General features: G+C 37.6%; 60 protein-coding genes, 2 tRNA genes and 1 riboswitch (1 of these 63 only partly in view). Of the genes, 31 read left to right on the forward strand and 31 right to left on the reverse strand.

The genetic code is table 11. The features are described from left to right. The 4 genes from H5126_RS15025 to H5126_RS15040 form a co-directional block, all read right to left on the reverse strand. Positions 1-3,279, reverse strand: partial view of a PEGA domain-containing protein gene (locus H5126_RS15025; RefSeq protein WP_182720791.1) — the 5' portion only. The gene continues 1,629 nt to the left of window position 1, outside the view; the window shows 3,279 of its 4,908 coding nt (coding positions 1-3,279); the start codon lies at positions 3,277-3,279; the stop codon falls past the left edge of the window. A 26-nt stretch (positions 3,280-3,305) separates the two neighbouring features. Beyond that, positions 3,306-3,884: a hypothetical protein gene (locus H5126_RS15030; protein WP_182720790.1), complete on the reverse strand. Its 579-nt coding sequence runs from the start codon at positions 3,882-3,884 to the stop codon at positions 3,306-3,308. After that, entirely contained in the window at positions 3,881-4,567 is a 687-nt protein-coding gene (locus H5126_RS15035) for an RNA polymerase sigma factor (RefSeq protein ID WP_182720789.1), read from the reverse strand. The genes H5126_RS15030 and H5126_RS15035 overlap by 4 nt, the downstream gene beginning before the upstream one ends. Before the next feature lie 105 nt (positions 4,568-4,672). After that, entirely contained in the window at positions 4,673-4,900 is a 228-nt protein-coding gene (locus H5126_RS15040) for a hypothetical protein (protein WP_182720788.1), read from the reverse strand. A 215-nt stretch (positions 4,901-5,115) separates the two neighbouring features. Here H5126_RS15040 and H5126_RS15045 point away from each other — a divergent pair, with 215 nt between their 5' ends. After that, on the forward strand, positions 5,116-5,757 hold the full coding sequence (locus H5126_RS15045) for a hypothetical protein (RefSeq protein WP_182720787.1): 642 nt from the start codon (positions 5,116-5,118) through the stop codon (positions 5,755-5,757). Between the two features lie 64 nt (positions 5,758-5,821). Here the strand turns inward: H5126_RS15045 and H5126_RS15050 are convergent, their stop codons facing one another. From H5126_RS15050 to H5126_RS15065, 4 genes are all read right to left on the reverse strand, one after another. Then, positions 5,822-8,254, reverse strand: coding sequence for a restriction endonuclease-like protein (locus tag H5126_RS15050; RefSeq protein ID WP_182720786.1), 2,433 nt, complete (start codon positions 8,252-8,254; stop codon positions 5,822-5,824). Positions 8,255-8,278: 24 nt separating this feature from the next. Continuing rightward, positions 8,279-10,261, reverse strand: a complete 1,983-nt coding sequence (locus tag H5126_RS21390; protein WP_220491474.1) for an McrB family protein — start codon at positions 10,259-10,261, stop codon at positions 8,279-8,281. After that, the gene (gene dcm / locus H5126_RS15060; protein ID WP_182720785.1) at positions 10,258-11,475 is read right to left on the reverse strand and encodes a DNA (cytosine-5-)-methyltransferase; all 1,218 of its coding nucleotides are present in this window, start codon (positions 11,473-11,475) and stop codon (positions 10,258-10,260) included. Before dcm ends, H5126_RS21390 begins: the two co-directional genes overlap by 4 nt. 335 nt (positions 11,476-11,810) lie before the next feature. Beyond that, positions 11,811-11,993 carry an AlpA family transcriptional regulator gene (locus H5126_RS15065; RefSeq protein ID WP_182720784.1) on the reverse strand — a complete coding sequence of 61 codons (183 nt, stop codon included), beginning with the start codon at positions 11,991-11,993 and terminating at the stop codon, positions 11,811-11,813. Between the two features lie 124 nt (positions 11,994-12,117). Between H5126_RS15065 and radC the strand changes: the two genes are divergently transcribed. Genes radC through H5126_RS15085 form a run of 4 tightly spaced genes read left to right on the forward strand, consistent with a single transcriptional unit; the run spans position 12,118 to position 13,888 of the window. Next, positions 12,118-12,591, forward strand: a complete 474-nt coding sequence (gene radC / locus H5126_RS15070; RefSeq protein WP_182720783.1) for a DNA repair protein RadC — start codon at positions 12,118-12,120, stop codon at positions 12,589-12,591. Between the two features lie 12 nt (positions 12,592-12,603). After that, positions 12,604-13,023 carry a DUF2787 domain-containing protein gene (locus H5126_RS15075; protein WP_182720782.1) on the forward strand — a complete coding sequence of 140 codons (420 nt, stop codon included), beginning with the start codon at positions 12,604-12,606 and terminating at the stop codon, positions 13,021-13,023. 11 nt (positions 13,024-13,034) lie between these two features. Continuing rightward, positions 13,035-13,595 (forward strand): tyrosine-type recombinase/integrase, encoded by a 561-nt coding sequence (locus H5126_RS15080; protein WP_182720781.1) that lies wholly within the window; start codon positions 13,035-13,037, stop codon positions 13,593-13,595. A gap of 53 nt (positions 13,596-13,648) precedes the next feature. Further along, entirely contained in the window at positions 13,649-13,888 is a 240-nt protein-coding gene (locus H5126_RS15085) for a hypothetical protein (protein ID WP_182720780.1), read from the forward strand. 175 nt (positions 13,889-14,063) lie between these two features. Here H5126_RS15085 and H5126_RS15090 read toward each other — a convergent pair whose 3' ends face one another. Both H5126_RS15090 and H5126_RS15095 read right to left on the reverse strand, forming a co-directional pair. After that, entirely contained in the window at positions 14,064-14,432 is a 369-nt protein-coding gene (locus H5126_RS15090) for a hypothetical protein (protein ID WP_182720779.1), read from the reverse strand. A 121-nt stretch (positions 14,433-14,553) separates the two neighbouring features. After that, positions 14,554-15,210 carry an inovirus Gp2 family protein gene (locus tag H5126_RS15095; protein WP_182720778.1) on the reverse strand — a complete coding sequence of 219 codons (657 nt, stop codon included), beginning with the start codon at positions 15,208-15,210 and terminating at the stop codon, positions 14,554-14,556. Positions 15,211-15,597: 387 nt separating this feature from the next. On the opposite strand from H5126_RS15095, the gene H5126_RS15100 reads away from it, so the two are divergent. The 4 genes from H5126_RS15100 (at position 15,598) to H5126_RS15115 (ending at position 18,777) form a co-directional block, all read left to right on the forward strand. After that, a complete protein-coding gene (locus H5126_RS15100) occupies positions 15,598-16,521 on the forward strand; it encodes a hypothetical protein (protein WP_182720777.1) in 924 nt (307 codons plus the stop codon). 89 nt (positions 16,522-16,610) lie between these two features. Beyond that, complete coding sequence (locus tag H5126_RS15105; protein WP_182720776.1) at positions 16,611-17,036, forward strand: TerB family tellurite resistance protein; 426 nt, start codon at positions 16,611-16,613, stop codon at positions 17,034-17,036. Then, the gene (locus H5126_RS15110) at positions 17,033-18,382 is read left to right on the forward strand and encodes a hypothetical protein (RefSeq protein WP_182720775.1); all 1,350 of its coding nucleotides are present in this window, start codon (positions 17,033-17,035) and stop codon (positions 18,380-18,382) included. The genes H5126_RS15105 and H5126_RS15110 overlap by 4 nt, the downstream gene beginning before the upstream one ends. Before the next feature lie 14 nt (positions 18,383-18,396). Beyond that, entirely contained in the window at positions 18,397-18,777 is a 381-nt protein-coding gene (locus H5126_RS15115) for a hypothetical protein (RefSeq protein WP_182720774.1), read from the forward strand. Between the two features lie 6 nt (positions 18,778-18,783). On the opposite strand, the gene H5126_RS15120 is transcribed toward H5126_RS15115, so the two are convergent. Further along, positions 18,784-20,001 (reverse strand): tyrosine-type recombinase/integrase, encoded by a 1,218-nt coding sequence (locus H5126_RS15120; protein ID WP_182720773.1) that lies wholly within the window; start codon positions 19,999-20,001, stop codon positions 18,784-18,786. A gap of 311 nt (positions 20,002-20,312) precedes the next feature. Between H5126_RS15120 and H5126_RS15125 the strand changes: the two genes are divergently transcribed. Then, complete coding sequence (locus H5126_RS15125; protein WP_024597137.1) at positions 20,313-20,849, forward strand: YaeQ family protein; 537 nt, start codon at positions 20,313-20,315, stop codon at positions 20,847-20,849. 183 nt (positions 20,850-21,032) lie between these two features. Beyond that, complete coding sequence (locus H5126_RS15130) at positions 21,033-21,638, forward strand: alpha/beta fold hydrolase (protein ID WP_004334986.1); 606 nt, start codon at positions 21,033-21,035, stop codon at positions 21,636-21,638. On the opposite strand, the gene H5126_RS15135 is transcribed toward H5126_RS15130, so the two are convergent. After that, positions 21,635-21,844, reverse strand: coding sequence for a hypothetical protein (locus tag H5126_RS15135; RefSeq protein ID WP_024597139.1), 210 nt, complete (start codon positions 21,842-21,844; stop codon positions 21,635-21,637). The two genes, H5126_RS15130 and H5126_RS15135, sit on opposite strands and share 4 nt — an antisense overlap. A 334-nt stretch (positions 21,845-22,178) precedes the next feature. Here H5126_RS15135 and H5126_RS15140 point away from each other — a divergent pair, with 334 nt between their 5' ends. Continuing rightward, entirely contained in the window at positions 22,179-22,652 is a 474-nt protein-coding gene (locus tag H5126_RS15140) for a Dps family protein (protein ID WP_182720772.1), read from the forward strand. A 282-nt stretch (positions 22,653-22,934) separates the two neighbouring features. Here the strand turns inward: H5126_RS15140 and H5126_RS15145 are convergent, their stop codons facing one another. Then, positions 22,935-25,877 (reverse strand): TonB-dependent receptor domain-containing protein, encoded by a 2,943-nt coding sequence (locus H5126_RS15145; protein ID WP_182716496.1) that lies wholly within the window; start codon positions 25,875-25,877, stop codon positions 22,935-22,937. A gap of 238 nt (positions 25,878-26,115) precedes the next feature. Here H5126_RS15145 and H5126_RS15150 point away from each other — a divergent pair, with 238 nt between their 5' ends. Next, entirely contained in the window at positions 26,116-26,868 is a 753-nt protein-coding gene (locus H5126_RS15150) for a LytTR family DNA-binding domain-containing protein (protein ID WP_024597141.1), read from the forward strand. Positions 26,869-26,890: 22 nt separating this feature from the next. Here H5126_RS15150 and H5126_RS15155 read toward each other — a convergent pair whose 3' ends face one another. The 4 genes from H5126_RS15155 to H5126_RS15170 form a co-directional block, all read right to left on the reverse strand. Further along, positions 26,891-27,289, reverse strand: a complete 399-nt coding sequence (locus H5126_RS15155) for a hypothetical protein (RefSeq protein WP_024597142.1) — start codon at positions 27,287-27,289, stop codon at positions 26,891-26,893. Positions 27,290-27,349: 60 nt separating this feature from the next. Next, positions 27,350-29,425: a S9 family peptidase gene (locus tag H5126_RS15160; RefSeq protein ID WP_182720771.1), complete on the reverse strand. Its 2,076-nt coding sequence runs from the start codon at positions 29,423-29,425 to the stop codon at positions 27,350-27,352. A 137-nt stretch (positions 29,426-29,562) separates the two neighbouring features. Continuing rightward, positions 29,563-30,126 carry a chitin-binding protein gene (locus tag H5126_RS15165; protein WP_182720802.1) on the reverse strand — a complete coding sequence of 188 codons (564 nt, stop codon included), beginning with the start codon at positions 30,124-30,126 and terminating at the stop codon, positions 29,563-29,565. A gap of 96 nt (positions 30,127-30,222) precedes the next feature. After that, positions 30,223-30,310: riboswitch (cyclic di-GMP riboswitch) on the reverse strand. Positions 30,311-30,398: 88 nt separating this feature from the next. Continuing rightward, entirely contained in the window at positions 30,399-31,055 is a 657-nt protein-coding gene (locus H5126_RS15170) for a cytochrome b/b6 domain-containing protein (protein WP_182720770.1), read from the reverse strand. 107 nt (positions 31,056-31,162) lie between these two features. Here H5126_RS15170 and H5126_RS15175 point away from each other — a divergent pair, with 107 nt between their 5' ends. The 3 genes from H5126_RS15175 to H5126_RS15185 all read left to right on the forward strand — a co-directional run bounded on the left by H5126_RS15175 (position 31,163) and on the right by H5126_RS15185 (position 32,734). After that, positions 31,163-31,867, forward strand: a complete 705-nt coding sequence (locus tag H5126_RS15175; RefSeq protein ID WP_182196307.1) for an AzlC family ABC transporter permease — start codon at positions 31,163-31,165, stop codon at positions 31,865-31,867. Next, on the forward strand, positions 31,864-32,163 hold the full coding sequence (locus H5126_RS15180; protein ID WP_004335020.1) for an AzlD domain-containing protein: 300 nt from the start codon (positions 31,864-31,866) through the stop codon (positions 32,161-32,163). The genes H5126_RS15175 and H5126_RS15180 overlap by 4 nt, the downstream gene beginning before the upstream one ends. A gap of 73 nt (positions 32,164-32,236) precedes the next feature. After that, on the forward strand, positions 32,237-32,734 hold the full coding sequence (locus tag H5126_RS15185; protein WP_024597148.1) for a glutathione peroxidase: 498 nt from the start codon (positions 32,237-32,239) through the stop codon (positions 32,732-32,734). 118 nt (positions 32,735-32,852) lie between these two features. Here the strand turns inward: H5126_RS15185 and H5126_RS15190 are convergent, their stop codons facing one another. Continuing rightward, complete coding sequence (locus H5126_RS15190; protein ID WP_007579801.1) at positions 32,853-33,038, reverse strand: PA3496 family putative envelope integrity protein; 186 nt, start codon at positions 33,036-33,038, stop codon at positions 32,853-32,855. Between the two features lie 387 nt (positions 33,039-33,425). On the opposite strand from H5126_RS15190, the gene H5126_RS15195 reads away from it, so the two are divergent. Continuing rightward, complete coding sequence (locus H5126_RS15195) at positions 33,426-34,220, forward strand: YggN family protein (RefSeq protein ID WP_033030970.1); 795 nt, start codon at positions 33,426-33,428, stop codon at positions 34,218-34,220. A gap of 238 nt (positions 34,221-34,458) precedes the next feature. Here the strand turns inward: H5126_RS15195 and H5126_RS15200 are convergent, their stop codons facing one another. After that, complete coding sequence (locus tag H5126_RS15200) at positions 34,459-35,901, reverse strand: PLP-dependent aminotransferase family protein (RefSeq protein ID WP_182721209.1); 1,443 nt, start codon at positions 35,899-35,901, stop codon at positions 34,459-34,461. 103 nt (positions 35,902-36,004) lie between these two features. Here H5126_RS15200 and H5126_RS15205 point away from each other — a divergent pair, with 103 nt between their 5' ends. Next, entirely contained in the window at positions 36,005-36,934 is a 930-nt protein-coding gene (locus H5126_RS15205) for a DMT family transporter (RefSeq protein ID WP_039488714.1), read from the forward strand. A gap of 37 nt (positions 36,935-36,971) precedes the next feature. Here the strand turns inward: H5126_RS15205 and H5126_RS15210 are convergent, their stop codons facing one another. Next, a complete protein-coding gene (locus H5126_RS15210; protein ID WP_182721210.1) occupies positions 36,972-37,841 on the reverse strand; it encodes a diacylglycerol kinase family protein in 870 nt (289 codons plus the stop codon). A gap of 325 nt (positions 37,842-38,166) precedes the next feature. Between H5126_RS15210 and H5126_RS15215 the strand changes: the two genes are divergently transcribed. The 4 genes from H5126_RS15215 to H5126_RS15230 all read left to right on the forward strand — a co-directional run bounded on the left by H5126_RS15215 (position 38,167) and on the right by H5126_RS15230 (position 39,557). Further along, a complete protein-coding gene (locus H5126_RS15215; protein ID WP_164487637.1) occupies positions 38,167-38,307 on the forward strand; it encodes a hypothetical protein in 141 nt (46 codons plus the stop codon). Between the two features lie 218 nt (positions 38,308-38,525). After that, a tRNA-Ser gene (locus H5126_RS15220) sits at positions 38,526-38,616 on the forward strand. 52 nt (positions 38,617-38,668) lie between these two features. Further along, positions 38,669-38,761: transfer RNA gene (locus tag H5126_RS15225), tRNA-Ser, on the forward strand. Positions 38,762-39,068: 307 nt separating this feature from the next. Further along, complete coding sequence (locus tag H5126_RS15230) at positions 39,069-39,557, forward strand: RNA-binding protein (protein ID WP_024597153.1); 489 nt, start codon at positions 39,069-39,071, stop codon at positions 39,555-39,557. Here H5126_RS15230 and H5126_RS15235 read toward each other — a convergent pair. Both H5126_RS15235 and H5126_RS15240 read right to left on the reverse strand, forming a co-directional pair. Next, the gene (locus H5126_RS15235; protein ID WP_182721211.1) at positions 39,541-40,665 is read right to left on the reverse strand and encodes an aminotransferase class V-fold PLP-dependent enzyme; all 1,125 of its coding nucleotides are present in this window, start codon (positions 40,663-40,665) and stop codon (positions 39,541-39,543) included. The two genes, H5126_RS15230 and H5126_RS15235, sit on opposite strands and share 17 nt — an antisense overlap. 1 nt (position 40,666) lies before the next feature. Continuing rightward, a complete protein-coding gene (locus tag H5126_RS15240; protein WP_182693476.1) occupies positions 40,667-41,836 on the reverse strand; it encodes a monodechloroaminopyrrolnitrin synthase PrnB family protein in 1,170 nt (389 codons plus the stop codon). A 136-nt stretch (positions 41,837-41,972) separates the two neighbouring features. Between H5126_RS15240 and H5126_RS15245 the strand changes: the two genes are divergently transcribed. The 4 genes from H5126_RS15245 to H5126_RS15260 all read left to right on the forward strand — a co-directional run bounded on the left by H5126_RS15245 (position 41,973) and on the right by H5126_RS15260 (position 47,745). Then, complete coding sequence (locus tag H5126_RS15245) at positions 41,973-42,428, forward strand: Lrp/AsnC family transcriptional regulator (RefSeq protein ID WP_039488718.1); 456 nt, start codon at positions 41,973-41,975, stop codon at positions 42,426-42,428. A 72-nt stretch (positions 42,429-42,500) separates the two neighbouring features. Beyond that, positions 42,501-45,221: an ATP-binding protein gene (locus tag H5126_RS15250; RefSeq protein ID WP_182721212.1), complete on the forward strand. Its 2,721-nt coding sequence runs from the start codon at positions 42,501-42,503 to the stop codon at positions 45,219-45,221. After that, on the forward strand, positions 45,211-46,599 hold the full coding sequence (locus tag H5126_RS15255) for a carboxylesterase (RefSeq protein WP_182721213.1): 1,389 nt from the start codon (positions 45,211-45,213) through the stop codon (positions 46,597-46,599). The genes H5126_RS15250 and H5126_RS15255 overlap by 11 nt, the downstream gene beginning before the upstream one ends. A 6-nt stretch (positions 46,600-46,605) precedes the next feature. Next, a complete protein-coding gene (locus H5126_RS15260) occupies positions 46,606-47,745 on the forward strand; it encodes a GNAT family N-acetyltransferase (protein WP_138489881.1) in 1,140 nt (379 codons plus the stop codon). Here the strand turns inward: H5126_RS15260 and H5126_RS15265 are convergent. Further along, on the reverse strand, positions 47,722-48,312 hold the full coding sequence (locus H5126_RS15265) for a DUF938 domain-containing protein (RefSeq protein WP_039488722.1): 591 nt from the start codon (positions 48,310-48,312) through the stop codon (positions 47,722-47,724). The genes H5126_RS15260 and H5126_RS15265 overlap by 24 nt on opposite strands. Positions 48,313-48,512: 200 nt before the next feature. Here H5126_RS15265 and H5126_RS15270 point away from each other — a divergent pair, with 200 nt between their 5' ends. From H5126_RS15270 to H5126_RS15290, 5 genes are all read left to right on the forward strand, one after another. Then, complete coding sequence (locus H5126_RS15270; protein WP_010554833.1) at positions 48,513-48,698, forward strand: hypothetical protein; 186 nt, start codon at positions 48,513-48,515, stop codon at positions 48,696-48,698. Positions 48,699-48,799: 101 nt separating this feature from the next. Next, complete coding sequence (locus H5126_RS15275) at positions 48,800-49,165, forward strand: hypothetical protein (RefSeq protein ID WP_231609258.1); 366 nt, start codon at positions 48,800-48,802, stop codon at positions 49,163-49,165. Between the two features lie 11 nt (positions 49,166-49,176). After that, the gene (locus H5126_RS15280) at positions 49,177-50,553 is read left to right on the forward strand and encodes an aspartate ammonia-lyase (protein ID WP_154903812.1); all 1,377 of its coding nucleotides are present in this window, start codon (positions 49,177-49,179) and stop codon (positions 50,551-50,553) included. Positions 50,554-50,662: 109 nt separating this feature from the next. After that, positions 50,663-51,196 carry a hypothetical protein gene (locus H5126_RS15285; RefSeq protein WP_182696302.1) on the forward strand — a complete coding sequence of 178 codons (534 nt, stop codon included), beginning with the start codon at positions 50,663-50,665 and terminating at the stop codon, positions 51,194-51,196. Between the two features lie 10 nt (positions 51,197-51,206). Next, entirely contained in the window at positions 51,207-51,608 is a 402-nt protein-coding gene (locus tag H5126_RS15290; protein ID WP_024597425.1) for a hypothetical protein, read from the forward strand. A gap of 29 nt (positions 51,609-51,637) precedes the next feature. Here H5126_RS15290 and H5126_RS15295 read toward each other — a convergent pair whose 3' ends face one another. The 8 genes from H5126_RS15295 to H5126_RS15330 all read right to left on the reverse strand — a co-directional run bounded on the left by H5126_RS15295 (position 51,638) and on the right by H5126_RS15330 (position 57,662). Next, the gene (locus tag H5126_RS15295; RefSeq protein ID WP_024597424.1) at positions 51,638-51,823 is read right to left on the reverse strand and encodes a hypothetical protein; all 186 of its coding nucleotides are present in this window, start codon (positions 51,821-51,823) and stop codon (positions 51,638-51,640) included. A gap of 15 nt (positions 51,824-51,838) precedes the next feature. After that, positions 51,839-52,159, reverse strand: coding sequence for a hypothetical protein (locus tag H5126_RS15300; protein WP_024597423.1), 321 nt, complete (start codon positions 52,157-52,159; stop codon positions 51,839-51,841). After that, on the reverse strand, positions 52,156-52,794 hold the full coding sequence (locus tag H5126_RS15305; protein WP_024597422.1) for a DUF4178 domain-containing protein: 639 nt from the start codon (positions 52,792-52,794) through the stop codon (positions 52,156-52,158). Before H5126_RS15305 ends, H5126_RS15300 begins: the two co-directional genes overlap by 4 nt. Before the next feature lie 74 nt (positions 52,795-52,868). Beyond that, positions 52,869-53,561, reverse strand: a complete 693-nt coding sequence (locus H5126_RS15310) for a PspA/IM30 family protein (protein WP_004335088.1) — start codon at positions 53,559-53,561, stop codon at positions 52,869-52,871. Between the two features lie 24 nt (positions 53,562-53,585). Then, positions 53,586-53,999: a YjfI family protein gene (locus H5126_RS15315; protein WP_004335098.1), complete on the reverse strand. Its 414-nt coding sequence runs from the start codon at positions 53,997-53,999 to the stop codon at positions 53,586-53,588. A gap of 79 nt (positions 54,000-54,078) precedes the next feature. Next, positions 54,079-55,800, reverse strand: coding sequence for a polyamine aminopropyltransferase (locus H5126_RS15320; protein WP_182721214.1), 1,722 nt, complete (start codon positions 55,798-55,800; stop codon positions 54,079-54,081). Between the two features lie 3 nt (positions 55,801-55,803). Continuing rightward, positions 55,804-56,703: a DUF350 domain-containing protein gene (locus H5126_RS15325; protein ID WP_024597420.1), complete on the reverse strand. Its 900-nt coding sequence runs from the start codon at positions 56,701-56,703 to the stop codon at positions 55,804-55,806. Between the two features lie 26 nt (positions 56,704-56,729). After that, complete coding sequence (locus H5126_RS15330; RefSeq protein WP_182672490.1) at positions 56,730-57,662, reverse strand: CHAD domain-containing protein; 933 nt, start codon at positions 57,660-57,662, stop codon at positions 56,730-56,732. Positions 57,663-57,671 lie beyond the last annotated feature (9 nt).

A 57,671-nucleotide genomic window follows, 5' to 3' on the forward strand; every position in this document is an offset into this window, starting at 1 on the left:
TTGCTTCTTAAAGCCCCATTGGTTATACGCCATAACATATTTAGCAACATTTTGAATATCTAACGTTGGTTTTTCATTCTTATCTAAACAAGCATCCGTTAATATTTCAGAATTTTCATTATAAGTTCGCTTAACTAAAGTACATCCCAATTCATTAGGTGTAGGCTTTAAGTTCTCACCATAGTGAAAAGCCTCTAGAATACGACCTTGGGCATCATAACTAATGACTTGCTTTGCATAGCCTTCTCTATTATTAACGGGTCGATACATAGAATTTAAGAATGAAATTTTACTTAACCTACCACTAAGGTCATATTCCATTTCTTTTATAGCTATACTAAATGGTGACTCTTTCAGGTTACCTTTAATATCAAACAAATAAGTTTTAGTAATATTCCCTCTTTGATCGATATCGTTAGATATTTTTGCTATACCATTATCGCTTACTGGTGCCCCTAATTTATCGTGATAGCTCTTTTCTTTTTGATTCCCCCACTCATCAAAACTGAACTGAATAGAACCGCCATGATCATTTTTATCTGATACTTCTTTACTTAAGATATTGCCAAAATGGTCATATTCATATTTAACTTTAGCAATATTGCTATCACCAGAAGTAAGACTGCCATGATTATCGATATAATATTCTAGTTTTATTTGACCATTCTGATCGTGCTCATACTTCACCCCATAATATTGATTTCTAGCAGGCTTTTTAGTGCCATAGGCATTTTGAAATTCCTTCTTTATTAGGTAGCCATCTATTGAATATGTAAGTAAATGCTGAGATACATCAGAGTTGGTGAAATTTAACGAATTATTATTTTGCTTAAAATACGGGAGAAATTTAAGGTTTCTCGTTTTCTGTTTAAAGTTCTTTTTTCCAAATTTAGAACTTAAATCGGCAATAGCCCTTTCTTTGTCATCAAATTGAAAATTGGTTGTTCCAATTACTTTCTTTGTTTGATCTTTAGCAACAATTGATTGAATCATGCCATCAGTTGAAAATTTATACTCCCAAAGCGCTGTATTATTCTTCGACTCATCAATAGTTAAGGTATTAAAACTATTCACATGAGCTAAGCGCTTTAGAACACCGCCTTGATAATCCATGCGGTAACTAAAAGTTCTATGCTTTACTTGCTCATCTGTTAATTCATTAATACCAAAAGGTACACTCCATTTTTCACCGATAGCAGAATAATAATGAGTTTTAATTCGGTTTTTATCCCATTGATATGAGCCGATTGAAAGAACGGGTAAGACAATAAAAATAAAGAAAAATGTATAGTTTTTTTGATTTTTAGCTTTTAAAGATAAGGTTATATAGTCATCTAGCTTACGATCAAAAATAATTAATAACTTTTGATATTGTTTACCTTCTTTAAGTAACTGGTTATCTTTAATTAAGTAGTTTTTATGGTTTTTTGGCGCTTTGTGCCAACGAGCATAAGAACCATCTATGCTATAACGCCACAAAAGGTATTCTTTTGAGTTTTCAATCCATTCCTTTAGCTCTTTCCAGTGACTGAATAGACTGTCATGTGCCAGTTTAACTACAGGTTTATGTTCTTTATTACTAATATTGGTAACTAAGTTACTATTAACAAATGCACCAACTAGCCTATAAAGCTCTTGATCTATTTCTTCGATTTCAGGTAAAACAACTTGTCTTGCAAAAGGTAATCCTTCAGGGTTAATACCGACAAAAAAGTCAAAGAATTTTGATACCAAAGCATCAGAGGGAGCATTATCTTCTATTACCTTTGAAGCTCTATATGCAATTGCACCTGAAAGTCCACCTAGCTCTTCGTAATGTTTATATAAAAGTAGGCTTGATGTTGGATCTTCTTCTGATGCCTTAATATAAAGTTGCTCTAACAAAAAACTTACCATTGGTAATGCAAACGGCACTTGAATGGCTTCTTCTATAATAAGTAGATCTAAGCCCTGATAATGATTATCACTCTGCTCAAAATAAATACCAGAAAACAGTGCTTGGTCGTGCACTATTGATTGCCACTCTTTTGCAGTTAGTTGTGAGGCAACATTTGAAATAATAGGAGAACGAAGAGCTTGGCTATCTAATAAACGTCCTAAATATTCATTTCTTACAGCCAATACTATATTTAAAGGAGTTAATGATTTCGCTAATAAATCGATAATGCTCAGTTCATTAGCAATTACACTGATAGCTTGATCACTTTGACTAAATACTTCTTCATATTGATCTAAGTAAATTAAGCAATGAATAGACTGGTTAGTTAAAAACTTCTGAAAGAAACTAATTCCATCATTTTTTGATGTATTAAAAGTTTCAATTATTTCATTAACATTTTGGCAAGGGATATCCCAAGCTTGAATAAGTTGTTCGAATATAAAGCTTAATATCCCTTGAGAAAGACTTAAAGAGCTTGGTGTACATGATACCCAGAATAAAGACCCATATTCTTTTTCTAGCTTTGGAATTAATCCTGCTCTGATTAGTGAAGATTTTCCCGTACCACTGGCTCCGGAAACGATCAATAGGCCGCTATTATGTTCGATATCATTATAAATACGCTCTACGTCTTTATCGCGACCAAAAAAACGTACACTGTCTTCATAATCAAAACTACTTAACCCTTTAAAAGGAACCCAGCGGCCTAACGAATCTCCGTCATAATGTTTACCTAACAACTCTCCTAAAGTTTCCTGTAACCTATTTGAAGCTATTAATTGCCCATTTATTTCTAATAGACGCTCTTTAAGTGATGCTGAAATTTCTTCATCATTACTCGCTGGATAACAGAAATAAAACTTAGGGATATTATCTTTGTTTTCTTCAACATAATTACAAACAGATTCTATTTTTTCAGTTATCTGAGCAATTGAGTTGATTTGACCAGAAGTTAATACTTCACCTGTTGCAAATATGGGATGTTCAAAGTGACTATTTTTATTGAGTTTTAATCGCCACCATGCATCAAAACAAGCTAGAGCAAAACCTAAACCACTACTTGAACTACCTTGAGTAAAGTTGAATGCTTTGTTGTTACATGCAAATAAATTTACGTTAGCTCTAAAGCGAGAATGTTGATCTAATTTATTTAACGAAATATATGCTGCTATTGCAGATGATTGAAGGTAGCCCTGCTGTTCAATGAAGGATTCATCGGTTAATGTCTGCTTGAGCTTTAAACTTAAAGCAGCTTTAACGTTTGAATCCCCAATTCGACTTTCTTGAGGTCGAACCCCTACTTTTAATATGGTAGTGGTGCTAGTTAGTATATGAATCATTGATATATCCTTATATTTTATTGCCATTATTCAATAATTACTTCAATACTGATCTTTCCTTTAACAACGTTACCATCAACCTTATTTAAGTGTCCGCTACCTTCAGCTTCAAGCCCTGATTCATCGACATATAAAGCTGCCGTTAATAGGTTAGTTCCATCGTTAGATATACAAATATTTAAAGTCTTACCAAGATAAGAAGATAAAGACTGTTTCATTTTTGAATTGTCTGCTTGATTCGATATTAGGTATAAATCAACTTCATCTTCTGATCCTATTACTTTTCTGATATCTAAAACAAAACCAGCGCCACCAAAACTTAATGGTTGAGAAAACCAATCTGCCAAGGATTGCCCAGAAGCTGCAAGTAACTCTGTTTCTGCAAAGGTATATGTTGATGATTTTCTCTTAGGTTTAAAAGATACAACACTTTCGTTGTTGGTAACTTTCTCATCATTGATTTTATTAAGACAAGCATTAATCTCTTGTTGGAGGAATATAGGGATCCCGTTTCCCAGCTCGGCGTTAACATCATTTATCATTTTATTAAGCACGTCTTCTTCATGTAAGGCTACAATTTGTTTAGTGATATCTTCTTGTTTCATGAATGAGCCTTTGAGTTTTCCATCTGTTCACGTAAAAATTGAATTTGTTCATGAGGGTTATTAACAATAACACCATGAGGTTGAGTACACAGAGATACTTTTTCAACAAACCGCTTTAATTCTTGTGTAGGATTGCTTGAGCCATAACCAAGGTGTTCAGCTAAAGCCTTTAATGGCATGTCATAATCGTTAAACTGCCAGAAAGCAGCTTCAAAAAATGTTTTTCTATTTTGATCACTAACTTTATCTAATAATGATAAGTAACAGTTTTTAATCCACTGGTATGCCTCTTTTACAAAAAGCTGCTGGTCTGGCGATTCAGTTTCAACAAGTGTTAACTCATTTTCATTAACATCATCAATATGATCATTTTTGATGTTTTCATATTTACTATCTGAGTTTAATCTTTCGGTCTTCGTTAGGCGCCTATTAATACCTAGAGATGCAAGCAGGTCCATGTAACATGAATTAACCGTTTGCTTTATATAGGCAGTCGCCATTTTTTGTTCGTCCTCAGTGTCAAGGCTACTTTTTTCTAAAAAGCCTTGCTTAAAGAGTTTGATAAATGTTTCTTGAACAATATCTTCAATTAAGTTTTTGTGCCCTAAGTCTCTAACTTTCCAATTTGTTATCTTTTTAATTAATAACATATATTTTGCCAATTTTTTGTTATCAACTTCCATACTTTAGCCTGAGTTTTATTACATATTTTTTAATTAATAATGATAATACCAAACAAACTTAAGTATTTTAGTTTTAGAATGTTATTTCTTTCATATTCCAGAGGTTTAGTGCCATACAACTTGACCACGCTGCCAAATTGCATCTCCATTTCTTTTAAATGCTATGGCTTTGTACCCTACAGAATTTCTATCGTTGTTTAACCAAACTACCTGACCAAGTTCAGGGTTTGGGCATGCTTTCGCCATTCTCTCAATCCAACTATTTAAATCACCTTTACGATTAAGTGGTTTAGCAACCCAGTCTTTTTTGTCTGTTATTTGTTGATAAGTCATAATGTGCTCTCTATTTATTAATTACCTATGAAGTATTTCTAGGCTTGTTTACTTGCTTATAAATAGAAACCAACTGGATATGGCAAAATTAACAATTTTTTTTAAATAAATTTATTTCAACTTTTTAAAGGGAGAGTAGCAACTTAAATTCGCCAAAATAATTAACCTTAAATGTTAATTTTCGCGAAAAGGAGAAGTTTAAGTAAACATCAATAATGTTTAATAAATTAAGAGAAAAGAAAATGAACACAATGATGCATAGATTTACTTACTTTTCAGAGCATGCAATTAAAAGAATAAATGAAAGAACGAGGCTAACAAGCAATAATATCGCTGACATAATAGACTTGGGTTTGGCTGTTGATATAGGTAGCGAACGTGTCTTTAACAAAAAGCATTGGCTTTTATACAGTGAAATAGATGAAGATTTCTTTGTTGCCATTCAAGATTCATATACAGGACTTATAGTGACGGTATTACCTCTTGAATATCATGAAAACCTGGCGTGGAAAATTGATGAATGCAACTTGACCGAAGCTAAAAGTAATATTGAAGTAAATGACATTCCTTCAATGCTTCAAGAGTTAAAAAAACAATTAAACTATGAACCTTCTAAAAATATTCACGTTAAGATTAGGTATTTAGATAACGATAATTCAGTTAAAACAAAGAACTTATTCAAGTTACCTGCTGAAAAATTCAACTACTCATCTGAAAACGTTTTTATAGACAAAAGATTTGATAATAATGTTAGAGAACTTAGTGAGCTTGAAGGGATAAACCCCTTCAATATATTTGAAGTATTGCTCAGTTATAAAAAAGAAAAATCACCTAAAATTGTCGCTTGGCAAGCATAGACCTAGATAGCTTATGGCTCTTTTTAAATTAAAGCTTCAATTACCGAGTATCTAGCCACCAAAATCAGTTTAACGTTTGGGAATAAGCTTTCTCAACCTCTTTAAATACAGATACCTTTTCAAGATTAGACAACGTAGTAAGCTTCATAGTCCTATCTATTGGCCTATGCGGTACAGACTCAACCGGAGAGCTAAGAGTAAGGGGTTTTCCAAGCTTAAACAAAACACATTCTTCAGCACCAGATTTCACTTTACCTGCTTGCTCAATAGTTAAACTACTTCGCGCTACTATTTGACAACCAATTACAGGCCAAACTTTTTTTATAGATTTAGTTCGAGAGTTAATAGCACTCGTAGAGGCAATAGCTAAGTACCTAATTTCCTTTAATACATTAAGGTTTGATTTTTTTGTGGCTGAATTGAAAGTAGCTAATGGGGTGTGATACCAAGATGCTAAGCCATTTTCGAAGCGCTCAAAATAACTTTTCTCTCGCCCTGCTAGCCCACCTAAAGCGGCTGTAAAAACCAAATCAGGATATAGCATCTGCTTCATACCTGCATATGGAATTCGGGCTGCTTCTTGAATATATAAACTCTCTTCTATCTCCTTAGAGTTTTTAACATAGCTATTATTCCCATCACCCAACTGTTTACGTAAAAACTCAGCAAGCCAATAAGTACCATTTTTTCCATCAGCACTTGGTAAAAATGCAAACGCACCTATACCTATTTCATGAATAGCTTCGTCATAGGGGTTGCTTTGTGGGTTAGCCTCTTGTTTAAAGTAGCCAGGGTACAAAGAAAATGCACCAAATATGGGTCTGCTCTTGCTTATGCTGTCTGATTGGCTTTCTTTAGTTATATGAATTAACGCATCTCTGTAGCGGTGCATTTGATTTATAGCATCATCAGGCACAAAGTCTGTTGTTTCAATATTATCTTCATCATAGCGGCCTTGCTTCGTTTTAATGCGGTATTTAGCATCAAATATCCAAATAAATCGCTTAGAGTTGGGCTTGGGTAAAGTTACCTCAAGTACAATATCTGGCTCTTGGCTAACTAAATAAGACTTAATAGGCTTACCCTTTTTAGTAAACCTTGGCTCGTGTGCTAATCTTGCTTTTAGACCATCCTCACGCTCAAATTCAAACGCACCTGCAAAGCCGTCTTTTAATTGATACTCTAAAAAGTCGTTTAACTGTAAATTGTTTAGCTTTTTTGTTTTATCTTTAAAGCGCAGTTCATTTATTAAAATATTTCGAATCTCTAAAAAGCACCACACTTCGTATATTTCAGCGACAGACTTCATTGATACGCTTGATTGTTCTTCAAACACATCCAAATAGTATTTTAATTCTTGCCACACACGATACACAGCACTATAGCCCGTTTTTTGCTGCAAAACTAAAGATTCGCTATTAAGCCCTTTATACGTGCTTACCTCTTTAAAAAAGCTCTGATTTAGTGTTTTTTGTAAAGGTTTTTGCCACTCTTGTAATTCATTTAAAAAGCTATTTGAAAGGCGTTGCTTATCTGGTGCTTTATTTGCTTCCCTTAGTTTATTTTCAAATTTGGCAATACACTTTTTACTATTTGTAACCACCATTTTTATAAAACGGTTTTCAGGTGTATTTAAACTAAGCTGCCTTTTTTCAACTTTATACCGCTTAGCGAACTGCTTACTTTTTATATCTTCTTTAACCTTTTCACTTAAACGTTGGGGTAAGCGCCCTTTCAACCTATCGGCTTTTGAATATGAAACATATGACTGTAAGCGACTGTGCGGAGCCTGAGTAATAACCTTAAGACCATCTTCAAACCGTTTGCGTAAATTATTAAAGTTAGCAAGCCACAGCAGAGGAAAGTGACCTCTTTGCTGGCTCTTAGAAGCATTCTGTTCTGTTTTTTCAAGTAAGCTAAAGCGCCATAGTGGAAATTCTTTATCAATCATTTTATACATAGCAGGTAAATCGCTATGCATATCCATTTTTGTTGGTAGTACTTCAAAGGAAATATTACTTTTAAATACCTTTCCACCTGCAATAAACTCAAGCGGCAAACGCATCCAACCAACATCATTCCCCGTATTTAGTGTACCTGTTAATCGAGCTGAAGAAGTTAAGCTCGCTCTTTTAAAGCGAAAGCTATCATTAATGTTTCGGCTACGGTGAGATAAATAAGCACTTTCAACTTCAGAGCTAAACTCCCATTCAAATTGATATTGTGTATTTTCAAAAAAAATAGGCTCGGTAATACCTATGCTATTAGTGTGATTAGTCGCTTCATATTCTTTTTTATCTACTACTAACGCATCAACATCTAAAGAAGGGGAGAACTTTATAGGATAAATCGATTCTGTAGCGAGTGTTTCAAGCTCTGAACAAGCGATATTGCGTTTACCAAACGTGGCTTGGTAAACCTGTTTTCGTTTAAAAATATCGTTCGTCCAGATAGATAATTCAAACTGTGATGATTGCAGATATAAAAGCTCTTGCATTCCTTAGCACTCCATCCAGTTTAATTAAGGCCAAAAACTTGTAAAACCAAATGTTGTTAACCTATCTTCCATCCATTTTATTTTTTCTTTGCTCCGGCAAGCAATATGAATTAATTTATCGCCATCTACATTTTCACGATACAAATCAGGTCTTGCTTTATCTGAGCCAGGTAATTCATTCCAAAAGCTACCAAATTCACTTTCAAGAATTCCTTCCAATTGTTTCAATATCGATATATCGACAGATCCAATTGCAGCAAGCTTCTCGGTATCACCTTCAATACGGGGTAAAACCTTACACATTAAAAAGTCATCCCATACCGCTTTTAAGTCAACCTCTTCTTTGGGTTCGCTACTTATAACTGCTAATAGCAGCTCGTTAAGCGCTCTGTATGCAAGCTTAAATTGCGTATGTGCTAATACGTTATTTATTGCATTAATAAATGCGATGCTTTTACGACCATCTATGTCGATTTTAGGGAGTTTATCGGTACTAGTCCGTGCATCAGAGTAAATAGGGTAACTCAATGCCTTATTGGTGGTTGTAGGTGCAAAATAATTATCGAAATCGTTAGGGAAAAAGTCGCCAAAATCAAAACTTAGCGCTCGGTCTATTACTTTACGAGAAAAACCGTGGGTAGTTTCATCCATATTTACTGTGCCAGCAACTATCAAGTTAAATGGAATACTTAAACCATATTCACAAATATGTTGCCACGCATCATCATAATTCGCATCCGCAAACCCTAGTTCCTCACGTAGCTTTTCTATATTATCGATTGATTGAATTGTAGTAGCTTTTAACAATGGGTCACACGAGTATTGAAAATCATCTTCATCCCAAGCCCAACTCCTTGTTTCAATGACTGATAAGTAATCCGCAAAGTACTGTTCAACAGGCGCTAAATTCATTTCATCCAAGCAAAGCCAATATGGTTTTATAGCATCAATATCTGATTTGCCACCTTGAAGGCACAAAAGCTTTTCATTTACTGATAATGAAATATCTTTATCAAGTATTTCACGCCATGCTTTAGCAATAAACTTAAGTACATCCGTTACTACAAACTCAGCACTCCCACTTAAGCGAGACACATACCCCAGTAAATCACTAGGCTCATGCCAGTCAGGTCGCACAGATGTTAAGCAGTAAGTATCTGCTAATGAGCCTGTTAGCTCCGCCTGCTCTCTGACAAAGCGAGTTTTACCCGTTCCTGATATACCCGCTAGAAGGAGGAAAGGCTTAGGTAGTACGCTTACATTATTCTGCTCTTTCAGAAATTCTGCAAATTTACGGCATGCAGAACTATACATTGAATTACCCGATTTATCTGAAGCCAGCCATTCAGCATTATTTTTAAGCAAATCAATAGCCTCTAAAACCTCACTTTCTGAACATAAATACAGTGAAGATTGCTTAAATCCAATAGACTCTATGTATTTATCTGTATAGCTAATTCCTGGACCTGAATATGATTTTGCAGTGCGCTCAGATAAGTTTTTCCTTATCATCCAATTGTAAAATTTAATTCTAGTGTTATGAATATTTTGCCTATGTACTAAAATACTTTTTGAGTATAAGTCGTCCCAATTTCTTAATGCTTTAGAAATATCATCTGGTGTGAAAAAAGTATTTACTTCAGGTATCACATATTCACTTGCTGTAAGATAAGAAACTAATTTTGAAATTAACTTTGTTAAAGCCTTCGTTTGACTGCGACCTGCTGAAGAAATAGTTTTGAGCTCTTCCGAGTCAGCTGATTTATATATTTGTCTATATGACTTTTCTTCGTACTTATTTATTTCATCTTTACGTGTGGGTACTAGCTCCCAAGCATCATGAACTCTATCGAAGTTGCTCAATATAAAAGTTAAAAATAACTTTATATTTTCAGGCGAAATACTAAATGCTTCATTCTTAGTATTTGTATAAGTAAATAGTAGCGACTCTTCGGCTATTATTTTTTGTTCATCATCAATCTCATTACAATAATTTTGAAATTTCATAGCACATCCGTTTTGATCTTCTTCGCTAATTTTTCGATAACTGGAACTACAACTGAGTTTCCAAACTGCTTATATGCTGGAGTTCGATATTGAGACGCTTCAAACTCCTCAGGAAAGCCTTGAAGCCTAGCGCACTCTCTCAAAGTAAGCATCCTAGGGTTTTTATTTTGCTGTGGGATTAAACATTCTTTTCCATCTTTACCATACCGAGCAACAATTGTATTAGAAGGCTTATTTAAATCAGCTGTATGTGCTGTAAAACCAGTGCCACGCTCTATATTTCTTTTAGTTCTATTAATATGGCCCTGCCATAGCTTATCTGAAATGGTATAGATTTCATCAACGTTTTCTTCAAGTATAGATTTGAGTGGTAGTGATTCCCCAATAAACTCTGGAAACTCAAAAGGCTTTCCTATATCTTTTCGAATACCTACCATATAGCATCTGACGCGCCTTTGAGGCACTAAAGAGCTAGAATCAATAATTTTATATGAAAAGTGATAACCGCTATTTTCAATACTGTCTTTTATGGTTTTAAATGTACGACCTTCATCATGCCTTTCAAGATTTCTGACATTTTCCAAGAAAACCACTTTTGGACGTTTGCTCTCTATAACTCTTAATACGTCAAAAAATAATGTCCCTTGTACATCGCATAAAAACCCATGCTCCTTCCCAACAGCTGTACGAGCAGAAACCCCCGCGTGTGAAAACGGCTGACACGGGAAGCCGGCAAGTAAGACATCATGTTCAGGTATTGATATCTCAGGAATATTAGTTATATCACCAAATGGCATTTCACCATGGTTTCGTTTATAAGTTTTTTGAGCTGACTTATCATACTCCGAAGAAAATACACATTGCCCTCCAGCAGCTTGAAACCCAAGTCTTACACCTCCAATACCTGCAAATAAATCAATGAATTTAAATGAAGCCTGATTAGAAGGCTTTAACTTCACATTTTCAAAAACAAGATTGAAAAAACTTTTTTGATCTACAAAAACACTGCTTTTTTGAAGTAACAATACAACCTGCTTCTTTATATCTTCAGCTCTAGCTACCTCGGGGTTGGAATAAAACTGACTATCTGTCGCGATTGCATGAATCCATTGCTCAACTACTGCTTGAATCTCAGTTCCTTCAGGAACGTGGGGGGTAACTAGAGGTAAAATTAATTCTTCTGCTATTTGAAGCAATTCTAAATTCGTTTTCATTAATTATTACTTTACTGCTAAAATTTGATGGTTAGTTCATGCTTTCATAAATAAAACTTAACTATGAAGCATCACCCAAATGCATGTTTCTATACTTCGACATCTACAACGTGCATTTCGAATCGGCCCAAAATATATCAAACTTAGGAGGTTTCGCTATCTATCATATTGCTAGATTTGAGCTTTGTTGGACATTTATACATTGCTGTATCATATTACCAACTACTAGTAATTAGGCAAGAATTGACTCAGTTATCCCAACAAAAAGATTACACAATTAACCTCTCTTTGATTGAATTCAATTAGCCCTCAATTTCAGTGCTAAAATTAAGATATTAACTCTCACGCTCACCTATTCTCTCCATTATCCAATCATCCACTTCTGACTCAAGCCAAGCTACAGATTTTGCACCCAACGATACTTGCTTTGGGAATGTGCCTTCAGAAATAAACTTATAAATACTTGAATGGCCAAGTGATGTTTTTTGTATAACTTCTTTTAGTTTGATTAAACGCATGGAATTTCTCCGGTTGGTTATTAGTTCATAACCTTTCCTGGATCAGTATTTTTTTATGCCCTCAAACAAAAAACTTAAACATATACATCACTAACTTGCATGAACCACTTAAGAGGAATTTACAATGCAAGGTAAACAGTCGTTTTATGAATTTAAACACCCCGTAAATGATGCCCAGATACTTGAAGCCGCTGCGTATATCATCGCTAAGAAGCAGTTTAGAGATGGCGTATTGAATAGTCCTAATGATTGCGAAGAGTACTTAAAACATAAATTAGCGATACATGAACATGAAGTATTTGCCGTACTGTTTTTAGATAGCCAAAACCGCATACTGGAGTTTAAAGAGCTATTTAGAGGCACTATTAATGCAGCTAGTGTTTACCCTAGAGAAGTCGTTAAAGAGGTGCTAGAGCTTAATGCTGCGTCCGTCATCCTGGCTCACAACCACCCTTCGGGCGTTACCACCCCATCTCAAGCAGACAAGCTTATTACTACCAAACTTCAACAGGCACTTAACCTAATTGATGTATCTGTGCTTGATCACATCATCATTGGCGAGAACACGTATTCATTCGCTGAGCATGGCTTAATTTAAAAGGAGATAAATATGGCGTTAAAAATAGAACAAATATCAGGCCTTAAAGTACCTGACTCTTTTATTGATGTGATTTTAAGTGCGGTTATTGAGGGAGGTGATTCTGTAGGAGTAGCTAAAGCGGTTACGCTTAACTTTAGAGATCCAGATTACAGCCCTGAAGCTGGAGGCTTTCACCCTGTAGAGGTTAGGTTAGAAAAACAGGCCACCAGCTGGCAGCTTGTTTATATTACTGACTTTTCATATCAGGGCCGTCATACCCCTGAACTAATAAAAGAAGTTGATGTGTGCTTTAGCATTAAACAGGTTTATCACTTTTTAGCTGGTTGGTTGAATGCTAAAGAAGGTAAAGAGTTGTTAGCCTTGTTCATTTCAAACTTTGTTGAGTACTACAACACAGGTTGTTATCAGGTTACGGTTACGACTGAATAACTGGGGGTTTTATGGCTGAAGTACAAGCAGTTAAAGATCTTGATACAGTCAGGCTCGTTAGCTATTTACTAGAAAAGCGCAGCTCAAGGCAAATGAGTCAAATATGGAATATTGGCTTAAACCTCGCACTTAGAATATCTGACTTACTTGCGGTGAAGTTCACTGACATAAACAATGATAGGTTGATTATTTACGAGTCAAAGACCTCGAAATTAGCTGAAATAAAGCTAAATGATAAGGCGCTTACCTTAATCAACGAAATCAAACTGACTCATCCACACCACATCTACTTATTTCAATCATACCGAAATCAACAAGCAATTAACTCAAAGCCTAAACCGCTATCTCGTAGAGCGGTTACAAAAGCATTTGCGCTCGTTGGTGAAGAACTAAATATTCATTTAGGTACTCACTCAATGCGTAAAACACGCGGTTATCACTTGTATCAGAAAACCCACGACATCGCCCGGGTAATGAAAATGCTTCGCCATAGCTCCGAAGCAACAACACTTCGTTATATAGGCATAACACAGGAGGAAATAGATAAAGACTTTGAAGAACTAGAGTTATAACCCTTATTAGCGTCATTCTGGCGCTTGTTTTACTTAACTAAAAGGAAGGTATTATGTCTTTAGATAAAGCTGTTTCGTGCGGCTTGGTTGGTAATGAGCTATCTAAACAGATAACCGGCAGTAATGATGCTAGCGTAAGCAGAACAGCCGTGGCTATAGGCTCCGGTGCAGCCGCTGGAGCGCTTACATCTGGCGCAATAGTAATTGGTGCAGGCGTTGTATCTGCGCCTGTTACAATCCCTTTGGCGGTAGCTGGTGGATTAGTTGCTGGCATTGCTAGTTTGTTTGATTAGTAAAATACGAGTGCTCATATAGAGCACTCTTTTAAAGTGTAATAACACCGTTTATTTTTTAGGTTCTCATAATGGTATTTTGGGAACTTGCCAGCCCTTATATAATAAGGGTTTAAGCTTATTTAACTAGTTGAAGGTCTCAAAACCTCGTTAAGCTGAGTTATGAGTACCTAGTCTAATCAGTAGACAATACCTCAAGGTTGTAACGGCTATTAATATTCATCCTTAGATTGCCTTTGTAAGAGTCGACAGTGCCCGTTCCACAAACCTGTTTATTTTTAAGAGAAGGCATTTCTCCCAGTTTACTCTCAATTTTTGGCAACATGCTATCCCAAATAACAAACGTAATAGAACTGTTTGGATAGTTATCATCAAGATTTAAGTATATACCTTTTTTAAAATCTCGGAGTTGGATTAATTCACCACACACTCTTACTTGTTTGCCCTCATACTGCTTGGCTTGCGAAGAGTCTACAGTTAATGGTTCTGCTAGCACAGAGAAAGGGAAAGAACATAAAAGTGCCAAGCGTACGATATGTTTCATACTAGTCCTTGTATTAAAGTTAAATTATTACATTAAATCATACCACGTTACATTTTTTTTAATAAAGACAAGAGGGGTATATAAATTTACTGCAAGCATATATACCCTCTTTGTTTAGTGCCTATTTCTGACTATAACCAAAACACCGCTGTCCTAATCCGTATTGCTTAGTATTAAGCTTAGCGAAGTAACTTAGTCGATAATAAAGGGTATGGAAGTCTTGAGTGAAAGTGGGGCTATTAGCATTAAGGTAGTAATGTGCATTTTCAGTCAAGTGAACTAATTGCATCATTTCATCTAATGGTAAGCTCAACGCACTCGCCCAGGCCTTAACTATTCGAGTAAACAGGTTATTACTCTCTCCATTTATTTTACCTGTACAGTGATACCGATCCTTATTGAAAAACAAAACACAATGATAATGTTGGTGGTGAGCAATGTTATGCTCCCTAGCCCATATATACCTAATATTGCATGGGTGTGGTGTTTTACCCTCACGGACTTTACGCTTTGTATCGGCTTTAATCTGAGCTTCGAGAGAAGCAATAAATCGTGTAAAAACTTTATTGCTATCTAAATCAATTGTATTTGAATAAGCAGGTAGCTTTAAATCAATTCTGACAGCAAACGTTCTTCTATGTTCAGCACATACAGCAACCATGACTTTCTCAATAGCATCTAAGTAAGGCATAACTAAAGGCTGATTGTCTCTAGCGAGTGTTTGATATTGCTTGTAGGTAGGATTGGTGGTTACTGGGTATTGTGTTGGATTATTCATTCTCTTTGTCCTGATAAGTATTAGTTCATATCAGGTGTCTGAGCTGTAATTTTTTAATTTGTATTTGTTGTGATAATAACTTCGTTACTAGTAACTCTAGTTAATATTACCAAACCGAAATTCACACTAAGAAAACCAGCTTAGTTTGTGACGGCAAATTTCATTAACGCGTTACTGAGCAATTGCTTTGTAGATTTAAAATCACTCTGAAGTTAAAAATCAGGTGAAAATGCATTGCAAGCCTTATAAAGCATAGCACACAATACATATCAATCACAAAAAAACCACTATAAATCAACTTATAAACCACTATAAAACTACTATATAGCTTACAATCAAGTTACACTAAAGACCACTATAAATACTACTTAGTAATGGACTATTATTATGAGCAAATCCAAAGGTATGAGCCTAATAGAAGGAAAAGACAACCGTTTAATTGGAGCCTGTTTTCGGATACTTGAACTTCAAGGCGAACAACTTCCTTTGAACTTTGAGACTCCCGTAAAAGGTGCAAAAATTATTGATCAAGTTATTGCATCAAAAGAGGCAACATCTGAAGAAAAAGAGAAAATGGTTCAATCTTTAATAGCTGAAGCTGAGCAGAGCTTATTGTCTTTAGATGAATTTGACTGGATTAAAGATAATGAACGTGCATGCTATTTTCTATGGGCTTCTATCTATTTAAATAGCTATGCAGAATATCCAGCTCATCCATTAGCCCTTCAGACACAAGAACATCAGCCCCAGTACATTCATTTTTACTCTCAACACAATTTAAAAAGCAATCCATCAAACTCAAAGGAAAGGTTTGGTGAAGTCGTAAATTACTTTGACCGAGTCCGTCAACCTAGAGAATGGAAATTAAACTTAATAGCGCACCTAAAAGGTATTTGGGGTCATATATTTAGTAGCCGTAAACCTTTCTCTTGGTTAGAGAAAGACAATGAAGAACAGTGTCGTTGGGCTTGGGATTACATTAGTAAAATTGATTGGGATAATTCCAAGCCTATGATTTCTCAACTTTCAGCTACGAGTACTAAGGAAATGTATTTTGCTATATACGCTGCATATGACACCTGGAACGCAGCGACTGAAGCTAAAAGACTTTTTACTATCGATTTTAATAAAGCATGGCAACAAAAAAAGCATCGTGACAGTCGACAAGGTAAAAAAGCATGCAGCTTAGTACTGCACGAAGACATTAAGAACAAGTTAGACGAGTTAGCCAAAACTAGAAAAGTAACTCTAAGTCAGCTAGTTGAGCAATTAATTGAGAAAGAACACTCCAGCACTCTAAAAAGAGATTAAATATTATTATTAGCTGGTTGAAGTTATATATAACAAATGTAATTATCAGCAGCTACTCGATCGAAATTAACACTTAAAGGACTAAATGTATGACAGAGCTAGATATGTATCTAGATTTTTTAATTGCAATCATGAAAGCAGATTCAATTATAGAGCCTGAAGAATTAGATTTTTTACTTGAATGTGGTAGATCTCTCAACCTTTCAGCCGCAGATCTTACAGCCTTAAAAGATAGAGCAATCAATACCAAAATAGACATCAACTCCCTTTGTTTATCCATAAAAAAAACATCTAACCCTACTTTTACGATGAACTTAATTAAAGACGCATATTCAATTGCTAAATCAGATGGTTCAATAGATGAAGAAGAGCTATCGATCATTAAGCAGCTTGTTAAAACTCTTGGAGTTTATGATGATAATACTTTTGAGGAAGTCATTGATTGGTGTGAAGAAGCATTATATATAAAGTCAGAGGGCTCAAATCTATATCTAAAAATAAAGGATGAATTATGAGCTTCCTTGACTCAGTTCCTATTGTTGGCTCTTATAGAAAGTCTAATAGAGCAGAAGAAATGGTTGCGGATGCTAAACGTAGGCATAGGCGTTCCAATAGAAAATTAATCGAGGCTAATACCCAATCACATAAGTTAGTTGAGCAACTATTTGATTTAAAAACCTTTAGTGCAATTGAAACAATACCTAATGCCATACAAACACTTGAAAAGTGTCAAAAAGTAAATAACTCTGAAACAAAAGTTTCAAAGGATGTTATTGACTCATTTAAAACCTTATCTGTTCCAAAATTGAATGCTCAAACTATAACCGCTAACGAGGCTCTCACTGCTGGAGTCAAAGGGACTGCGTCCGGTGCTGCACTTTCACTAGGTTCTTTAGGTGCAGTTTCTGCTTATGGTGCTGCATCAACTGGGACTAGTATCGCAGCTCTATCTGGTGCAGCTGCCCAAAATGCCACTATCGCCTGGTTTGGTGGCGGAGCTTTAACGGCTGGCGGAGCTGGCATGGCTGGGGGAGCAATGGTCCTTGGTGGAATTGCTTTAGCTCCCTTAGCTATTATTGGCGCATTTAAATACGCCTCTCATGCAGAAAAAAAGCTGACCGAAGCGCAAAGCTTTCGAAATCAAGTAAATGAAGCTGTAGAAAAGATAGATGCTGCTATTCAGGTTGCCAGTACGCTAAATAGTCACGTTATACTTTTTCAAGAAACACTAGAGAAAATACGATCCTACTTAGTAAATGCGACGAATACCCTAACAACCCTTTTACAGAACAACTTCGATCAGGATGAACTTGATAGAGCTAAATTCACTCTAATATTGTTTATAAAAGCCGCCAAACGTTTACTCGCTGTCAACCTTTTCACTGCAAATCAAGAGCCCACAGATGAGTCAAAAAGGATTATCTCTCACGCGCAGCATACAACTAACAAGACGATAAAACCTCTGATTGAAAAAGTCACCTCAGATCAAGTAATAGAGCCTCCAGTTCATTACTTGAAAGATATGAAACCAGGTCCAGATAGCCCAAGCTTTTTCTGGATGCTTGATAGTTACGACGAATACAAGCAGCAAGGAAAAATAAAGGCTGAACATAGAGCTAAAAGAACGCCAACACTAAAGCAAACAATTTTTGGGATGCTGACTTCTGCCTCGATAGGTGCCTTAGCGTTGTTTTACTTCCAAAATGCTTTAATATTTTTCATATGCTTGTTAGCTTTTGGCCAGCTACCATTATTTCGGCTTGCAGCTGTTAAAAATGATACGAATGTCACAAACCTCGTAAACTTAGCTTTCTATATAAATATCTGCATTACTGCTTATTTCTATATAAAATTATTATGATAAGAAGATAACCAATGAAAAAACCTTCAATTTCTCCAGCTCAAGGCTTTTTATCGTCAATCTCTGGTATGTATGAGGCTAAAAAAGACTTCGATAAGGTTAAAGAAGCTGAAAAAACAAAACGGAATGCTTCCGACAATAGAACCGCCGAGAACATAGAGCTAATCAAGGCGCAAAAAGAAGTGCTAATTAAACAAATAGATAATTCTTTTGAACTCAAAAAAGCACAAACAGGGAAAACTTTTGATGTCATAGATCAAGCTCTTGAGATTGGTAATATTCAGATATTAAAGGCCGGTTTAGATGCAATGACTTCTATAAGCGAGGATACATCCCTAACCAAACTCGATGAAATACAATCACTTATAAATAAAAATGATATAATTGATATTTGATGCGTTTTACGTAAAGCTCGATTGAGTTAGGTGTTTAGGAAAATCGATATTATTGTTTCCTATAAACTCACTCCACCACAACATTATTGGCCTGCGTTGTTCTAAATAATCAGAGCGGTTATATGCTGCTCTTGTTTCATTTTCGTCAGCATGGGCTAGGCAGGCTTCGACCAAGAGACTATCGTAACCTTTTTCATAAAGTGCGGTAGAAGCAACTGAGCGCAAGCCATGAGCTACCAACTTATTCTTGTAGCCTAAACTGCGTTTAATGGCAGCATTAACCGTGTAAGTACTTGCATGACTCTTCTCATTACGCTCACTAGGGAATACATATTCATGATGGCCACTTAATGGCTTCATTTGTTCAAGTATTGCCAAAGTAGCAGACGTTAAAGGTACTCTGTGAGCCCTTCTACGTTTCATTTCTTCAGCTGGAATAATCCAAACAGCCTCTTCAATATTAATGTCTTCCCACTTAGTGCCTGCGGCTTCTTTTGAACGAGTCATTGTGTGCAACTGCCACAAAATTAAAAGCCTGGTTTTATTTTGGATTGTTTGTGAGCTATTCAAAGCCGTTAGAAAATTAGGTAGCTCTTCAGGCCTTATTGTAGCCATATGCTCTACTGTATTTTTAGTAAATACTTTTATAATTTTTGCTAGTGGATTGGCATTGATAAAACCATGATTAACCGAGTAATCCATGATTTGATTTAAGCTTTGGCAAATACGCTTGATTGTGGAGTGCTTTCCATCAGTCTCCAGTGGTCTGAGAATTTCAATGGTATTAATCGCTGTAATGCTTTCTAAAGGCGAGTCTTTCAACTTGGGGAAAATGTACATCTCAAGCGTTCGCCATTCCCTAGCTGCGTGATGAGGTGTCACAGTAGGCTGTTTTCGTTCAAACCAAAGCTCTGCGGCGGCTAAAAATGTATTAGCTAGCTTTCTACTTGCTTCAAGCTTTTTAGTACTTTCGTATTCTTTAGGGTCAATACCTTTAGCTAAAAGCTGCATATAGCTTACTGCCACACTTCTGGCTTCAGCAAGAGTAACAGCAGGATAAGCACCTAGGGAAAGCTTGGTCACTTTTTTATTAACTGTATATTTAAACCGCCAAGATTTAGTGCCATTTGCTCTAACGCGCAATACTAAACAGTTACCATCTGAGAAGCTTTGTTCTTTACCTGTAGCCACTATTGATTTTATCTTGCGATCAGTTAAACGCATATTTCGCATAACCCATATATTCAATTAATAACATGAGTATATAGCAATTTTATAACTGGGGGTACTGACTGGGGTACTGGAAGACTCGGATTCAGCAATCAAAGCAAGGAAGGTTGCGGAATAAAATAAATTTAAATTACTGATTAAATTAGAATAAAATGCTTTATACGTATTTCAGCGGAAGTTAATACAAGCGCCCAGGGAACCACTGGATAGCCATTTTTAACTCCTAACGTATAATTAACCGCTATTTTAACTGGCAATTCATTTAATTGCGCTATACTGGCGCAAATTTTTTCAGATTAGTTGTTATGGCTCTTAAATCCACCATTATGAAAGTGCAGTTATCGCTTAGCGATATGGACCGCCACGTTTATCAAGATTTTAATTTAACCTTGGCTCAACACCCATCAGAAACCGACCAAAGGTTGATGATTCGCTTACTCGCTTTTGCGCTAAATAGCTGTGATGGTTTAGAATTTACTAAAGGGTTAAGTGCTGATGATGAGCCTGAACTTTGGCATGTAAGCTATAGTGAAGAAATAGAACTATGGGTTGAACTTGGCTTACCAGATGAGAAACGCCTTAAAAAAGCCTGTAATAAATCTAAAAAAGTGGTGCTATATACTTATGGTGAAAACAATCAAGCAATTTGGTGGCAAAAACATCAACCTAAATTGTATGAATTTAAAAATCTAAGTATTTTTAGCCTTGATTACGCAGCAACACAAGCACTTGCTGCTTTGGTTGATCGTGGAATTAAGCTCGCCATTTCCATTCAAGATGGTGAAGTATGGGTAAATACCGATACAACCAATATTGAAATAAAACCGCTACAGTTAATGTAATTACGGTAGTTATACCAATTGCATTAAATTAGTTATCTATTATAGCGACAAATAAATAAGTCGATAACAAGGCGAAAATTATGACATATAGCTGTTTTATATAAATAATTTTTAACGCAGGTAGCGGATTATTTAATACGCTAGGATGATCATGTTTTTAATAAAATTGGTATTAGGGAGCATATGAAAGTTAAACACGTTATTGTTTTACATGGCTTGTATATGTCTGGCTTTGTTATGCGCCCACTTTGTTCACGACTTGAAGAGTCGGGTATGACGGTATTAAACATTACCTATAATACGCTCGACCCTCACCGCGATACCATATTTGCACAAATTGATGAGTGTATTTCTAACGAACCTGCAGCGCTTGTATGCCACTCAATGGGAGGGCTGATTGCACGTGCTTACCTAGAGGCAAACTCTCCTGCTAGCCAGAATATTACGAAGGTAATTACACTGGGTACTCCACATAAAGGCAGCCATATAGCGCAAAAAATGAAGCAAAAAGGGTTTGAATCATTTTTAAAAAATAGTGTTGAATTTTTGCTTACTAAAAATGGTAATTGGCCTTTTAAAGCTAAGCTTTATAGTATCGCAGGGGATTTACCTATTGGGCTTATGCCTTTAATAGTCAAAGGTAGCCAGTCAGATGGCACTGTATTACTAGATGAAACCAAACTTAAAGGTATGGCCGAACATAAAGTGTTTCATTTAAGCCATACCAGTATGATTTACTCGCGCCAAGTACTCGATTACATTTTAAAGTGCTTAAACGAGAAAGATTAATCCTCAGCATTGGCTGCTATTTTATAACTAATTAAAAATATCACAGCCAGTATCAGCGGAATGGGCGCCGCAATGTAACCAAAAAAATCTGAGTTCGCAAAGCTTGCTCCTGCTAAATGCGCTACTAGCCCAAGCACAAATGCGATGACTGCAATTCCTACCACTATTAACTCTGCTTTATTTTGTTTCGCTGTTTTTGCATGCATGTTATCTCTCCTAATTATTTCGACAACATTATTATGCGCCGGTAGGGTGGATGATTTTTGACCTACATCAATAAAAAAATAGCTAAGTTATTACCTTGAATAAAGTTTGTTTTAGATCATGATTTATATACTTCTGGGTTTTATTTATTTTTGAGGGGTAGTATTTTTATTAATCAGTCCCATTTCTATTAATAGTCTAAAGTGAGTACAGGTATCAAAAACAGCTAATAGGTTAAAACTATTAACTAGATACATTTAAACGATTTTACTAATTTATCGAAATTAGTAATACTTATCACAAGTTCACAAACAAACGGTTATTCAGGAGCAAGTTATGTCACATGTAAACGCAATTGGTCTAAACAGCGCAAAAAGCGAAGGCATCATAAAGTCACTCAATACATTATTGAGTAGCTACCAGATTCAATACATGAATGCGCGTGGCTTTCACTGGAATATTAAAGGCCGTAACTTTTTTGAACTACACGTTAAGTTTGAAGAAATTTATAACTTGCTACTTCTAAAAGTAGATGAAGTTGCAGAACGTATTTTAACGTTAGATGGCGCACCACTACATGCATTTTCTGATTACCTTGAAGTAAGTAAAATTAAAGAAGCTAAAGGTATTAGTGATGGTGTTACAGCCGTAGAAAACCTACTTGCTGGTTACAGTACATTAATTCACATGCAGCGTGATATTTTAAGCCAAGCTGGTGATGCAGACGATGAAGGTACAGCCTCACTAATGAGCGATTACATTTCAGAGCAAGAGAAACTGGTTTGGATGCTAAAGGCTTACTTAGACTAAACCAGCAAAAAAAAGCCCTCAATGAAGAGGGCCACAAATAGGGATAAATCGTTAAATAATCAAGCGATTCGGTTACTATATTAGCCTCCTCCCAATACTAAACAACGCCCCTGTTACCAGTGGCGTTGTTTTGGGTTTAAGTGGGTGTAATGCTCATATATTGGGATAAACAATGTATAAGCATTACTACTACATTATTTTTCCCCATGAAAAAGCCCCAGCAATACTGAGGCTTTGTGAACGTTACGAATTAAGTAACTATATTAGTGTCGTTATTGTTGGTTAGAATTTACTTCTAAAACCTATGTAGAATGATTGACCAATTGGGTCATACGTACCTGCATCTGTTTCAGTACCAGTACTTGAACCGCTCACACCCGATAAAATGCGTGGTGGCTCTTTATCAAATAAGTTACTCGCACCAGCGTAAAGCTCTGTTGAATCGCTGATATGGTAACTTGCTTGAACATCATGATATGTCACTGAACCAATCCCTACTCCACCTGGAGCAATACCAAAACCACTTAAGAATTGATCATCAAAGTCTGCAGCGCCAATGTAAGTTAAGCTCCAGTTAAAATCAAAGTCGTTAAGTTTATAACCAAAGTTCCAGTTAGCTTTATGCTCTGATGCACCAATTTCTCCAGCAAACTCATCTTTATCAGCGCCTGGAAGTGGGATGCTATAACCATCAATTAGGTAAGTATAAGCAAGGCGAGTTCTAAACGCACCTGGGCCAATATCAGTAGAGTACGTTAGTGTTAAATCAACACCTTCTGTACCTAAACCACCACTGTTAGATACACCACTGTCAATAAACTCTAGTGAACCAGCACTATTATTACCTGATGGCGCACTACGACGAGTTACAAAGTCACAAAAGCTTGTATCGCCACCACCATAACATTGGTCAAGAATAAACTGACGAGGTGTTGATACGATTGCATCTGTAATTTCGATATCAAAGTAATCAAGCGTAATGTCTAGGCCTGATATTAGATTTTCTGGTGTAAATACTAAACCTACTGTCACAGAGTCACCAACTTCTTCTTTTAAATCTTGGTTGCCACGGTTAAAACCACTAATACCTTGTAAGTCAGACTGGTTAAGCGTGAACTCGCCATTTGAAGCGATATTAGTTGTAACACCAACATCTGTACGACAAGCATCACCTGCAGCACCACCGCCACTATTAGTAACACCTAAACATGGATCGTTTAAACCACTTGGGAAAGTTTGTGAAGGTGGAGAAAATAGTTCATCGATATTTGGAGCACGTGTTGAACGTGCACGGGTAGCACGTAAACGTAAGCTATCCATTACTTCCCAGTCTATACCCACGTTCCAACTTTCAGTATTGCCTACTGTTGAGTAGTCAGACAAACGAACTGCTGCATTCATTGTTACAGAATCAAGCACGGGGATGTTTGCTTCTACATAATATTCAGTTACATCAAACGAGCCTTCTGTTGCTGGAATTGCATTACCCGCATTAAGGCCAGCTTGCTGTAGAGCATCAAATTCACTACGTGAGAACTCTTCACGGTATTCAAAACCAGCAGCGATACCTACCGTACCTGCCGGTAAATCAAATAAATCACCTGAAATATTACCACCAATGATTTCTTGCTCAACCGACGTTGAAAGTGAGCTAGGTGCACTTACAAAATCAATAGCACCTTGCGATAGCGAATTGAAACCGTAAATGTCTACCGGCGCACAGTTAAAGCCACGTGCTGTCGCATCGATACAAATAGCCTCATCAGTAATACCATCGCCATCTAAATCTTGGCTATCGATAACAGCCTCTAAACCTTGACGAAAGCTTTGTACGTTAACTAAACCACCAGAAACTTGCTGCTCTTTTGTTTTACCGTATACATAGTAAGTATCGTAGAACCAACCATCTGCTATTTCACCTTGAAAGCCTAGTGCTAAACGGAATGTATCACGCTCAGCTCGTGCTCCACGGTTACCGATATCACTTAAGCGCTTTGCAAAAAAGATATCACGCATACCATCACCGTCGGTGTCGGTTGCTGCGTTATATATATCATCAGGTACAAATGCGTTACGCAATATTTCACCGTTTACATTAAATTCAATTGGTACTTGGCCATTTGCATAGATGTCGTCAGAGGCAAAAGGGAATGGCTCTAATTCAGAAACGGTTGTTGTTGCAGCGTAAGTACCTTCATAAAAAAAGCTATGCTTGTCGCTTAGCTCGTAGCTACCATTTGAGGCAAATAAGTAACGTTCTGTAGGTATCGCTATCGTACGTACGCCACTTCGGTTAAAACCATTTGCAGCTACGCCATCGCCACCGTTAGTACTAAACGAGTTTTGTAGGGTGTTTGCATCATTAAACGTAAATGTTTCATCCCCAGCACTAAAGCGACCCTGTGGCGGAAATGAAGATAAAAATGGGCTTACAGCATCAAATACAGAACCTGGGTTTGCTACTGGATCATCTTCAAAGAAGATACCTGAAAATTGGTCTACTGCCGAGCGGTCACGGTCACGTGAAAAAACAGCACCTTGATCAGAATACCCAAGATGGAACATCGCGTGCCCTTTCCCATCTGAGCTTGATAAGCCCGAGGTAAAGTTGAATTGACGTGATTCATCATCGCCTTCGCTTGATTCACCATATTGGCCTTCGAATTCAATACCTTCAAAATCATCTTTTAGTACAAAGTTAACTACACCAGCAACAGCGTCAGAACCATAAACAGATGAAGCACCACCTGTCATAATTTCAACACGTTCGATGAATTGACTCGGAATAGTATTTAAATCGACAGCAGAGCTACCTGGTACACCTGATACATAACGACGACCATTCACTAAAACCAATGTGCGGTTAGAGCCTAAATTACGTAAATCAACAGTAGCAACACCCGCACTTGCGGTATTAAAGTTTGAGTTAGTACGGCTAATAGCTGGTGTACCAAATGCAGGGTTCTCTAATAATAAGTCTTGAATATTTAACGACCCTGATGCATCGATAGCAGCACTATCTACAACTTGAATAGGAGCCGATGACATTGCCTCAGCTGAACGAATTCGAGATCCTGTAACTTGTACGCGTTCTATTTTAGTTATTTCGTCATCTTCTGCTGCAACACCTTGAAATGAAAAGCTTGCAAGTATCGCGCTGCTTAGCGCAACTGTTAACGACGATTTTTTAAATAATCGCGCGCTACCTTTGTTAGTTAATGTCATATAATTCCCCTGAATTGTTATTTTTGTAACTAAATGGTTACTTCGCGGATTACAGTAAGGGGATTTATTTAAACACTCTACGGGCATTATTTATGAGGCGTAGTCTTTGGTACGAATAGCAGCTTTTATGGGATGAATCAGTACGTCACAATTATTTTATAAATATATTGTACTTTTCATAACAGTTTTTCCGCTAAGCACGGTCTTTATTATTATATACAGCAAGAGATATAAAATAATGATCGCTTCTTTTCATGCATTAACTTTTGTTAGTAACACTAAGTTTGCAACATTTTTAACAAAGCGTGTGCAAGATCACCGACACTTTGAATCTCAATCTTTTCTTCAAACAAATAGGTTAGATCAAATAGACACAGATCAATACAACGTACTGTTTTACGAACTAACCAACCTAGCTGACCCTATGCAAATAGTGCATTTAACTGAGCTTGCTAAAAAGCTGAAGTTAGTCATTATTGCTCAATCGGGACATTTTGCGAGTTTTGCCTTTGAAGTTGGCGCTGTAGATTTTTTAATATTAGATTCAACTGCATCACGTATTGATAAATGCTTTGATAAGCTGATTCACCTTTGCCCGATTGCAAGTGCGGCCGAACGCCAATACCAGCAAAGCACACAAGCTGAAAAGCCATCATCACACATTGTGGTTAAAGATGTAGGTAAGGTAAGGCTAATTGATATAAATGATATTATTTGGATTAATGGCGCGGGCAACTATGTAGAGCTGCATTTTACCCAAGGTAATACGCCGGTACTACATCGCGAAACCATGAAAAATATTGAACAACAACTAGAACCTGAAGGATTTGTTCGCATTCATCGCTCTACGCTGGTAAGAAAACAAGCTATTTGCGAACTGATGCCTACTGACAGTGGCGATTATAGAGTAAGACTGAAAAACGATATGTGTTTAAACCTTTCACGGCGCTATAAAGGGTGTTTAGAGAGTATTATAAGCCCTCTTCAATAGCGGTTTATAATACTCATATTAATTACCAGTTCTGTTTTATATAACTGTCATTTGGGTGCACTAATAAATAGCTTTCGGTATCTTTATAAAAATTAACTTCTACATCGCTATTTTTCCATACTTTTTCAAACATATTTTTAGCTATGATATTAATGTTTATATAATCAACTCGTTGATAGCCACGTTCTTTTACACCGGCAAAATAGGCCTCTAATGAATCGAGGCCATCCAAAGTTAACAGCTCAAACTCTTTTAAATTAACAACCACAAACTTAATCGTATTTTCAGGGTGAGTGCTCAACTCCTGAACAACTCCATTAGTTAACAGCGTAATGCCTTCATTATTAAAGCTCCCTTTCAATTCTAAATACATCTGAGGGGGCTGTGAACAAATTTGAAATTCACCATGTGCACCAAACATATATCGCCTTACATATATCAACTTCTATATATAGGATAATACAATTTTCCGATTTTGCAGTTAATTTAATAAAGCAATAAAAAAGGCCATTTCGAGTGCTTTTTCCTCTAAACTTTTAAAGCGACCTGATGCACCGCCGTGCCCTGCATCCATATCGGTTTTAAATACTAAAATATTACTGTCAGTCTTAAGTTCACGCATTTTTGCAACCCACTTCATAGGCTCCCAATACTGCACTTGTGAGTCATGAAGACCGGTAGTAACGAGTATGTTCGGATAGTTTTGGGCGCGAATATTGTCATACGGCGAGTAAGCTTCAATTACATCATAAAACTGAGGCTCATTTGGATTACCCCATTCATCATATTCATTTGTTGTGAGCGGAATACTTTCATCAAGCATCGTGGTTAATACGTCTAAAAATGGTACATGACAGCCAACACCGCAATATAACTCTGGTGCTTGGTTTACAACCGCCCCCATTAATAAACCACCAGCACTGCCGCCTGAGGCAAACACCTTGCTGCTATCACAATAGCCTTGTGCAACAAGCGCTTTTGTCACATCAATAAAGTCACTAAAGCTATTTTGTTTATGCTCTTTTTTACCTTGCTCGTACCACTCGCGGCCTAGCATTTCAGAGCCTCGAACATGTGCTATTACATAAACAAAACCACGATCGAGCAAGCTCAGCGATGAACTTGAAAAACTTGGATCAATCGTATAGCCATACGCACCATAACCGTATTGAAATAACGGATTTGAGCCATCTTTTTTAAAGCTGTCTTTTCGATAAACAACTGATACGGGTACTTTAACTCCGTCGCGAGCAGTTACCATTAATCGCTCAGACTGATAGTCATCGGCATTAAAACTACCGAGTACTTTTTGCTGTTTAAGTAGTGTTTTTTCGCCGGTTGCTAAATCAACGTCATATAACGAACCTGGTGTTGTTAAGCTTGAGTAATAAATACGCGCAGTGCGAGTGTCTGGCTCTGGGTTCATTGCTATTGCAGCATAATAACAAGGATCGGCAAACTCAAGTGCCATACGATCCCCTTGCCTATTAACAACTACAAATCGAGCTTGCCCTTGTTCGCGTTCACTCAATACTAAAAAGTCATTAAATAACTCGACACCTTCAAGCAGGACATTTTCTCTGTGAGCTGTATGCTCAAACCATTGTGTTTTATCAGCAATCGTTTCGTTTGTTGCCGTCATTAATCTAAAGTTTTTAGCTTGCCAGTTAGTCACAATATAAAATGTGTCACCTAGCTTATCTACGTCAAACTCGTGGCCATCTTCACGCGGCATTAATGCTTTAAATTCGCCAGTGGGATTATTAGCATCAAGCACCCATGTATCGTTGGTCTCTGTCGATGCTAAATCAATAATAATTAAGCTTTCATCGCGGCTTTTACCAAGTCCCATAAAAAAGCTGCTGTCTTGCTCTTCGTAGACCATTACGTCTTGGCTTTGCTCGCTGCCAAGCTCATGCCTAAATACTTGGTATCCTAATAGCGTTTTTAAATCTTTTTTTACATAAAAAGCAGTTTTATTGTCGTTAGCCCAAACAACTTGTCCTTCTGTATTTTCAAGCACATCAGGAAGCATTTCACCGGTCGCTAAGCTTTTAAAGCGAACATTATAAATACGACGACCTTCAGTATCTTCAGAGTAAGCCATAAGCTGCTCGCATGGGCTTAGTGCGACTTCGCCCAGCTCAAAAAACTCAAATCCTTCAGCTAATACATTAACATCGAGTAAAAGCTCTTTATTATCGGCCTTTATGCTCGTACTTCTATAGTGACGCGAGTATTCATCATCACCACGAACTTCTGAGTGATACCAGTATTTCCCGTCTTTAACGGGTACCGAATTATCATCTTTTACAATGCGTGCTTTTAACTCTTCAAAAAGTGTATTTTGTAGTGGCTTCATAGCAGCTAACTGTTCATCGCAGTACGCATTTTCAGCATGTAAATGCGCAAGTACTTGCTCATCCTGGCGATCGTCATCGCGCATCCAATAGTAATTATCGGTACGTATCTTATTATGAGTACTTAATGTATGGGCTTGCTGTTTAGCAATCGGGAAATTAGGTAATAAACTTAAAGAGTAGACAGGACGAGACACAACAAAACCAATTAAAAAAATAATGTGATTTGCAGTTTATCATAAAAATAAAAAAGCCCATCCAATAGTTGGATGGGCTAAAACGGTAAACGCTTCATTACTAAAACCGCTATACCTTTGGGAAGATAATTTAAGCTTTATATTTGCTGCCAAGCCATAGCCCAGCTTCGCCCCACACCAGGTTCGAACATAGACTTATTATCGTCATTCGTGCGGCAAAACTCATTAAATGGCCAAGGCCTGCATTGATATACATGCCCAGTTTTTGGCTGCAATACCTTTGTACCCGCATTATAGTTTTCACAATTTTCAGGGTACACGTAATCATAAGTATCAAGGTTATTAACAACACGCTCATCGCATTTTGCAATACAATGAAAGTCGATGTGTGCTTTACATATGCCACTGCTTTGCAGTGCAAAAATTTCATTATTTCTATAGGCTACAATTAAACCCTGTTCGGTCATTTTACCTGCGCTAACCAGAGGAACATGCACATTAATATGCTCGGCAACTAAACGCGGCCATGCGTGAGGCTCACCTTGCTCAAGCGAGGTGATCTTGTAATCAAATGATAAACTAACCAGCTCTCCTTGCATGTCGTAAAAGGTTACACTCACCACATCACCAATAAATAGTTGGGTATGATGATTTAAGCAACCTATTGTTGACCACTTTCCACAGGCCAACGACGTATGCATAAACACGGCAACACCTTAAGAGTTACAAAATCTTATCCATACACTATGGATACACAAAAAATACACTGAGGGCAAGTGATACATAACAACACGTTATGCAGTAGTCCCGCTACCATAGCTTTTAAAAAGCCTTAGACCGGAAACTTTGCGTCCTAACCTTTCGGCTAGTTTGCCAGCAATGCGGCGATTATAATTCGACCCCGCATAACAATCAAACAAAAGAATGTAACCAAAAACAAAAACCAACCCTTTAAGGTTGGTTTAATGTGTTTTTAACTAAACAAATAAGTTAAAGGCTCTTTCGCCCACGTAAATACCAGCAACACCAATAAAGATATAAATATTAACCACGCAGGCCAAGACGCTTTAGTTACTTTAGCCTCAGAGTCATCCGCTTTTAACTCTTTTGAGCCTGTGATCATCGCCTTAACTAGCGGTTTGCCTTTTATTCTATAAACAATAATAGCTAATACATGCAAGCCAATAGCATAAAGTAAAATGTCAAAATTCAGCTCATGTAGCCAATTGGCAAAATCAATCGTATCGCTAGACAGATATTGAGCAAGCGGCCCGTCAGTTAAAATACCATCACTGCTCATTAAGCCACTTACAAGTTGCGTTATGATCAATATAAAAAACACTATCACCATACAGCTACCGGGTGCTGAATGGCCTAACGATTCGCTTGGTGTTTTTAGCGCCTTTAAAATAGCACGAGGAGAGTGCAGTAACCCACTTAATCTCGCGGTTTTACTACCAATAACACCCCATATTAAACGTGTTACTATAAGTGCTAAAGTAAAAAAACCAGCGACAAAGTGAAGCTCAATCATGCCCTCTTCAATACTAAAATAAAGCACTGCAATACTTACAACCAAAAACCAATGAAAGCATCTAATAAACCCATCCCACACTTTTAACGTCGTCATTGTGCCTATCCTTAAAAAAACAGTATTATTTAATTTGTTAACTACTTTAACATCATAATATTAAGGTATCCTTATGAGCCATTCTACAAGCCGTGAGAGTAAATATCATGCAACCAGTTAAAAAAGCTATTTTAAAAGGCTTTTTAGATATGCTACCACTGTGTTTAGCCGTTGTTCCTTGGGGTATTTTATGCGGCTCTTTAGCGATTCAAAATGGTTTTAGCGCCTTTGAAACCCAAGCAATGTCGTTATTAGTATTTGCAGGCTCTGCACAGCTTGTTGCGATTGAACTTATGGCGGGCAACACACCATTGCTCACAATTTTATTCACAACATTTATTATTAGCTCTCGGCATTTTTTATACGGGTTAGCCGTGCGTCATAAGGTGATTGATCAACCTATGCGTTGGCGCTTACCAGTAAGTTTTGTTTTAACCGACGAGCTGTTTGCGTTTTCTCATCATCGAAGAGCATATAGAACAAAAACACGCTTAATATACGCATTAAGCGCTGGTTTTAGCTTTTATATTGCATGGAATATTTGGACGTTAATTGGCATTGTAGCGGGCACAATGCTGCCCGACCTAACTAATTTAGGGCTCGACTTTGCAATTGCCGCGACGTTTATCGCGTTGGTTATTCCGGGAATCAAAAATTTGGCCTCACTCGTTACGGTAATTGTAGCTGGTGTTAGCGCAACGCTTTTAAAAAGTACAGGATTTGAGTTGTGGCTTGTTTGCTCAGCGCTGCTGGCAATGGCCGCAGGTTACAGCACAGCAAGGCTAACCGCTAAAAAGGAAGCAACGCTATGATGACAACTATTTTACTCATGGCGTGCATTACATTTTTTACGCGTTATTTATTTTTACACCGCGCTTTACCGTTTAAAGTAGGTCCTAAAATGCAGCAATTTTTAAGCTTTAGCGCACCTGCGGTGCTTACAGCAATTTGGGTGCCTATCGTGTTTTTGAATGAAGATGGCATTAACTTAAACTGGCAAAACCCTTATTTAAGCGCAGCAATAGTCGCCATCATTGTTGCCTATAAAACACATAATATTTATTACACAACACTTGCCGGTATGGGGCTATTTTTAATATTAAATTAGAGCACTCTTTGTACTTTATGAAATACTGTACTCAGGTTAAAATACCAATAACAATAATAAAAAAGACGCCAATATGCACAAATTCCATCAATTAAGCGCAACAAGCTTGCAGGGTCAACCTATTAACTTTAGTGATTTTGAAGGTAGGGTTGTGCTTATTGTTAATACCGCAAGTAAATGTGGATTTACCTACCAATACGAGTCGCTTCAAGCTTTGCATAATAAATATGCTAGCCAAGGTTTAGTTATTTTAGGGTTTCCGTGTAATCAATTTGGTCAGCAAGAACCCGGCGACGCTACACAAATAGAGCAAGGGTGTTTAATTAATTTTGGTGTGAGTTTTTTAATGGCGGCCAAAGTAGATGTAAACGGTAAGCATGCTCACCCAGTCTTTCGTTTTTTAAAATCGGCTTTACCTGGTTTTTTAACACGTAAAATAAAGTGGAATTTTACTAAATTTTTAATTGCCGCAGATGGCACGCCAATTAAACGTTATGCACCTTTTACTAAACCAGAAAAGCTAGAACTTACAATTCAAAAAGCTTTGGCACAAACTAAAAATGCGCTTTAAAAAGTAATAAAGAGGCGCAAGGCCTCTTTATTGCCAATACTACTGAAACTTAAACATACGCATAACTGCACATTTAAACTCTCAATATTAATTGGTATTTTATTTATACTAGTGAAATTTAATCGGTGTAATCGCTTAAATCATCTTCGCCTAGATTTTTACGCAAGCGTTTTTGCTCAAGGTAGTCTTCCAACTTCTTTTTAACCTTTTGCTTGTTCTTATCGTGTTGATTACGGCCGAGCATTTCGTACTCGTCTTCAACAAAATCGTCATCTAGCGCATCGTAACTAAATGTCTTACCCACAACCCACTCCATAAAGTGTTTGAGACCAACCAAGGATTTTATTATCGCAATAGTCGGTAAAATTAAAATGTTTAACGTCAAAATGCTGTGCAAATTAACATCAAAATAAAGCCACGTGACTACTGTAAATAGTCTTCATGTCAGTAATGTGAATAAATAGCGCTAAATTTGAATTGAGGAAAGTGAGAGTTTTTTATCGTATCGATAAATAAAATTTATTAATTTTTATTAGTTAGCCAATTTGACTAAAAAATAGTTATTTATTAATTAATTTCATTTACTAAAAAACAAACAAAAACAGTTAAGCATATGTTTTATATTAAAAAATAAAACTGGCATCAAACTTGTTATTAATTAATCGTCATCAACAAAAAGTAGAGAACAAACATGAAAAAATTACTATTAGTTAGCGCATTAATTTGTTCACCAGCCGCTATGGCTCATAACGATAACGATTCTGCAATTTCATTTAGTAATGATGAATGTAACGTCGAATTTAAAAATGATGTGCGCATTAAGCCAAACGAATTGGAAATTTTTACCGCCAACAATAAAACCATGCAGTTTAATACCCATGGTGACTTAACCGTAAATGGCGAACTTGTAGCGCTGAATAGTTCGCAGCGCGACGCGCTAACCAAGTACTCTGATAGCTTACGCACTCAATTACCTGAAGTAGCTAATATAGCGCTTGAGGGTGTTAAAATTGCCGGAGTAGCATTAGAAGAAGTAGGCAATGCATTTAATATTGACGGTCTTGATAATATGTCTGAGCTTATGGATGACATTAAAATCGAAGTAGAAAACACATTTTACCAGCAAGGTACATTTGTGATGGGCCAACAAAGTTTTAATCAATTTGGCGAAAACTTTGAACAACAATTTGAGCAGCAGATAGAAACAGCGGTTGAATCAGCAGTAATGCAATCAATGGGCAGTATTTTAGTTGCTTTAGGTTCTGAGTTACTTGGTTCAGGCGGTGATATGGATGCCTTTGAACAACGTATGGAAAATATGGGTGCACAAATAGAAGAAAAAGTAGAGCTACATGCAAGCGCACTTGAAGAACGTGCCAACTCTTTATGTGGAAACTTTGCTGATATTGCAAAACAAGAAGAGCAATTAGTAATGCAAGTGCCTGAGCTTGAAGGTTACCAGTTATTTAGCTTTAAACAAAATTAGTACAGCAAACGTTATTTAACATCCCTTTGGCAGCACTTAAGTTTACTTAAATGCTGCTTTTTTGTGTTTCGCAAACTTATACCAACCTGTATAAATCTTTGAGCAATTTAACGAATTAAATTGCACTATAACGTCGTTAAAAATTTTTTATTTAGAACAACTCGATACAAAAACTTTTGCCTAGTTCTAGCGTAATTTTCTTAACGTTAAATAGACCCCATATATAAGCAGATTGGTATTACTTTTTAGCTAATAAAGTAAGCTTACCCAATGTAACTATTGCTTGCTCAATTTGCGCGTTCCATTGCACACCATAACTTAATCTTACGCAGCTTTTATATTTATTAGAGGCCGAAAAAACAAGCCCAGGGGTAATACTAATACCAACCTCAAGCGCAAGTAAAAACAATGTTTGGCTATCGTACTCGCCTCCTAAATCTAGCCACATAACGCAGCCTCCTTTTGGATCGCTTATACGTGTGTTTTTTGGCATAGCTTGTTGTAAGCACCATCGCATACGCTCTTTATTATCGCGCAAGCGTTGCCTAAGTACTTTTAAATTTCGGTCGTACTCACCACTGGCAATAAACTCAGATAACGTCCATTGGTTTATTAACGAAGCAGAGCAACTTAGTGCTCTTTTATATCGCCTTGCTTGCGTTGCAAATTTACCCGCAACTAACCAACCTACACGATAGCTCGGCGCTGCCGTTTTAGAAAAAGATGAGCAACTAATCACTAATCCTTTTTTAGAGTACGCTAAAGCAGGTGTGCCTCGTTTTGCCGTAAAATATAAATCGCCATATACGTCATCTTCAATAAGCACTACGTCATGACTTTCAAGTAGCTCCACCAGCTGCTGTCTGTTTGTATCAGGCATAAAGCTGCCCACAGGGTTACTAATTGCAGTCGAGAATAAACACGCTTTTATATCATGCTCATTTAAAGCGCGTTCCAAATCACTTAACCAAATACCATTATCTGGGCACAGTGGTATTTCGAGCGCTTTAAGCCCTAGGCTTTCTATTAACTCGATAATCCCGTGATAGCAAGGCGTCTCAATGGCAACTACATCGCCTGGCTTTGTCACACACTTAAGTGCAATAGCCATGGCTTCTTGCGCACCATTGGTGATCACAAGCTCGTCCATATTTATGCCAATACCAAAATCTAAATAGCGATGCACCAATTGCTTTTTCAGCGGTACAAACCCATCTGTTGGTCCATAGTTAATAGCTTTACTGCCCGCAATTGTCATTACACGGCGCATGTTTCTGGCGAGTGCTTTATCGGTGGGTGCAGCAGCAATTGGATTAGCGATACCAAAAGGAACTACATTAGCTTGATGAATCGCACTGTATACCTGCTCTATTAAGGCTTGTTTATTTACCACAACAGGTTCGCGACTTAATTTAACTCGCTTAGGTAAATTATGCGCCATGCTAACGACTTTTAAAAAATACCCTGATTTTTCACGTGCCTCTACTAACCCCTGATCTTCAAGTGTTTGATAAGCTTGCTTCACTGTCGGAATACTAATGTTTAAGTTATCTGCCATTTTACGCAGTGATGGAAGTTTTTCGCCAGGAAGTAAAACCTGCTGGGAGCTCATATCTCTGATCAACTGAATAACTTGCTGATATAGAAACTCATGCCCCTGGCTATTTTTTTGTCTTATCATCACGCATCCAAATCTGTATAGGTTACATTTTTACTTTTCTGTATATGGTAAGTATACAGACAGGTCTTAAAATAGCCATTCAATCGGGCTTTGGAGAGTAACCATGAAAAGTGCAGCGCTATACATTACAACCGTTTTAATTTGGGGTTCTACTTGGTTAGCCATCGAATTTCAGCTAGGTGATATTGCGGTAGAGCTATCGTTATTTTATCGCTTTGCTATTGCAGCACTTTTAATGTGGTTATATGTAGCGTACAAAAAACCGGATATGCGCTTTTCATTAATCGATCATGGCTTTTTTGCTTTGTTGGCTATTTGTAATTTTGCCTTAAATTACTTAATGCTTTACTGGGCACAAAATTACTTAACCTCCGCTATGACCTCTATCGCCTTTTCACTATTGCTGGTTATGAACATAGTTAACACTCGACTATTTTTTGGTAAACCTATCTCAAAACGAATTTATACCGGTGCCGCACTCGCTGTATTAGGTATTACGTGTCTGTTTTGGCCACAGTTACAGCAGTTCGACTTAAGTAACGGTGCATTGGTCGGGTTACTACTTGCCCTTGGTGGCACCTTTGTGGCTTCATTGGGCAACATGGTAAGCGTTCGTAATTCTCGTAAGCAAATTGGCGTATTGCAGGGCAATGCATGGGGCATGTTATATAGTGCTATAGGCTTAGCTTTATATGTATTAATGAACGATGTGCAATTTAGTTTAAACGCCCCAACTAGCTACTGGTTATCATTACTTTATTTATCAATATTTGGCACAGTAATCGCTTTTGGTTGTTACTTTGCACTACTAAAAAATATAGGCCCTGAAAAAGCCAGCTACGTTATTGTTTTATTCCCATTAGTGGCAGTAACACTGAGTAGCTTTTTTGAAGGCTTTGAATGGCACGCAAATACCTTTGCAGGGTTTAGCTTAGTGCTATTAGGTAACGCCATTGTGCTTACCCCAACAAAACGAATTAACGCCTTTTTAGCTAATAGAGCAATAGCTAAAAGTGGCTCCGTCCCCAGTTAGACGCGTTATTAACGCAACTAACGCAAAAGCGCCTACTTTACTGTAGGCGCTTTTTTATTGGCATATGAAAAAGTAAGGCCTGTCCATGCACACTAACAACTGCAGGAGTTTTACCTATCAGCTCACCATCTGCTTCAATCAATAGCCCTTCAGTATTTATGGAAGCTGTATTTAAGCGACTATAGGTAAGGTTTTTTATATACTCATGACGCTTAAAAAATAACTTAATAAAGCTTATTGCATTATAAAAAAGCCCACCCGATCGCATTTGATAACACTCAAGCTGACCATCAATTAAATCTGCTTTTGGCGCTATTTTTAGCCCGCCACCAAAGTACTTATGATTAGCAAATACAGTAATTAAATTTTGATACTGCCGAGCATCGTCATTAAACGTACCTTGTAACTGCTGAGCTTGATAATAAAATAGCTCTTTAATGCTCGTCCAACTGTAATCAAAAGATGAAAAATTAGCTTTATCATTAATAGTTTTAATCACATGAGCATCAAATCCTACCCCTGCAATATTAATAAAATAGCGGCTATTAATTTTTCCTATATCAATGGCTGTCGGTGTATTAAATAATGCCTTTCGCCAATCATCTTCTTTGCAATTAAACCCTCTGGAGAAATCGTTACCTGTACCGCAAGGTAATAATGCTAACGAACAGCTGCTCCCTATTAGTGCATTAACCGCCAAGTTCAATGTACCATCGCCACCTAGTGCAACTACTTTGGGAAATTTACTCAGTAACAACCTTATTTGAGCGCAGTCATCGTCAAAGCTTCCCGTTGTAGTAAATATACAATAAGAAAAGCTGCGTTTTTTACAGATATTTTTAAGCCATGCCAATGATTTTTGGCTCTGTTTTTTGATACTTGGTTTAATAATTATAAGTAGTGACAAGCTTTTGTTTCCAGCAATGTATTTTAGAGTGAGATAACAAACGTTTAATTAAATTTTTTTAATCTGAATAAATAATCAAAAAACATTGTATAAAATGCATAAAAATAAATTAAAAAACCAAAAACCCCAACATCAAAGGGGTTAAAACCAACCGTCATATAAATAGCTATGCAAAAACAGTAATGCAACTTACTGAATCGCATATTAATAAAATCAATTCAGATTAGTTTAACTAATCCCTCAGGCTCAATTTTTATCGTTGTATTTTTAATCAAACAACGTGCAAAATGCACGCGATTTCAACAGATACGACCGGAGCAAAATAATGAAACCAATTAATACATTAAATCAAACAGCAGTAGCGCAAGTAGCCGTTAAACCAACTAACCGTAAAGCAAGAATGTTAGCTAAACTTAACACGATTGGTAAAAGACTAGCACTTAGCGGTGCAGCTCAATATAAATAATCACCCAACCATGATTATTTTTCGGTGCAGCGAACACTCAACCACTAAATGAAGTCACTTATTTAGCTCCCATTGTTTGCTGCAACCTATTTATTTTATTAAAAATTGCCTTAATTTCCCCTTATTTACAAAAAAAACCTCATTTACGTATATTTTTTAGGCAAACAGTCATTTTGCTATTTACACAGCGGTATCACCTAAGTATTATTCTGCGTCACGGAGAGATGGCAGAGTGGTCGAATGCACCGGTCTTGAAAACCGGCATGGGTTTATAGCCCATCTAGGGTTCAAATCCCTATCTCTCCACCATATTTTAATTGGTGGCTTTCTTTACTTCCATCAATACAAACGGTTATGCGTTGGAGAGGTGTCCGAGTGGCCGAAGGAGCTCCCCTGCTAAGGGAGTATAGAGTTTGTAGCTCTATCGAGGGTTCGAATCCCTCCCTCTCCACCATACTTAATTTAAACCACTTAATTGTGGTTTTTTTGTGCCCAAAATTTAACACTGATACTAAATTGGGAGGGTGAGAACCCTCGACAGGGTTCGACAAAATGTCTGGAACATTTTAGGCCGCTGCAAGCGTCGCGCAGCGATTGATTACATGGATGTAAGCAAGTCTATCCCTCCCTCTGGACCATACTTAATTTAAACCACTTAATTGTGGTTTTTTGTGCCCAAAATATATAAAAACTAAACAAATTGTGCCTAGTAATAACTTAGGGCATTATTAACACAACTTTAGCCACTTTTAGGTTTAGCTATGATCCGGTTCATATTGCTATCATTTTGCGCGGCAGCACCATTTTTTACCTTGGCACAAAGTACAACAGTGTATAAGTGTGTAATTAAGGGCGTTCCTACTTTTAGCCAAACGCCTTGCGCTAAAGATGCACAAGTTATTACTCTAAAAGATATAAATGTAATTGAAGCATATAAAAGCTCTACGCCCGGTAAAGGTATTACCGATACCTCTGTTGATGACTACTTAGAGGTTCAGCAAATAGAGCGGGAAATAAAGCGCCTTGAGCTATCTATTGAACAAAGCCAAAAAGAATACGCAGCTAAAAAACAACAAATAGATTATATGACCCAAGATAAGGCCAATCGTTTAGGCGCTTCGTCTATTGCTGATGCTATCGCAACTAAAACAAATTCATTAAAACAAGCCTACGACGCATCAATTAGTCAAACGCAGCAAAAAATAGAGTCATTAAAGCAAAGAAAGCAGCAGCTTAGCCAAAACCCTTAAGCGCTCGTTTTACTATAGAAATAAATTGCGCAACGTCTTCTTGAGTATTATAAATATGTGGCGATACTCGTATTCCAAATTTGCGAGCATCTACACTGACTTTCGCTTTATTAAGCTCTGTAAGTACATGGTCTTGCTGCTTGTTAAAAAACAAAATAACAGTCCCGCTGCATTTATCACCACTCATAGGTGATACAACATATTCGCTTAGTTGCTCATGAATAAGCGTAAGCATCGCTAAGTTATGCACCCTTACCTTGTGAGCTGTTAGCTCTGCAAAGTAGGTAATACTATTTGCGGCAATAATATAAGGCGCTACAGAAGGGGTGCCACCCCAAAACTTGAGCGCACTGGCGTTATATTCAAAGTGGTTAATATCGAACTCAAATGGATTTTGATGCGAAAACCAACCCACATCTTTAGGCTCACAATACTCTATTTGATTTTTGTTAACCCATAAATAAGCTGCACCTGGGCCACCACATAACCATTTAACGCTCGAGCCAATCATAAAGTCCGCATCGAGCACGCTTAAATCAAGCGGTATAACACCCGCTGACTGAGCAACATCAACTATTGATAAACTATTGGTAAATTTACTTATAGCTACAATATCGTACACAGGCGCCTGTACACCTGTATTTGAATATACATGACTTATAAAAACTAAATCGATGTCGGCGGTTATATAACGCTGCCAAACACTAATATCAGTTAGGTTTTCGTGCTCAGGTATAAATATGATTTGCGCGCACTTTGGCAACGCTTTTTGCATTGCAAAACCCATACTCGGAAAATCACTTTGCGCCATAAGCACTTTAGAATTTTTTTGCTGTAGCCGTGGATGCGACATAAGCAATTTTGTTAAGCCACTTGATAAATTAACCTGAGGACAAAACTGCGAACTAGGCGCATTAAATAACTTACCAAGCGCGGTAGTAAATTGCTCAACTGCGGGCAGCCATTGTTGCCAAGGTTCTTTATTTGAGCTCTCCCACGGTAAAAAGTAGTGCTGTGCTAAATATTGCTGCGTATTTTTAAGAGGACGCCCTACCGAGTGGTTTAGTAAATAACAGCCATCAGCCATACAAAAATCATTTTTAAGCATGCTATTTAACCCATTCTTTAAGTGTATTTAGATCGTCAAAACGTGTTTTTATATCGTCGCGTTTGGCACTGGCTCGCCTATCTCTTAATTTTTCGAGCGAATCAAGTAATACATGAAGCGGCGGACCACTTGCTGTTACCTTGCTCATATGCTGCTGTTGCATATTTTTTGAAGGCTGAGCAATAAATTTTTCAACCAATTGATTATGATGACCGACTGCGGTGTCGCCATGTAATTTACACACTTGAATAAATAACGTTGCGTGGCTTTTAAACCAATCTGTATTTTTATATGGCTCTGCTTGTAAAAAGTCATCCATAAAGCTTTGCATACGCATGGCTTCTCGCAGGATTTGTTGATCCTCTGGCATCATATATAAAAACTTATCCACCAGCATTTGCGAGTAACTAGGCTCGTTTGCACTACACAGCCCTAACAGCATATCAATCACGTTAATACCTGCAAAGTCACCAGCATTTGCCCCTCTGTAAACCTCTTTACCTACACGGTACGGTTTATAATAAGGGCGAACGCAGTTAAAAAAGCGATCTGTATCGAGCTCAGAATAAAGTGCATTGTTTGACTCAATTACATCTATAAGCGCTTGTTTAGCTACTTTTAATAACTCACCACACAAGGGATGTGAAATACCTAACGGCAATATTTTTAATAATGCATCACTTGCCCGTTTGTAGGCCAAAATGCCTTGAGTGTTATAATCAAGAAACAGCTTTTCATCAGGTAAATTGGTAAATCGTTTATAAATACCGTTAAGTGCTTTGTTATGAGTAGTTAAGTGGGCGGTAGCAAAACGAGGGGTTACGCCAATGGATGCGCCTATATGCATAGCAAGCGCTGAGGCTTCTATTAGCGGTGAAGTGGTTTCTCTGCTTGGCTCAGTAATTTCATGGCGCCTACACGCTGCCATAAATAATCCTACGTTACCGAGTAAGTCAAAAGCGCTATCAAAGCCTTGATCTGTGTTTCCCTCGGCTAATAAATTGCTAATTAATACGTTGCCTTCTTTTTCTAATTGTTGCTTTAAGGCCTCGCCTACCCCTTCTACATTTGCTTTATCGGTTTGCTGCCAATAAAGCTGCTCTAATTCACTATTTAAAGTGACAAACTCAGTTCGTATCCAGTGATCGAAAATAGCGGTATGTGTGTTCATTGTTGTGCTCTATTATTTTTATAGTTAAATGCTAACAGAGTTCAATGAGGGTAAAACGCCAAAAAAATTAGTAAAAACTGCAATACTTAGCAATAATCACTACAAATATAAAAATAATTAATAAAAGCCGACAACTATGTTAGATAAAAAAGATCAGCAATTACTCATTGCACTGCAAAGCCAAGCTCGTATGTCGGTTTCAGACTTGGCCAGTAGTATTAACCTATCGGATACACCTTGCCTAAGACGTATAAAAAAGTTAGAGCAAGAAAACATTATTACCGGCTACCACGCCGCCATAAACCCTAAAGCACTTAACCTTAATGTGTTGGTATATGCGTTTGTGCGATTAAGCCAAAACTCGGTAAGTGCTGCAGAGCAATTTGAGCAACATGTAGAAAAATTACCACATGTATTAGAGTGTTGTGTAATATCAGGGAGCTATGATTATTTATTAAAAATAATTGCACATGATCTTGAGAGCTACGAAACATTTGTAAAACATCAACTAGGTGGCTTAAGTTGTATCGCAAATATAGAATCAACAGTTGTGCTTAAACAATCATTTAGCAAAAAACAGTTACCATTATAAAAATAACCCAAATAACTTACTGTTAGCTATACTGATATTTCAAAACGATAATAATAATTGCTTGGACCTTATGTGAAAAATTTTAACTCTAAAAATCATTCTATTATTTTTTACATCATGTTTGCTTTAGCATATTTTTTAGTGGGTATAGCACTCACTAAACTTGCTTTTAATTCGCAAATAATTCCAATTTGGTTACCTGCTGGTATAGCTTTGGTCGGTTGTTATATTTGGTGGTGGCGCTTTATCCCGCCTTTATTTGTAGCTGCAATTGCATTTAATTTAAATATTTTTGATAGTTCAGCTCATGAGCTAGTCCTGGTCGGTAACTCATTTAACGAGGCTATGTATATCGCCTTTGGTGTGGTTATACAGGCAATGGTGGGCGCTGCTTTACTAAAATTTTGGCTTGGCCACCCACTACGCTTTAAAAAGCGTAAAAATATAATTTACTTTATCCTTGTCATAGCAATATTGGTCAGCTTAATTTCGGCTAACTTTGGCGTATTTGCCTTAAGCCAATTCAACTCGGTTTACAGTGTTGATAATCATTGGAAGAATGTTACTTACTGGTGGCTTGGTGATACATTAGGAGTATTAATTGCGACTCCGCTTTTACTTTCTTTATTACCACAAAAGTCTAATCAACATAATATATCGGCGTTTCCAACAATTGCAGTATGCTCTATTTTATTTTTATCAGTCGCGGTAACAACGCAGTTATACGATCAAGAAAATCGTATAAACACTATTAAAATTGCTGAACGTGAAGTCCATGTTATAGAAAACAGCCTTTATAGATATACAAATCGTAGTATTATTGCAGTGCAGAGCCTAGCAAGTCAGGTACAGTCATCTCCCATGCTAAGCCAGCAAGATTTTTATTCTTATGCTAGCCAGTTACTAACTCAGCACGCATTTATTAACGCCTTATCGTGGAACGCAAAAATACCTCAAGATCAACGCGACGTCTTTGCCCAAGAAATATCAAACATTTATCATTTAGATATTGATGTAGTTGGCGAACCTCTTGAAAGTAGCGATCCCCTTGTGATAGTAAAATACATAGCTCCTTTTAATGGTAATCAAAAAGCTATTGGCTTTAATGTATTTTCAAACCCTGATCGAAAAAGCTCTCTGCTTAACCCCGCTATAAAGTACATGCCAGTAGGAACTAAAATAATTCAGTTAGTGCAAACCAAACAACCTAAACCAGCCTATTTATTATTTGCCCCTGTGTACTCCCAGCATAGTGATGAAAAAACAATTAAAGGCTATGCCACTGGTGTATTTTTAGTGCGTAGTATTATTGAGCAGGCAATTTCTAAAGAACAGTCTGATATGTTTTCGATTGGTATATACGAAGATACAAACACTCCGCCGTTTTATAGTAATTACTCTCAAAATGTTCAGCAAGCTAAAGGCAGCCGCTTAATGTCGTTTGATGTGGACTTTGCAGGGCAAAAATGGATTGTAAAACTAGCCCTTAAAGAAAGCTTTTTAACACAACATAATAGTCAACTAACTTTATTATTACTCATACTTCAAGTTGCCGTATGTTCTTTAATTTTAATGGTTTTACTGCTGTTTAATCAGCAACAAATCGCACTTACACGTCAAGTTGCAGAGCGTACTCACTCACTCGCACAAGCAAAGAAGCAGTCCGATTTAGCTAATCAGGCTAAAAGCCAATTTTTAGCGAATATGAGCCACGAAATACGAACACCATTAAACGCCGTTATTGGTTTTTCTTCACTTGCTAGAGAAAAAGACAATGCAAATACACTCATTGGCTATTTAGATAAAATAAACTCAGCATCTAAAAGCTTATTAAACTTAATTAATGACATTCTTGATATATCAAAAATAGAATCCCAAAAGTTAGTTATTGAATCTATTGCATTCGACTTAGGTGCTTTAATAACACGTATAAACAACATGTTTGAGCAAAGCGCAGTTAACAAAGGTATTAAATGGCAAGTTAATTCAAAGCTACCTGTTGATACCTGGTTTATTGGTGATCCTATGCGAATTGAGCAAATATTACTTAATTTATGTAGCAACGCGATTAAATTTACAAGCCAAGGCAGCGTTACTTTAAACATAGAAACAGAGTTTACCGCCGCCAATAAAGTACAGCTAGTTATAACCGTTAGTGATACCGGCATAGGTATAAAACCAAGCCAACATAAAAAATTATTTAACGCATTTACCCAAGCGGATAGTTCTACCTCAAGGCAGTTTGGTGGTACAGGCCTTGGCTTAACCATAGCGAAAGAGTTAAGCCAATTAATGGGGGCTGATATAACACTTAAAAGTGAAATAAATAAAGGCTCTACTTTTACATTTTCAATGCGATTAGAAACAACAGAACCTAAAAAAGAACATGTTATTACATTTGATAATACTAATATTACTTCGCTAGATATTTTGGTCGCAGAGGATAACCCAGTAAATCAAATGGTTATTAAAGCGATGCTTGGCTCGTTAGGAATTGTGCCGTATATAGTAGAAAATGGCGAACTGGCCGTTGATATAGTTAAAAAGCAGCATTTTGACTTAGTGCTTATGGATTGCCAAATGCCTGTAATGGATGGCTATAGAGCAACGGCACTGATCCGCCAGTTTAAAACTGAACAAGAGCTCCCGATTATTGCTTTAACTGCCGACGTTATGCCAGAGGATAAAGCACATGCACAAGCCGTTGGATTTAACCAGCACCTTGCAAAACCGCTTGAACTCATTAAGCTAACCGAGTGTCTTGTCCAATATGCAGAAGTTAATGAACAATAGTGGTTTAATTTTAAGAATAGTTTTAAGAGTCGCTTTTGGTTTTGTTTTAAGTGTTTTTTCGCATATTGCTGTCGCTCAAAACTGTATCTCGCAGGCGAGCGACTTTAAATTTATAACAAAAAGTAAGCAACAAGGCTTATTACGCTTTGAAAAAGAGCACAACCACCAGCGCTTTAATTACCACGCACTTTTACCATTTAACGATTACTTAGATTTTGCATATAAACATATAAATAAAACCAATCCACGTGCAGATATGCCATGCCCTGTTATTACACAAACGTACCAGCAATTAGTAACACAAGGTACGCGAAAACCTGACCCTACTATTGCAGATATTATTGCCCCTTTTGAGCTTACGCATCCAAACAGCAATAAAGTTGCACTACTAATTCACGGGCTAACTGACTCACCCTTTACGTATCACGATTTAGCACAAGTGTATTATCAACAAGGCTATACTGTGCGTACTATTTTATTACCAGGACATGGTAGCGCCGCAAGTGCATTACTCAATGTAGAGGTTAGCCAATGGCAACAGGCAATAAAATACGGTATTAAACGCTCGGTGCAAGACTTTGATGAGGTGATACTCGCAGGTTACTCTACCGGTGCAGCGTTACTTATTGATTACGCAACCAAGCACACTGTTTCACCCAAAATTAAAGCGCTTATGCTTTATTCGCCAGGCTCCGAGCCACATAATAAGTACGGCTGGATAGCAAAGTGGATTGATGCCATACCCTTTGTTAATTGGATAGATAAAGACGCCGATGTAGACTTTGCTAAGTATGAATCATTTCCTTTAAATGCAGCTGCCGCGTCGTACGATGCAATGTCACTTGCAAGCGTAAGTAGCTTAAACAAACGCTCTGCACTTAAATTACCTATTTTTAGTGTACTTAGCGATATTGATACCACGATAGATACGCGTGCCACGCTAAAATTATTAAGTGCGTTACACAAAGATAATTCAGTAAAATATAAGCCGCTCGATACTTTAGTACTTTATGGAAGCACTGATATTTTACCGCTAGACTTTGCTAGTGACTACACAGTAAATAACCCGCAATGCACATCGCCTCAGTGTAAAAAAATTCATGGTATGTCGCATATTGCTATTGTTAACTCACCGCAAAATCCACATTATGGAATTAACGCAACCTATCGTAATTGTGGCAGCTTTATTAACGACGAGTCCCTGTATAAAACATGTAAAACAACAAAAAATCCACAACTAGGAGAGCGTACAAGCGCCAACTTAAAACACTATCCGGCTTTACAACGCTTAACTTATAATCCTCATTTTACCGAGCTTAAAAAGCAAATTAGTACGTTTATTAAAAACGTAGAACAGCTTAGAACAACTACAAGGTAAGTAGTCATGGGAACGTTTTCGCACCAATGGTTTAGCAGTATTAATGAGATTGATCAGGCGCAGTGGCAACGTTTATTTGGTGATGAACCATTTACTCAACATGCTTTTTTATATGCCCTTGAGCAAAGCCAATGCGTAACACAAAAAAGCGGTTGGCAGCCCCATCACCTCGCTATTTTTGAAGATGATACGCTCATTGCGCTTGCACCTGGGTATTTAAAAAGTCATTCATACGGCGAGTACGTATTTGACTGGGCATGGGCTGAGGCATACGAAAAACACGGTTTAGAATATTATCCCAAGTGGCTATCTGGCATTCCCTTTAGCCCTATTGAAGGCAAGCGTATTGCTATCGAGCACGCTAACCCAAATGCGGTGTATCAGTACATTACAGAGCAACTTAATATACACAGTGCTGAGCAAAGGTGGTCGGGGTGGCATGTTAATTTTTGCGACCAAGCCCAAGCAACATCATTAACTGAGCAACATGCCATGCTAAGAGTGGGTGTGCAATTTCAGTGGTTTAATAAAGGTTTTGAAACCTTTGACGATTTTTTGCAAATACTTAACTCACGAAAACGTAAGTCACTTAAAAAAGAGCGAGCTAAAATAGCGCAACAAAATATTGATATTGAATGGCTGCAAGGAACGCAAATTACGCCCGAGATAATGCAATTGTTTTGTGAGTTTTATCAGCGTACCTACTTAAAGCGATCTGGTCATTTGGGCTATTTAAATATGGAGTTTTTTACGCTTTTACATGCATTAATGGCTAATAACCTCGTTATTATGCTGGCCAAAAAAGACGACAACGTGATTGCTGCAACACTTAGTTTAGTAGGTGAGAATACACTTTATGGGCGCTACTGGGGAGCAAGTGAAGAAGTAGATTCGCTTCACTTTGAGCTGTGCTATTACCAAGGTATTGAGTTTGCAATAAAGCATAAACTCAGCTGCTTTCATTCGGGAGCACAAGGTGAGCACAAAATAGCACGCGGATTTGAACCCGTACTTACCTACTCTGCTCACCATATTGTTGATGGCGATTTCAGTAATGCAATAAGCGACTACTTAAAGCGTGAACGCGGCCATATTGATATATATAAAGAGCAATGTAGCTCATTACTGCCGTTTAAAAACGAGTAACTGATTATTTGCAGGCATGGCAGTATCGCTAATAAGCGTAAGCCCTGCTTGCTTAGCTAGTTGTTCAACTGCTTCAAAATCTCTTATTCCACTTAACGGATCGCGCTCTGTTAAAAAGGCACTAAAGTCATCATTACTTGGGCTGGTAAATTCACCTTGGTACTTAAATGGTCCGTAAATACACAACATACCGTCGCTATTTAAGTGACGTTTAACACCGTCAAAAAAACGTTCAACTAATTGCCAACTTACAATATGAAATGTGTTTGCAGTATAAATAGCGTCAACCTTATCTACAGGCCATTCATTATTTAAATCAAGCTCAAGTGGTGCATGTAAATTAGTTAAATTAGCTTCGCGGTGCCATAAATTAATCCCTTCGTGGTTTATAGCGCGATCACTTGTATGCCATTGTAAATGCGGTAATTGCTCTGCAAAAAACACACTATGTTGGCCGGTTCCTGATCCGACTTCGAGGACTGTTTTAGTATTTTTTAATACGTCCTTTAATTGCTCTAAAATAGGGGTTTTATTGTTTTCACAGGCTTGTGAAAATGGCTTTGTCATTACTGTGCACCAAAATTGTAGATTAATGCACAACAGTAAAGCAAATTTAGCTTATTTTGTCGTGATGAAAAAAAGGTAATTTTTAAATACTATAACTATCATATGGTTGAGCTGGCTCATTATGGTTGGTACGTAATATGCTTTTATATTGTTAACCCACTAAAGGGTTTAACTTATATTAAATTTCAAAGGATAAAATTATGCATATACCCCCTTATACCGCTGTAGACGCGGCCATTGCTATAACCGAAAAAACCACCGACGATCATAGTTACGCCGTTGATATGAGAGCTACAGTAATCGATTTACTTTCGCACCCTAAACACAATCAACAGGCGATGACCAAACATGAAACAGATCAGATATTTATTCTTGGCTACAATTAAAACTCAAATTAGTATCGCAAATAATTTTTATAATAACTGTTTACACTGAAACCGATTAAATGTAATGATAACCATTATCGTTAACTTGAGTCGGTTTTTTTATGTCTTCAAATTATGCCCAGCATCGTTACCATCAAGAACTCTCTTGCCATTGCTTAAGACCAGGCCTACATGCACCCATGCTCGTTGCCGATTACATAGAAACCGCCCTTAACGTCGCCAAAAAATTTGAGCAACAACGTAATCCCTTGCTTCAAGAGTTTTACCTTCGACGCACACACCATGAAATTATGAACAAAATGTGCGACCCTCTTATACATAATGCTATTCGTAAACAATGTTTAGAGCAGTTATACAAACCTTTATTAGCACTAAAACGGTTTTATAAAGTGCATAACAATACTGCACAATTTTTAATACTTGAGCGTGAAGCTCGTATTCTTAGTCACGAATTCAACCCTTTTTAAGGAGCACACTTATGAGCAACTTTAGAACAGAATCAGACAGCATGGGCGAGCTACAAGTACCTACTGATGCGCTCTATCAGGCGCAAACACAACGAGCAGTTAATAACTTTGCCATTAGTGGCTTATCTATGCCAAAGCAATTTATCACTGCACTGGCTTATATAAAACAAGCTGCTGCGCAAAGTAACTGCGAGCTTGGCCATTTAAGTAAAGACAAAGCAAATGCTATTGAGCAAGCTTGTCAAAGTATTATTGATGGCGAGCATGTTGAGCATTTCCCCGTTGATATTTTTCAAACCGGTTCGGGCACAAGCTCAAATATGAATGCCAACGAAGTTATTGCAACGCTTGCTAGCCGATTAGGCAGTGAAAGCATTCACCCTAATGATGATGTAAACATGGGGCAAAGTTCTAACGATGTAGTCCCTACTGCTATCGCACTCAGTAGCGCAATAAATGTAGTGTATGAATTACTTCCTTCGCTTGAAAACTTATCGCAAAGCCTAGAAAAGAAAAAAGCTGAAGTAGGCCATATAGTTAAAACGGGCCGTACGCATTTAATGGATGCAATGCCTGTTACATTTGATCAAACACTAAGTGCATGGCAGTCACAAGTTAACCATGCCGCAGCAGGAATTAGACATAGCTTAGAGCGTGTATGCGAACTGGCACAAGGCGGTACAGCTGTTGGAACAGGAATAAATGCAGACCCTAAGTTTGCAGCCAAATTTGCAGAAAACCTGAGTGCCAATGTAGGCATTAGATTTACGCCTAGTAGTAACTTTTTTTATAACATCGGCTCACAAGACGCCATAGTAGCGCTTTCGGGGCAATTAAAAGTACTCGCTGTAGCACAAATGAAAATAGCGAACGACCTACGCTGGATGAACTCAGGACCACTTGCGGGCTTAGGCGAAATAGAGCTAGAAGCACTTCAACCGGGCTCGTCTATTATGCCTGGCAAGGTAAATCCGGTAATACCAGAAGCCGCAGCCATGGTAAGCGCACAAGTAATCGGTAACGACGCGACCATTACAGTAGCAGGCCAAGCGGGTAATTTTGAGCTAAACGTTATGCTGCCAGTCATTGCGTATAATATTTTGCAAAGCATAGAATTACTTGCCAATAGCGCACAAGCATTGGGCGATAAAGCCATTGCCAGCTTTAAAGTAAATAAGCCTAATATAGATAAAGCACTCGCTAAAAATCCAATTTTAGTGACTGCGCTCAATCCGGTGATCGGTTATGAAAAAGCAGCAAAAATAGCAAAGCAGGCTTATAAGGAAGCCCGCCCTATTATTGATGTAGCCGAACAAGAAACCGATTTACCACGCAGTGAACTCGAAAAGCTACTTAATCCCACCAAACTAACGCAGGGTGGACTTTAATAAACGATATTTTTCACGGCTTTAATTACTTGATAATATAGTTTTTATTGCCGTAAAAAATGCACCGTGTATGATAGTGATGAATATTTCATCACTATCAAGGTTTGTTATGCGTACCCCATTGTTAGCCATACTTTTACCACTTTGTTTAACTGCATGCTTAGATAAAACGCCAACTGAAACGCAGCAAGTAACAATAACCTCAGAAGCTGAAGCACCAAAGCAAGAGCTACAAAAGCTAAAAGAAAACACTCAATTACAAGAAAATACTAAAAAGAACGTAGTTGCTGAAAAAATACCAAAAGCTGATTTAAAAAACGTTTCAATAGACGATATAAAAACAGCTAAAGCCGAATTAAATACGCTAATTACAGATAAGCAATGTGATACCAGCACTCAATGCAGAATAAGTGCAGTAGGCAGTCGCGCGTGTGGCGGGCCAAGTAGCTTTGTTGTGTATTCAACAAAATCAGCGTCTGAAAAACAAGTAGCAGCCCTTAGCGACAAAATTACTAAGCTTGAAAGTAGTTATAATTCACAAAAAGGGATGATGAGCATTTGTCAGCATTTAACAACGCCAAGCACGCAGTGTGTTGAAAATAAATGTGTTAAACTTGAAGGTTCAGCGGTAAGTGCATTTTAAGGATAACGTTATGAGTTGTTTACCATCGGCAATTAAACTATCAATTTTAAGCATTGCTAGCAGCATTTTACTACTAAGTGGTTGTGCTAGTACTGTGACGTCAAATGAGCAAAGTAAAAACTTATCTGACTTAAACTATGATCTGAATAACATGGTGAGTAATAACAGCTGCACTGCAAGCTTTCAGTGCAAAGTACTTGAAGTGGGCGCCCGCGCATGCGGCGGACCGAGTAAGTATGCTGTTTATTCAACGCTGAACACATCTCAAGAAGAAGCAGAACAGCTTGCTCAACAAATAACAAAACAAGAAAAAATACAAAATAAAGCACAAGGCTTAACCGATTGTTCACCAGTACTTGAAGTGCAATCGCTGTGTATTAATCACCAATGCCAGTCGTTTGATATAAAATAAAAACGGTCGCGTATAAGCTAATTTCAGCGTTAACCTAAATACGGAATTAACGCTGAAATTACAACAACCAGCACTACGCAAATACCCGCTTTTATAATGTACTTCATGGGCATTGTTTTAAGCACCCAATATGCATAAATAAAGCGTACAAAATAACTCGCCGCAGTACCAAACAACGCAAAAATAAGTAGATAAGCAATTAGAGTAATATTCATAATAATCTAGTGCAACTACTTAGTTTTTTTAGTGTGAGCAATTAGTAAGTCAGCTACTTGTTGTTTTACGGCTCGCTTATCATCACTTGGGACATCAAAGCGACTGGCTAGTTGCGCAATCTCATCATCATTTAAATTAAACGATAAACGTTGACGCGTTTTTTTAGACTTTACATCTAAGCCAAGTATTTTACGGATCATATCTGACGGCGTTAACTCTTGGTCAATAGCTTGCTTTTTTATCAGCTTTTGAACTTCACTGCTTAGATCAAATGCCATTTGTGTGGCACGTACAGCTTGTTCCTGACGCAACCACTTGTCTTTAGCATCACTCACTTAGCATCTCCGGGAAACAAGTCTACAATATCAGACATTGGACGCATGAGCGTTAGCGATACTTCGGTTTCGCCGCCATCCCAAATTTCGATATTTAAACCAAAGCCTTCATTATCTGATGCTAAACAAATCATTTCGCATGGTTCACCACCTTCTTGCTCATAGCGAGGCAATGTTTGGTTGCGGTAATCTTTATTATGGAAATAACACACATAAGGCGACTCGCTTTGTTGATAACTTTTAGCTAAAAACTGCATAAAGCGCTCTGGTGTATTTTGCACTGTAATGTGGGTTAACGACTCTTCATCAAAAATACGCGCAAACTCATCAAGGCCAAATATCTCTTCAACTTCGTTGCGCTGAATTTTAATAGAAAAGTTAGCCCACTCTTCGCCGTCATCTTGCTCAATTTGTAAAAATACAACTTGGCCGCTATTTGTCTCAAGTACAAATTCAGTATCGCTGCTGTGCTGATATTGGTAAGTCTGAATATCAGTAACACGTAGCGTTTCACCTTTTAACCATGCCGGATAAGCAAATGAGTCGATAACGCTAAACATGTCGCCTTTTTTTAGCTCGCTCGGATGATTAAGCTGACGCTCTGGCTCTTTTTTAGATTTGAAAAAATTAAACATAGGAAGGCTGCCTTCTAAGCAAAAAAGGTAACTGAGCAAAACTCGGTTACCTTTTTAAAGTATAAACGTAATGGTTAGCTATTTTGCTTCGCTTTGATGCGAGCTAAAATATCAGCACTTTTTGGACTTGTGTCGCCAATGCCTGCTTCAGCCATTTTTGCTTTTAAGTCATCGCCATTTACGTCTGACTCAAGTTGCTTTGCAGCACCTAGCTGGTCGCTACGATCTTGTTGACGCTGTTTAATGCGTTCAAGCGATTGACGAGCCGATGTCATAGACGAGCTGTTTGTATTAAGCGTGCTGTTAACAGCCATTGTTGCTTGCTGTACGCTTTCAGTGGTTTTAACCATTGTAAGCTGGCGCTGATTCTCTTTAATTGATTTTTCAGCATCTTTAACTTGCTGCTTAAGCGCAACAATATGGTTACTAAAACCAGATAATACTTGCTCGTTTTCGGCTTTTTCTGCTTCAAAGTCACCAATTTTTTCTGCAATTTCTAATGCTAACGCTTCGTTGCCCTTTTCAAGAGCTTGGCCTGCATACGCTTCATGTTCAGCGATTGATGCATCTACAGCGCTAATTTTACGCTTAGTCTGCATTTCTTTAGCCATTACTTCTGTAAGGCTTTTTTTTGCGCGGTGAAGTGCATTTTGCGCGTCTGCAATTTCTTGCTCAAAAATACGGATGCCATTTTTGTCTACAATTGCTTCGCCTGCTTCACGAGCGCCGCCACGTACTGCTGTAAATAATTTTTTTAAAATACTCATAATCTTAACTCCACTAACTGGCTATTAATCGTTTAAATACAAGGTCACGGCTTCTAGTGCATCGATAGCGTTATCGGCTAAAGTCACTAGTTCGTGGGTAACGTCATCTAATGATGAATTTACCGACAGTGCACCAAAAATCGCGTATTTGTTATCGATTTTAGCAAATGCACTCAGTGGAATTGGCACGTTTAAACGTAGTAATGTTTCGTTTAACTCGTTGCGTAATTCACTCTTAACTTCATCTTCGTCAAACAAGTAGCTAATACATAACAACTGCTCTTGCGTTTGTGTAACAAAAATTGGAAGTTCATCATTTCCATCAACAATGACTTGTAAAACATCTTGCTCGCCTGGGTTGGCAATCAAGAAAGACTCAAAGTTAGCGCCTTCAGTTTCAAAAGAAGCTAATTTTATTGAAAGTTCATTTAATTCCATGTCTCTGCCTTTTGTCGTTTGACATATTATGTCTGAGTTAAGATTCTCATGGTAGACATATTATGTCAACCATGTTTTGTTAGTTTTTATACAATTCGCTTTCTATTTGCCATGCAGTTCGGTAGTAATCATACAGCTGACCAGATCCTAACCTATTGACCTCAATACTTTTAACTTGTTCAAAGTAGTGGTTAGGAAATACAAAGCTTGCCAATAAATATTCTTTACTAATCCACCTTGATGGCACAGGCATAGCCGTCGCATCATTAATACGGCCACTGGCCGACTGACCCATTTTAGTGGCTATAGTCCAGCCCCACTGCCCAAACGAAGGTATGTTTTGCTGATACTGCTCAACATACTCAAACCCTGCGGCTTTGACTGTTTTAGCAATGCTTAAAAACGCTTTTTTAGCGTGGTAAGGTGAAGTTGATTGAACCGCCATTGCGCCATCGGGTGCTAATAACTGACGTACGTGATTATAAAAGTAGTCACTGTACATTTTATTTAGATCAGGGTGATTTGGGTCCGGTAAATCAATTAAGATAGTGTCGAACTGCTTAGATTGATCAAGTAGCTTTTCTACTTCTAAAAATGCATCACCCACAATTATGTTGGCTCGCGAGTCTTGCATCGATTTATTGTTTAGCTGTAGTAATCGCTTATTGATGTGCTCTGGCGGGGTAAAGTCACCGTCTTTATGACCAAATAAATTGAGAAGCTGCGCGTCTAAATCTATTAGCGTTACTTCACTCACAGGCCATTTTAAAACATCTCTAAGCGCTAACCCGTCACCACCACCAATTATTAATACACGGTCGTGTCTGTTAGAGGCAAGCATTGCAGGGTAAACCAGCATTGAATGATATATTTGTTCATCAATACTTGAGAACTGCAAACGCCCATTTAAATATAAATCGGTGATTGGCTGAGGTTGGTTTTTGCTTAACCTTTCGGTTAAAACTACGTGCTGGTATTTGGTTGCTTGCGAATAAATTACTTTATCTTTGTATAAAACATTACTTAGATTGTTCATCCAGCTACTGCCAAATACTAAAATAAAGCCAAACAATGCCAGCAGTACTATATGGCAAACTAAAAGTGCCTTAGCAAAGCGTACATGGGCATGGTAACGCCATAAAAAAGCGAGTCCTGCGATGATATTAAATAACGCCGTCCACGCCGCAGCTTGCATTATAGGCATTGAGAGCATGATACTTACCCAAATGGCGGCACCAATACCAGCACCGATATAGTCGGCACCATAAATAGTCCCTGCGTTGTTTTCTAAAAAACGGCCATAAACGTGCTGACGAATGCGCGCTATAAGCGGTATTTCCATACCAATAAATAAGCCCAGTATTAAACCAAAAACATAAGGTAGAAAACGTGACCACTCTTGTAGCTTTTGAAATACGTAACCATTAAGTACAACATCTGGGGGTAAATTAAAAACGCTCGAAAATAAATGAGGAAGAGAATAACTTACAGCTATTACACCCGCTATAGCTAAAATGCAGCCCATGCCAACCAAAGCAATAATGCTTTCTAGCCAAGCAAAAGCGGTAAATGCATCTTTAAACCAACGCGCTAAAAAAGCGCCTAAGCCCATTGCTACAATCATAGTACCGATCATGGCGTAAATAGCGCTTTCTACTGAGCCAAGTACACGGCCCGCATAATGAGACAGTAAGTATTCATAAATAAGGCCGCACCCAGCAAGCACGGCCATAACAGTAATTAGTAATATATCGTGCCCAAGTAAGCGAGACTTACTTGGGGGAGTGTTGGTTGATGACACTGATTATGCGCCTAGTAAGGTTGCCATAGTGATACCTACAGCAAATGATACTGCTGCAGAAATAGCTGCTACACCTACATTTTTTTGACGATTAACTTCATCGGAAATATCGCAACCAGATAAAATTATTTTAATTGTCACTAAGTGCAAAATAATAAATGCGACAAGGCTCACAACAGCGCTAATAGCCCAGTATAGTAAACTCGCATTAATGTTATCAGCAGCGTATGGCGCAACACCCGTTGCAGCTGTAATAGCTAATGCACTACCTATTAAAAATCCAGCGTAACGAATACCCACAGCTAAGTTACCATCAACAATTGCTTGTTGTAGGCAGTCGCCACTTTTGTTTGTACGCTTAAATAACTGCACTCGGTACTGGCTAACAAGTAGTAATACAACACTACCTATAATAAAGGCAGCAATTACAATTGGAAGACCATGCCAGCCATCAGTAGCCACCCATAAAAGTGCTGAGCGAATAACTATTGCAACGCTAACAACATGACCAAAATCAATTATTGAAGCTGTAACGTTACCTTTAACTATTTCGTCGTGCAGGCTTACTTTACGAAGCGCTACTTTATCTTGAAAAAAGTGACCCAACTTAATAAGTACAATTGCTAATGCGCCGTAAGCTAACATTTGCAGTGCTTCTTGTTGCAATGTTGCAGCAAAAGCACCACTACTTACACCTGTTAATACAATCGCCAGTGCCACTAAACCAGCGGCAAAGCTAATACCAAAAGCAAAGTTATCACGCTCTGTTATTTCATCATTTGCGTGTAAGTTTGAAACCCAACCTTTTATATATTTAAGGCTTACAAATAATAAAACAATAATTGCAAAATCAATCGCCAATGCTTGTAGCGACCACATAGTTATTCCATTAAATTCATACATATTATTCTAACTCCAACTTTATTCTTTTACTTACCACGGCTCACGCCACGAGAGGTTCTGCTACCGCTATCACGCACCGATCCTGAGCTATTGCTATAACTGCTCGAACGAGAATAACTACTGCGGCTTTTTGGTGGCGTATAACTACTACGGCTTAAACCGGATGCACCTGTTTTTTTACTCGCATAAGGGCTTGTAAACTGCTTACCTTGGCGTTGGTATGTTTGGCGCGTGCGTGTTTCTAGCGCGCTTTGGGTTTTAATTTGTTTAGGGCTTGAATAACGCGAACGGCCATAGTCATTGTAATAACTATACTTTCGGCGTTTGCTCCAACTTCCATATTCAACACGGTCAAATACATCGCCTAAAATACGGTACATGCCGTACCATTGCCAAAAGCTAATACCATTACTATTTGTTTGCCAGTTACCATAGTTAGGGTTACCTACCATTTGGTTACCAACACCCTCACCTTCAGCTTGCTTACTAATTGCGCCTACACGCGCTAAAGTGCCTTTGGACATATCAGCTAGCATATTAATAGGATCGGTTAACGCATCAGAAAATAGCGTAGGTTTAGACGCATCACGCAACAAATCAATGCTATGCAACGTATCTTCGTAAGGAGGAATTAAGTAAGTTCCTTTAATATCTTTAAGTCGCTGTGTTAAACCACTATAAAGTGCACCTTGGCGCGTTGCATCAAGGGTAATTACATCAACAACTTTTGTAAGCTCTGGCTGTTGTTTTTTAAGGAGCTCGCCATATTCTTTAAGTAATACAGCATTGCGCACATTCCCATTATCAAGCGCAGTACCAAGCTGTGACAGCTCTGTATCTGCTTTTTTAATAGACTCTTGAATTGTTTGTTGCAGCTGCTCTTCTTTAGATTGACAACCCATAAGCACTGCGAACAAACAAAACAGGCTTATAAGTTTCCAAGCTTTAATATTCGACATTCATGTCAC

This window comes from Pseudoalteromonas sp. SG45-3 (assembly GCF_014164075.1).
In the GTDB taxonomy this organism is placed as follows: Bacteria; Pseudomonadota; Gammaproteobacteria; order Enterobacterales; family Alteromonadaceae; genus Pseudoalteromonas; species Pseudoalteromonas distincta.

Coding starts and splice junctions, on each gene's coding strand:
- H5126_RS15030 (WP_182720790.1), bottom strand. CDS start 3,884: ATGAAACAAGAAGATATCACTAAACAAATTGTAGCCTTACATGAAGAA.
- H5126_RS15035 (WP_182720789.1), bottom strand. CDS start 4,567: ATGGAAGTTGATAACAAAAAATTGGCAAAATATATGTTATTAATTAAA.
- H5126_RS15040 (WP_182720788.1), bottom strand. CDS start 4,900: ATGACTTATCAACAAATAACAGACAAAAAAGACTGGGTTGCTAAACCA.
- H5126_RS15045 (WP_182720787.1), top strand. CDS start 5,116: ATGTTTAATAAATTAAGAGAAAAGAAAATGAACACAATGATGCATAGA.
- H5126_RS15050 (WP_182720786.1), bottom strand. CDS start 8,254: ATGCAAGAGCTTTTATATCTGCAATCATCACAGTTTGAATTATCTATC.
- H5126_RS21390 (WP_220491474.1), bottom strand. CDS start 10,261: ATGAAATTTCAAAATTATTGTAATGAGATTGATGATGAACAAAAAATA.
- dcm (WP_182720785.1), bottom strand. CDS start 11,475: ATGAAAACGAATTTAGAATTGCTTCAAATAGCAGAAGAATTAATTTTA.
- H5126_RS15065 (WP_182720784.1), bottom strand. CDS start 11,993: ATGCGTTTAATCAAACTAAAAGAAGTTATACAAAAAACATCACTTGGC.
- radC (WP_182720783.1), top strand. CDS start 12,118: ATGCAAGGTAAACAGTCGTTTTATGAATTTAAACACCCCGTAAATGAT.
- H5126_RS15075 (WP_182720782.1), top strand. CDS start 12,604: ATGGCGTTAAAAATAGAACAAATATCAGGCCTTAAAGTACCTGACTCT.
- H5126_RS15080 (WP_182720781.1), top strand. CDS start 13,035: ATGGCTGAAGTACAAGCAGTTAAAGATCTTGATACAGTCAGGCTCGTT.
- H5126_RS15085 (WP_182720780.1), top strand. CDS start 13,649: ATGTCTTTAGATAAAGCTGTTTCGTGCGGCTTGGTTGGTAATGAGCTA.
- H5126_RS15090 (WP_182720779.1), bottom strand. CDS start 14,432: ATGAAACATATCGTACGCTTGGCACTTTTATGTTCTTTCCCTTTCTCT.
- H5126_RS15095 (WP_182720778.1), bottom strand. CDS start 15,210: ATGAATAATCCAACACAATACCCAGTAACCACCAATCCTACCTACAAG.
- H5126_RS15100 (WP_182720777.1), top strand. CDS start 15,598: ATGAGCAAATCCAAAGGTATGAGCCTAATAGAAGGAAAAGACAACCGT.
- H5126_RS15105 (WP_182720776.1), top strand. CDS start 16,611: ATGACAGAGCTAGATATGTATCTAGATTTTTTAATTGCAATCATGAAA.
- H5126_RS15110 (WP_182720775.1), top strand. CDS start 17,033: ATGAGCTTCCTTGACTCAGTTCCTATTGTTGGCTCTTATAGAAAGTCT.
- H5126_RS15115 (WP_182720774.1), top strand. CDS start 18,397: ATGAAAAAACCTTCAATTTCTCCAGCTCAAGGCTTTTTATCGTCAATC.
- H5126_RS15120 (WP_182720773.1), bottom strand. CDS start 20,001: ATGCGTTTAACTGATCGCAAGATAAAATCAATAGTGGCTACAGGTAAA.
- H5126_RS15125 (WP_024597137.1), top strand. CDS start 20,313: ATGGCTCTTAAATCCACCATTATGAAAGTGCAGTTATCGCTTAGCGAT.
- H5126_RS15130 (WP_004334986.1), top strand. CDS start 21,033: ATGAAAGTTAAACACGTTATTGTTTTACATGGCTTGTATATGTCTGGC.
- H5126_RS15135 (WP_024597139.1), bottom strand. CDS start 21,844: ATGCATGCAAAAACAGCGAAACAAAATAAAGCAGAGTTAATAGTGGTA.
- H5126_RS15140 (WP_182720772.1), top strand. CDS start 22,179: ATGTCACATGTAAACGCAATTGGTCTAAACAGCGCAAAAAGCGAAGGC.
- H5126_RS15145 (WP_182716496.1), bottom strand. CDS start 25,877: ATGACATTAACTAACAAAGGTAGCGCGCGATTATTTAAAAAATCGTCG.
- H5126_RS15150 (WP_024597141.1), top strand. CDS start 26,116: ATGATCGCTTCTTTTCATGCATTAACTTTTGTTAGTAACACTAAGTTT.
- H5126_RS15155 (WP_024597142.1), bottom strand. CDS start 27,289: ATGTTTGGTGCACATGGTGAATTTCAAATTTGTTCACAGCCCCCTCAG.
- H5126_RS15165 (WP_182720802.1), bottom strand. CDS start 30,126: ATGCATACGTCGTTGGCCTGTGGAAAGTGGTCAACAATAGGTTGCTTA.
- H5126_RS15170 (WP_182720770.1), bottom strand. CDS start 31,055: ATGACGACGTTAAAAGTGTGGGATGGGTTTATTAGATGCTTTCATTGG.
- H5126_RS15175 (WP_182196307.1), top strand. CDS start 31,163: ATGCAACCAGTTAAAAAAGCTATTTTAAAAGGCTTTTTAGATATGCTA.
- H5126_RS15180 (WP_004335020.1), top strand. CDS start 31,864: ATGATGACAACTATTTTACTCATGGCGTGCATTACATTTTTTACGCGT.
- H5126_RS15185 (WP_024597148.1), top strand. CDS start 32,237: ATGCACAAATTCCATCAATTAAGCGCAACAAGCTTGCAGGGTCAACCT.
- H5126_RS15195 (WP_033030970.1), top strand. CDS start 33,426: ATGAAAAAATTACTATTAGTTAGCGCATTAATTTGTTCACCAGCCGCT.
- H5126_RS15200 (WP_182721209.1), bottom strand. CDS start 35,901: ATGATAAGACAAAAAAATAGCCAGGGGCATGAGTTTCTATATCAGCAA.
- H5126_RS15205 (WP_039488714.1), top strand. CDS start 36,005: ATGAAAAGTGCAGCGCTATACATTACAACCGTTTTAATTTGGGGTTCT.
- H5126_RS15215 (WP_164487637.1), top strand. CDS start 38,167: ATGAAACCAATTAATACATTAAATCAAACAGCAGTAGCGCAAGTAGCC.
- H5126_RS15230 (WP_024597153.1), top strand. CDS start 39,069: ATGATCCGGTTCATATTGCTATCATTTTGCGCGGCAGCACCATTTTTT.
- H5126_RS15235 (WP_182721211.1), bottom strand. CDS start 40,665: ATGCTTAAAAATGATTTTTGTATGGCTGATGGCTGTTATTTACTAAAC.
- H5126_RS15240 (WP_182693476.1), bottom strand. CDS start 41,836: ATGAACACACATACCGCTATTTTCGATCACTGGATACGAACTGAGTTT.
- H5126_RS15245 (WP_039488718.1), top strand. CDS start 41,973: ATGTTAGATAAAAAAGATCAGCAATTACTCATTGCACTGCAAAGCCAA.
- H5126_RS15255 (WP_182721213.1), top strand. CDS start 45,211: ATGAACAATAGTGGTTTAATTTTAAGAATAGTTTTAAGAGTCGCTTTT.
- H5126_RS15260 (WP_138489881.1), top strand. CDS start 46,606: ATGGGAACGTTTTCGCACCAATGGTTTAGCAGTATTAATGAGATTGAT.
- H5126_RS15265 (WP_039488722.1), bottom strand. CDS start 48,312: ATGACAAAGCCATTTTCACAAGCCTGTGAAAACAATAAAACCCCTATT.
- H5126_RS15270 (WP_010554833.1), top strand. CDS start 48,513: ATGCATATACCCCCTTATACCGCTGTAGACGCGGCCATTGCTATAACC.
- H5126_RS15275 (WP_231609258.1), top strand. CDS start 48,800: ATGTCTTCAAATTATGCCCAGCATCGTTACCATCAAGAACTCTCTTGC.
- H5126_RS15280 (WP_154903812.1), top strand. CDS start 49,177: ATGAGCAACTTTAGAACAGAATCAGACAGCATGGGCGAGCTACAAGTA.
- H5126_RS15285 (WP_182696302.1), top strand. CDS start 50,663: ATGCGTACCCCATTGTTAGCCATACTTTTACCACTTTGTTTAACTGCA.
- H5126_RS15290 (WP_024597425.1), top strand. CDS start 51,207: ATGAGTTGTTTACCATCGGCAATTAAACTATCAATTTTAAGCATTGCT.
- H5126_RS15295 (WP_024597424.1), bottom strand. CDS start 51,823: ATGAATATTACTCTAATTGCTTATCTACTTATTTTTGCGTTGTTTGGT.
- H5126_RS15305 (WP_024597422.1), bottom strand. CDS start 52,794: ATGTTTAATTTTTTCAAATCTAAAAAAGAGCCAGAGCGTCAGCTTAAT.
- H5126_RS15310 (WP_004335088.1), bottom strand. CDS start 53,561: ATGAGTATTTTAAAAAAATTATTTACAGCAGTACGTGGCGGCGCTCGT.
- H5126_RS15315 (WP_004335098.1), bottom strand. CDS start 53,999: ATGGAATTAAATGAACTTTCAATAAAATTAGCTTCTTTTGAAACTGAA.
- H5126_RS15325 (WP_024597420.1), bottom strand. CDS start 56,703: ATGTATGAATTTAATGGAATAACTATGTGGTCGCTACAAGCATTGGCG.
- H5126_RS15330 (WP_182672490.1), bottom strand. CDS start 57,662: ATGTCGAATATTAAAGCTTGGAAACTTATAAGCCTGTTTTGTTTGTTC.